The organism is Actinomadura graeca (assembly GCF_019175365.1).
Classification (GTDB): Bacteria; Actinomycetota; Actinomycetes; order Streptosporangiales; family Streptosporangiaceae; genus Spirillospora; species Spirillospora graeca.
The window spans coordinates 8,771,242-8,828,912 of sequence record NZ_CP059572.1 but is presented as its reverse complement, the minus strand read 5'-3'; the positions used below and the strand labels follow the sequence as shown (position 1 = coordinate 8,828,912).

Genomic DNA, 57,671 nt, shown 5'->3' with positions numbered 1-57,671 from the left:
TTTCCGACCGGGTTCTTCACATAGAACGCGGCGCACTTCTCGTCGATCAGGTCGAGGTACTCCCGGACGGTCTCCGGGGTCATCTCGGTGAACGAGTGGATATTGACGCACAGATCGAAACGCGGCGCGCGCACCACCTCGTCGATGTCCTCGACGTCGACGAACCGCACCCGGGCGTACCGCTCGGGGTCCAGGACCTCCCGGAGGTAGGCCGTGCTGAGCCGCAGCGTGTTGGTGAGGTCGACGATCCAGTACTCGGCGACGTCGTGGTTCGCCAGGACGGTGTGGCAGGTCCGCCCGTACCCGGCGCCGATCTCCATGACCCGGGCGCCGCCGAGGTCGACCTGCCGTTCGATGAAGCCGAGCTCGAGCACGGCCTGCAGGTAGTCTAGGCAGACGCTCTCGCCGTCGAGGCGCACGCTGAGCGGCTCCCCCACGTCCCTGTTCTCCACCTTGCGGAGCCTCGCCCAGTCGGCGGGCTCCAGCCGGGTCGCCAGCTCGTGCACCAGCGTCTTGAAGTAGCGGGGCCCGTTCGCGTGCGGGTTCCACAGCGAGATGTTGAAGTTGCGGTCGTCGGACTTGAAGCTCGTCAGGTCGGCGGCCGCGTCCTCGGTGACCCAGCTCTCCTGAATATGCTCCCACTGCGGACTGGCCTGCAGATTACGTACCATCTCGATACCTTTCACGGTGGGAGGATCCAACCCTTGGACCGTCTTTTTCACTCTCGCCCCGGCCACTAAAATCCGGCTAAATCCGGTGGCCGTTCCCGGACGTTAGGGGCCCCTATTCCGGAACGGGACCGCAGGCGGGCCGCGCTCCCGGAACTAGGGGTGTGGAAGGCGCCTTGACCGGACCTAGGCTCGCCGGAGAACACGCCCGCCGGCAGGTGCCGGGACAACGCCGCGGTCTTGCCCAGTCAGGAACGGATCCTTTATGCGTGTCCTGTTCACGTCGTTCCCCGGGAACACCCACTACTTCAACAGCGTGCCGCTGGCCTGGGCGCTGCGCGCCGCGGGCCACGAGGTGCGCGTCGCCAGCGCACCGGAGCTGACCCCCGCCATCACCGGCTCCGGCCTGACCGCGGTGCCGGTCGGCTCGGCCGAGACCCTTCAGGAGAAGACCCTGCGCTCGATGCGGGAGCGCGACTTCCGGTCGGTCGAGCAGTGGATGACCCGGGCCATCCCGTCGAAGCTCCACCTCGGGCAGGAACGCGCCGACGACCTCGACTGGGACGAGCTGGCATGGGGCTACGACGGCTTCGTCGTGCCCACCGCCAAGATCATGAACGACTCGATGGTCGACGAGCTGGTGGACTTCGCCCGCTGGTGGAGACCCGACCTCGTCCTCTGGGACGCCGTCAGCTACGCGGGCTCGCTCGCCGCCGCGGCGTGCGGCGCCGCCCACGGCCGCGTCCTGTTCAGCCACGACATCGACGCGCGCACCCGGAACCGCTACCTCGCGCTCAAGGCCGAGCAGCCGGAGGGCGAGCGCACGGACTCCATGGAGGAGTGGCTCGGCGGCTGGGCCGCCAAGCACCGCTTCCCCTACTCCGAGACGCTCACCACCGGGGACTTCACCATCGACCAGCTCCCCGAGTCGTTCCGCCTGGAGACCGGGCTGCGCTACCTGTCGATGCGCCACATCCCCTACAACGGGCCGTCGGAGACCCCCCGCTGGGTCTGGACGGACCCGGCGGCGCCCCGGGTCCTGATGACCTTCGGGCTGTCGTCCCGGACGCAGGCGCACCTGCGGGTGCTGTCCGTCGCGCAGGTCCAGGACGCGCTGGACGAGCTCGCCGGCCTCGACATCGAGCTGATCGTCACCCTCCCGGACGAGGTCGGCGCCCAGCTCGACCGGATCCCGGAGAACACCCGCGTCGTGGAGTTCGTCCCGCTGCACGCCCTCCTGCCCACCTGTTCCGCCGTGCTCCACCAGGCCGGGCCGGGCGGGTTCAACGGGTCGCTCCGCTACGCGGTGCCGCAGCTGATCGTCAGCCTGTTCCCGGACGCCCCGATCAAGGCCAGGGCGCTCCAGCGGGCGGGGGCGGGCCTGTCGATCCCCCCGGCGCAGGCCACCGGAGCGCGGATCCGGGAGGCGTTCGAGCGCCTGCTGGGCGACCCCTCCTTCCGGGAGGGCGCCGAGAACCTCCGGCAGGAGGTCCTGCGTCAGCCCGCCCCGTCCGAGGTGGTCGGGGACCTGGAGGCGCTGGCCGCCGAGTACGGGCGCCGCGACGCGGTGGTCCATTGACGACGGGCGGACGTCCCCGGCACCGGCCCTGAGGGCTTCGTCCCCCTATACGCGCGCTGACCGGACCGCGCACGCCTGCGCGCCGGTCCCGACAGAAGGGCTCGACAGCACCATGACACAGCCGTCCACCGTCTCGGCGGCCTGGATCCGCCGTTACCACCAGGCGCCCAGCGGCGCGGTCCGCCTCGTCTGCTTCCCGCACGCCGGGGGCTCGGCGAGCTTCTACTTCCCGGTCTCGGCGCGGCTGTCGGCGACGGCGGAGGTCTGCGCGGTGCAGTACCCGGGCCGGCAGGACCGCCGGTCCGAGCCCAGCATCGACAACATCCCCGACCTGGCGGACGCGATCACCGGTGCGCTGGGCCCGGCGGACGGCCGCCCGCTGGCGTTCTTCGGCCACAGCATGGGCGCGGTCCTGGCCTACGAGGTCGCCCTGCGGCTGGAGGAGTCCGGCGCGGAACCGCTGACCCGGCTGGTCGTCTCCGGACGGCGCGCGCCGTCCCGGCACAGGGAGGGCTCGGTGCACCGGCTGGACGACCGGGGCGTCGTCGCGGAGCTGCGGCGGCTCAGCGGCACGCAGTCGGACCTGCTCGGCGATCCCGAGACGCTGGAGATGATCCTGCCCGCGGTGCGCAACGACTACCGGGCCGTGGAGACCTACCGTCCCGGGCCCGGGCGGTCGCTGCGCTGCCCGGTCGTCGCCTACGTCGGCGACAGCGACCCCCAGGTGACGGTGGACGAGGCCAAGTCCTGGGCCGACCACACCACCGGCCCGTTCGACATGCGGGTCTTTCCCGGTGGCCACTTCTACCTCACCGACCGCGCGCCCGAGGTCATCCAGGCGCTCGCCGACGACCTCGCCGGGTGACGCGGACGGGCCCCTAGCCGCCCGGCTCGGCGCCCATCCGGTCGAACGCGTCCCGGATGTGGGTGGTCAGGTCGGGGCCGATCAGGCGGCTGGCGAACATGTCCACCAGGCCCTGGCGGATCCGCGCGTCCGCGCCGGCCGCGTCCGCCCCGGAGCCGGCGCCGTCCCGGGCGCCCGCCCCGGCGTCGGCGCCGCCGTTCTCCAGCGCCCGCACGACCAGGTCCCGCATCACCAGCACGCCGACGTTCGCCCCCACGAGCACGGCCGCCAGGGCGCGCACGTCCCCGTACTGCCCCGGCTCCTGCTCCCGCAGCCACGCCTCGGCGAGGTCGACCGCGCGCAGGAACGCCGCCCCGGCGGTCGGTGAGCCGTCGATCATCGAGCGCCCCAGGTAGCGGTGCAGCACGTCCATCGACTCCAGCGCCGGGCGGAGCCCCGGATCGGTCATCGTGCCCCGGGCCGCCGCGCTGCTGATGCGCGTGAGCCGGTCGACGGCGTGCGCGTCGCACGCGTCGCGGAGGCCGTCCTTCGAGCCGAAATGGTGCCTGATCAGGCCGGACGACACCCCGGCGGCCTTGGCGATGTCACGGACCGACACCCGGTCGACGCCGCGGTCGGCGAACAGGCGCAGCGCCGCGTCCCTGATGCGGGCGCGTGCCGTCAGGTCCTCGGCGGCCAGGCCGTCCATCGAATATGACGTCATGTCTCCATCTGTACACGTGTGCAGGAAGCTTCTCGTCCGGACAGGAGACCACTCTAGGCGCCGCGGCGGGAACCGCGGCCCAGGTTAGGGGCCCCGCTAGGGGTCGGCCGGGGCTTGCCGGGCCGCCCGGGACCGGGTGATCCTCCTGGAATGACGACGACGCGGCATCCGGCCGGCCTCTCCGTCCCGGTGGCGGACGGGGTGAGGCTGCACGTCAGGCACCTGCCGGCCGCGGGCGGGCGGCCCTTCCTGCTGCTGCACGGGCTGATGTCCAACGCCCGGCTGTGGGACGAGGTCGCGGAGCGGCTCGCGGACGCGGGGCACCCGGTGTACGCGGTCGACCTGCGCGGCCACGGCGAGTCCGACGTCCCCGAGGGCGGCTACGACACCGCCACGGCCGTCGCGGACGTGGCCGCGGCGGTGACGGCCCTCGGGCTGGACGGGATGCTGGTGGCGGGCCACTCCTGGGGAGGGCACATCGGGGTGCGGCTGGCCGACGAGCACCCGTCCCTGGTCGAGGGTCTGGCCCTCGTCGACGGCGGCTGGTTCGAGTTCGCGTTCGCGTTCGCCAGGGAGTTCGAGTTCGACCCCGACGCACCGTACGACTCCCTGGAGAAGGAGTTCCGGGAGGCCATGCGGAAGTCGGTGAGCGCACCCGTGTCCGTCGACCAGATGCGCGGCTACCTGCGCGGACTCCACCCGGAGTGGTCCGAGACGGCGATCGAGGCCCGCCTGCGGGACATGCGGGCCGGGCCGGACGGCGTCCTGACGCCGCGCCTGTCGGAGCCGCAGTGCCTGTCGATCGTCCGCAGCATCGTCAACGACTCGCCGGCGCGCCACCTGCCCGGCGTCGCCGTCCCGGTCCTGCTGGTCCCGGCGCTCCCCGGCACCCGGCCCTGGTGGGAGCGGCACTACCGGGACGCGGTGGACCGGGCGGAGCGGCTGCTGTGCCGCCCGACCGTCAAGTGGTATCTGGGCGCCGATCACCACCTGCACGCCGACCGCCCGGGCGAGCTCGCGCGCGACCTGCTCGGGCTGGCGCGCGGGACCGCGCCGGCGGCGGGGTGAACCGCCCGCGGACGAACCCGTTCCCGGCCGGCGCTCCGCCGTCCCGGCCGGGCCCGAGACGAAGCAGGAGCAGGCCGTGACGGACGAACAGAAGCTCGTCGACTACCTCAAGTGGACCACCGCCGAACTCCACGAGACCCGGAGGCGGCTGCGGGAGTCCGAGGAGAGGGCGCGCGAGCCCATCGCGATCGTGTCGATGGCCTGCCGCTTCCCGGGCGGGGTGCGGTCACCGGCCCAGCTGTGGGACCTGGTCGCCGAGCAGCGGGACGGTGTCACCGGCTTCCCGTCCGGCCGCGGCTGGGACCGGGCCTGGGACCTGATGTCCGCGCGGCGGGACGGCGGCGGCCCCGGCGCGCAGGCCCCCGCCCCGTTCGCCCGGGTCGGCGGGTTCATCGACGCCGCCGGGTTCGACGCGGAGTTCTTCGGCGTCGACCCGGCCGAGGCGGCGGCGATCGAACCCCTCCAGCGGATCCTCCTGCACCTCGCCTGGGAGGCCCTGGAGAGCGGCACCCTGGACCCGCGGGCGCTCCACGGCACGCCCACCGGCGTGTACGTGGGCACCACGGCCCGCGACTACGCCACCCGGCCCGAGCGGCTGCCGGCGGAGCTGCTCGCCCATCTGGGCGACGGCACCTCCGGCGGCCTCGTCGCCGGGCGCCTCTCCGCCACCCTCGGCCTGGAGGGCCCGGCGATGACCCTCGACACCGCGTGCTCGTCGGCGCTGGTGGCCGTCCACCTCGCCTGCCAGGCCCTCCGCCAGGGCGAGTGCACGCTGGCCCTGGCGGGCGGCGGGACGGTGATGGCCACCCCGGGCGTGTTCGCGTCGTTCGCGCAGCAGGGCGGGCTGGCGCCGGACGGGCGCTGCAAGGCGTTCGCGGCGGCCGCCGACGGCATGGGCCTCGCGGAGGGCGTCGGGCTCGTCCTGCTGGAACGGCTGTCCGACGCGCTGCGCGAGGGGCATCCCGTGCTGGCGGTGATCCGGGGGTCGGCGGTCAACCAGGACGGCGCCACCTACGGGCTGGCCGCGCCGAACGGCCCCTCCCAGCAGGAGGTGATCCGGCGGGCGCTGGCCTCCGCGGGCCTGTCGCCGGACGAGGTGGACGCCGTCGAGGCGCACGGCACCGGCACGCCCCTCGGCGACGCCATCGAGGTCCAGGCCCTGCTGTCGGCGTACGGGCGGGGCCGCCCCGCGGACCGGCCGCTGTGGCTCGGGTCGGTCAAGTCCAACACGGGGCACACCCAGGGCGCCTCGGGCGCGGCGGGCCTGATCAAGATGGTGATGGCGATGCGCCACGGGCTGCTCCCGGCGACCCTGCACGTCGACCGGCCGACACCGCTGGCGGACTGGCGGTCGGGCGCGCTGCGGCTCCTCACCGAGCCCGTCCGGTGGACGGGCGGCGACGGCCCGCGCAGGGCGGGCGTCTCGTCGTTCGGCGCGTCGGGGACGAACGCGCACCTGATCCTGGAGGAGCCCCCGGCGCCGGAGGACCCGGTCGCGGCGGACGTCCCGCAGACGCGGGGACCCGCCCGGGCGGTGCCGTGGACGGTGTCGGCGCGGAGCCCGGAGGCGCTGCCGGCCCAGGCCGCCGCTTTGGCGGCCCACGTGGCGGCGGCCGGTCCGGACGTCCCGGACGCCGACGTGGCGTGGTCCCTCGCGGCGACACGGCCGGTGTTCGAGCACCGGGCGGTGGTGGTGGGCGAGGACCGCGACTCGCTCCTGGCGGGGCTGCGGGCCGTCGCGGCCGGGCAGGATCGTCCCGGGGTGTTCCGCACCGCCCCGGCGAAGGCCGCGGCCGGCAGGGACGTGTGGCTCTTCGGCGATGGGACCGCCCGGCGCCCAGGCGCGGGAGGGGCCCTCTACGGCGCCTTCCCCGTGTTCGCGGCGGCGTTCGACGAGGTGTGCGCGCTGCTGGACCCGGCTCTGGAGGCCGCGGCGCTCCTCGGTCCGGACGGGCCGCCGGACGGGCCGCGCCTCCGGCAGGAGGTGACGTTCGCCGTGCAGGTGGCGCTCGCGCGGCTGCTGGAGTCGCTGGGGGCGCGGCCGGACGCCGTGGCGGGACGCGGGGTCGGAGAGTTCGCCGCCGCGCACGTCGCGCAGGGCCTGGATCTCGCCGACGCCTGCCGGCTGGTGTCCGGCGAACCGCGTCCCGGCGATGACACGGGTGACGAGGTGAACGAGGAGGCGGGCGGCGCGACCGGCCCGCGGTCGGCGCGCGTGCCCGTCGTCACATTTCCGGTGGATGAGCCGTCCGACCGCTACCTGGACCTCGGCCCCGGCTCCTTCGGGGACGGACCGGACCCCTCCCGCACGGTGGCCGTCCTCGGGGACGGGCGGGACGAGGTGGCGGCGCTGGTCGAGGCCCTGGCCGGGCTGCACGTCACCGGCACGGCCATCGCGTGGGCCGAGCTGTTCGGCGGCCGCCCGCTCCCCCGCAGGGTCGCGCTGCCCACCTACGCGTTCCAGGAGCGGCCCTACTGGCTGCACGAGGAATGGCAGGAAGAGGCAGGCCCCCAGGGGCCGGCCGAGGAGGACCCGGGCGACGCCGGGTTCTGGGACGCGGTCGAGCGTGAGGACCCGGCCGCCCTGACGGCGGTCCTCGGCGTGCCGGACGACCTGCGGGAGCACCTGGCGGCGGTGCTCCCGGCACTGGCCGGCTGGCGGACGCGGCGGAAGGACGTGGCCCGCCGGCCGTAGGCGGGGCCCGTTACCCGTAGGCGTGGAAGCCGCGCCCGGTCTTCTTCCCGAGGAGCCCGCCGTCGACCATGCGCAGCAGCAGCGGCGGCGGCGTGTACTGCGGCTCCTTGAACTCCTCGTAGAGGGCCCGCGCGACGGCGGCGATCGTGTCCAGGCCGATGAGGTCGGCGAGCTTCAGCGGCCCCAGCGGGTGGGAGCAGCCGAGGACCATGCCGGCGTCGACGACCTCCGCCGAGGCGAAGCCGGACTCCACCATCCTGATCGCCGAGAGCAGGTAGGGGATCAGCAGCGCGTTCACCACGAACCCCGCCCGGTCGGGCGAGCTGATGACCTGCTTGCCGAGCGTGCCGGTGACGAACTCCTCGGTGCGGGCCCGGGTGCGCTCGGCGGTCAGCAGCGACGCGATCAGCTCGGCCAGCGGCAGGACGGGCACCGGGCTGAAGAAGTGCACGCCGACCACCTGCCCGGGGCGGGTGGTCGCCCGCGCGAGCCTGATGATCGGGATCGAGGAGGTGTTGGAGGCGAAGACGGCCTCGGGATCGATGACGATCTTGTCCAGCAGGCCGAACAGGTCGGCCTTGGTGGGCTCGTGCTCGGGGACGGCCTCGAAGACCAGCTGGCGGCCGGCCAGCTCGTCCAGGTCGGCGGTCACGGTGACGCGTCCCGCCGCGGCGTCCCGCTCGTCCTCGGTCAGGCGCCCCTTGCGCACGCCGCGGTCGAGCGAGGTGAGCAGCCGGCGCCTGCCGGGTTCCACCGAGCCCGGGCCGGAGGCGACGACCACGGTGTCGAGGCCGGCCCTGGCGCACACCTCGGCGATCCCCGAGCCCATCACCCCGCACCCGACGACCCCGACCCGCTCGATCCCGGCCATCACGCCTCCCCTCCCGCGGTCCCGGCCCAGCGCAGCAGGCACGCGCCGATCGACATGCCGCCGCCGAACCCGGCGAGCAGGACCAGGTCACCGTCGTGGAGCCGGCCCGCGGCGGCGGCGTCGTCCAGCGCGACGGGCACCGAGGCGCTGCCGATGTTGCCGTACCTCTCCAGCGTGCGGTGCGTCCGCGCGCCGCCGAGGCCGCACTGGTCGACCAGCTGCGACAGCAGCACCCCGTTCGCCTGATGCGGCACCAGGTGGTCGATCTGGTCGAGGGTGAACCCCGCGCGGTCCACCAGGACCTTCAGCGCGGGCGGGACCTTCTCCATGACGAAGTCCCGGACGCCCCTGCCGTCCATCCGGAAGAAGTGGCCGCCCGCGTCCACCGTCTCGTGCGAGACGGGCACCCGGCTGCCGCCCGCCTCGACCCTGATCAGCTGGTTCGCGTAGCCGTGGGAGGTGAGGTCGAAGCCGAGGAAGCCGGACGGCGCGGGGACCGGGCCCACCACGGCCGCCCCGGCGCCGTCACCGAGCAGCACCGCCGTGCGGCGGTCGTCGAAGTCGAGGATGCGCGAGTACACGTCCGCCGCCACCACCAGCGCGTACGCGCCCGGATCGAGCGCGATCAGGCTCCGGGCGAGCGCCAGGCCGTACACGAACCCGCTGCACACCACGTTGATGTCGAAGCATGCAGCGCCGTCCGCGCCGAGGCCCTCCTGCACCAGGTACGAGGTGGGCGGCTGCGGGGAGTCGCCGGTGGAGGTGGAGACGATGAGGTAGCCGATCCGGTCGGCGGTGACGCCGCTCCTCGCCAGGGCGTCCCGGGCCGCCCCGGCGGCGAGGTCGGAGGTCGCCTCGTCCGGCGCCGCGTAGCGCCGCGAGGCGATCTGGGTCTTGCGTTCGATCCATTCCGGGTCGACGCCCACCCGGCGCGCCACCTCCGCACTTGAGACCGCTCGTTCGGGAAGACAGGATCCGGTCGCCAGAATCCCGATGGATGAGTCGACCATCAGTCACAACCTCTCAAAGAACCCTTCCCGTCAATACTCGGCATAGGAAAGAGCACAACAACCCCTACTTCCCGCATTTCATCCGGCCAGGGGGCAGGGGCGGGCGGCTAGGGGTGGCCGACACAGTTCGCCATTATTAGAATTCGTCTCGACATATGCATTTCCGCCACGCCGGCAACGGCGGGAGGGTGACCATGGACTTGTTGTCGGAAGCGGTCGTGGCGGGAGCCGCCCCGGCGGAACTGGAACGCACGCGGCTCCCGGACGACTATGTCGCCGCGCACATCAGGGCCGAGGACGCCGGCATGTTCACCGGGGTGTCGGACAAGGACGTCCGCAAATCCTTGCGGGTGGGCCGGGTGCCGATGCCCGAGCCGGCGCCGGACGAGGTGCTCGTCGCGGTGATGGCCAGCGCGATCAACTACAACACGGTGTGGTCGGCGATGTTCGAGCCGGTCCCGACGTTCCGCTTCCTGGAGCAGTACGCCCGGCAGGGCGGCTGGGCCGGCCGGCACGACCTGCCCCACCAGGTCGTCGGCTCGGACGGCGCCGGCGTCGTCGTGCGCGCCGGGTCCGGGGTGCGGCACTGGCGGGTCGGGGACCACGTGGTGATCAGCCCCGCGCAGGTCGACGACCAGGAGCCGGCGTCCCACGCGGACGCCATGCTCGGCTCGGAGCAGCGCGCCTGGGGATTCGAGACCAACTTCGGCGGGCTGGCCCACTACACGCTGGTGCGCGCGAGCCAGCTGATCCCCAAGCCCGCCCACCTGACCTGGGAGGAGGCCGCCTGCAACACGCTGTGCGCGGGCACCGCCTACCGGATGCTCGTCAGCGACCGCGGCGCCCGGATCAAGCAGGGCGACGTGGTGCTGATCTGGGGCGCCGCGGGCGGCCTCGGCTCCTACGCGGTCCAGTTCGTGCGCAACGGCGGCGGCATCGCGGTGGGCGTCGTCGGGTCGCCGGAGAAGGCGCGGGCCGTCGAGGCGCTCGGCTGCGACCTCGTCATCGACCGCCGGGAGATCGGCCTGGACGGGGACGGCGACACCACGCCCGAGCGGGCCATCGAGATCGGCAAGCGGCTGGGCCGCATCGTGCGCGCCGAGGTCGGTGAGGACCCCCACGTGGTCTTCGAGCACGTCGGCCAGGCGACGTTCGGCGTGTCGGTCTTCGTCGTCCGGCGCGGCGGCGCGGTCGTGACCTGCGGGTCCAGCACCGGCCACCTGCACCGGTTCGACAACCGCTACCTGTGGATGAAGCTGAAGCGCGTGATCGGCAGCCATGTCGCGAACCTCCAGGAGCAGTGGGAGTGCAACCGCCTGATCGCGATGGGCCGGATCATGCCGGCGCTGTCGGCGCTGTACCCCCTGTCGGAGGTCCCCGAGGCGGCCCGGCTGGTGCAGCGGAACCGGCACATCGGCAAGGTCGGCGTGCTGTGCCTCGCGCCCGGGCCGGGACTCGGGGTCACCGATCCCGCGCTCCGCGACCGCATCGGCGAGGACCGGCTGAACCCCCTGCTCCCCTTCGGCCAGGCGCAGGCGTCGATCGACTAAGCCCGGTCGAAGCCGAAAGCCCGGTCCGGATGACGGACCGGGCTTTCTGCTTGGGCTTCTCGGCTTGGGCGGGCAGGCGAAGCCCCCGGCAACCGGGGGGTCGCTCAGAAGGTGCACTTGAGGGACTTGATGCCCTCCAGAAAGCTCGACTCCAGCCGCCGGGGCTCCCCCTCCGCCCGGATCTCCGGCAGGGTCCGGAGCAGCTCCCGGTAGAGGACGGTCATCTCCATCCGGGCGAGGTGGGCGCCCAGGCAGAAGTGCGGCCCGAGCGACCCGAACGCCAGGTGCGGGTTGGGGCTCCGCGTGAGGTCGAAGCGGTACGGGTCGTCGAAGACCTCCTCGTCCCGGTTCGCGGACCAGTAGAAGAGGAACATCCTGTCGCCCCGACGGAACCGGTGCCCGTTCATCTCGCAGTCGCGGGTGGCGATCCGGCGCATCCAGTTGATGGGGGTGGCGAGTCGGAGGACCTCGTCGGCGGCTCCGGCCGCGTGCGCGGAGTAGTCCGACAGCAGCAGCGCACGCTGCCCGGGGTGGCGGGTCAGCAGGACGAGCGCGTGGGAGATCGCGTTGCGGGTGGTCTCCATGCCGGCGATGACGAGGAGGATGAAGAAGGAGACCAGTTCCTGCCGGGTGAGGCTCTCCCCGTCCACCCGGGCCCGCACCAGCTTGGTGATCAGGTCGTCCCGCGGGTGGGCGGCACGCTCCCGGCCGAGGCGGGTGATGTAGTCCCCGAGCTCCCGCGACGCGTCCATCACCACGGCGGCGGGGTCCTCCCCCTCAGCGACGTAGTCGGGGTCGAAGGGGCCGACGACCCGGTTGGACCGCGTGTAGAGGAACTCGTAGTCCTCGGGCGGGACGCCCATCATCTCGCTGAGCACGGCGATCGGCATCTCCGCCGCGACGTCCCGCACGAAGTCGCCGGGCCCCCGCTCGGCCAGCTCGGCGACGATGCGGCGGGCGATCCGGTCCGCCGCCGACTCGAACCCGGCGACCGTCCCGTGCCCGAACGCGCGCGCGACGATGCGCCGCAGCCGGGCGTGCTCGGGGTTGTCCATATTGATCATCGAGCCGTAGAACTCGTGCAGCTCCGGGGGGAGCCCGACGATGCTGGTCGCCCCCTCCGAGGAGAAGTCCCTCGGACGGCGGCTCACCTCGACGATGTCGGCGTGCTTGACGAGCGCGTAGTACCCGAAGGTCGGCCCCAGCCCGGGGATCTGCTGGCGGACGAACTCGGGCCGCGGCAGCCCGCGCAGCCTCTCGAAGATGCCCGCGCGCTCGTCGTGCGGCCGCGACCAGAAGGCGGGGTCGAGGAGGTCGGGGGTCTGGTCGACGGCGGCCGCGCTGGGAGGAATTGCCACGAAAGCCTCGATTCAGCCAGGGGATGTTCGAGCCTTTCGAGCCGCGCTTAAGCGGCCCTAGTCCCGCGCTAATCGCGCGCGCCGCCAGAAGGCGGGCGCGGTCACCGCACATTGTCGGCCGCCGAGGGATTAGCAGTGCTTTAGCGGCGCCGTCGATGCTCCAGAACGGGCGTGGTCAAGCGCGCCCGTTCTCGCGGAGAGGAGCGGCCGCGGCCACCGATGGCGAACAACGAAGAGAAACTCCTTGCCTACCTCAAGCGCGTCACCGGGGACCTGCGCGAGGCCCGGCGGCGGCTGGCCGACGGCGAGGCCGCGGCGCACGAGCCGATCGCGGTCATCGGGATGGCGTGCCGGCTGCCGGGCGGCGTGGCCTCCCCGCGGGACCTGTGGGACGTGGTGGCCGGCGGCCGCGACGCGGTCGTGGAGCTGCCCGGCGACCGGGGGTGGGACCTGGAGGCGCTCTACCACCCCGATCCCGAGCACCTCGGCACCACCTACGTCCGCCGGGGAGGCTTCGTCCACGACGCGGGCGACTTCGACGCGGCCTTCTTCGGCATCGGCCCGGGCGAGGCCGTCGGGATGGCGCCCCAGCAGCGGCTGGCCCTGGAGACGGCGTGGGAGGCCATCGAGCACGCCCGCATCCCGCCGGGGTCGCTGCGGGGCACGCCGACCGGGGCCTTCGTCGGCTGCGACGGCCTCGACTACACCCTCGGGGACGCCAAGATCCCCGCGGGCGCGGCGGGCTTCTTCACGACCGGGAACTCCGCCAGCATCACCTCCGGCCGCATCTCCTACGCCCTCGGCCTGGAAGGGCCGGCGGTCACGCTCGACACCGCGTGCTCGTCCTCGCTGGTGGCGATCCACCTGGCGGCCCAGGCGCTGCGCAGGGGCGAGTGCGCCCTGGCGCTGGCGGGCGGCGCGTACGTGATGGCGTCCCCCGCCCCGCTGATCGGGTTCAGCGAGCTGGGCGGCCTGGCCCCGGACGGCCGGTCCAAGCCCTTCTCGGCGCGGGCGGACGGGATGACCCTGTCCGAGGGCACGGGCATGGTCCTCCTGGAGCGGCTCTCGGACGCGCGCCGCAACGGCCGCAGGATCCTCGCGGTCGTCCGGGGGTCGGCCGTCAACCAGGACGGCGCGAGCAACGGGCTCACCGCGCCCAACGGCCCCGCGCAGGAGCGGGTGATCCGCCAGGCCCTCGCGGACGCGCGGCTCGCGCCCTCGGGCGTGGACGCGGTCGAGGCGCATGGCACCGGCACCACCCTCGGCGATCCGATCGAGGCGGGCGCCCTGCTGGCGACGTACGGCGCGGACCGCCCGGACGGGCGTCCGCTGTGGCTCGGGTCGGTCAAGTCCAACATCGGGCACACCCAGATCACCGCGGGCGTCGCCGGCGTGATCAAGATGGTGCTGGCGCTCGGGCACGGGCTGCTGCCCGCCACGCTGCACGCGGCCGAGCCGTCCCCCCATGTGGACTGGGACGCCGGCGGCCTGCGGCTGCTCACCGAGGCGGTGCCCTGGCCCGCGGGCGGGCGTCCGCGCCGCGCCGGGGTGTCGTCGTTCGGCTTCTCCGGCACGAACGCGCATCTGATCCTGGAGGAGGCCCCCGCCGACGCGATCGGCGCGGCCTCCCCGCAAGGCGCGTCCCCGGAGCCCGCATCCCCGGAGGGGGCGGGGGCGGTGCCGTGGGTGGTGTCCGCGCACGGCGAGGCCGCGTTGCGGGCCCAGGCCCGGCGGCTGTGCGAGAGCCCTGCGGCCGATCCGGTCGCCGTGGCCTGGTCGCTGGTGACGACCCGCTCGGCGTTCGGGCACCGTGCCGTCGCCGTGGGCCCCGACCCCGGCGCCGCGCTCGGCGCGCTGGCCCGGGGCGAGGCCCATCCGGACCTGGTGTCGGGCACGGCCGGCGAGGTCGGCCCGGGTCCGGTGCTGGTGTTCCCGGGCCAGGGGTCGCAGTGGGCGGGGATGGGCGCGGACCTGCTGGGTTCCTCGCCGGTGTTCGCCGCTCGGATCGCCGAGTGCGAGGGGGCGCTGCGACCCCACGTCGACTGGTCCCTGACCGAGGTCCTCCGCGGTGACGGGTCGCCGCTGAGCCGGGTGGACGTCGTCCAGCCCGTGCTGTGGGCGGTGATGGTCTCACTGGCCGCCCTCTGGGAGCACCACGGCGTACGGCCCGCCGCAGTCGTCGGACACTCCCAAGGAGAAATCGCCGCCGCCTGCGTCGCCGGTGCCCTCACCCTCGAAGACGCCGCCAAAATCGTCGCCGTGCGGGCCCGGGCCCTACGCGCGCTGTCCGGCAAGGGGACGATGGCCTCCCTGGGCATGGGAGCCGACCAGGCCGCAGAGCTGATCGGCGACCGCGACGGCGTCGTGATCGCCGCCGTCAACGGCCCGTCCTCCACCGTCATCTCCGGCCCGACAGAACCGCTCGCCGCCCTCGTCGAAGCCGCCCAAGCCCAGGGACTGCGCGCCCGGCTCATCGACGTCGACTACGCCTCCCACGGCCCCCAGATCGACCAGCTCACCGACACCCTCACCACCGGACTGGCAGGCGTCGCCCCGTCCCGCGCGCCGGTCGCCTACTACTCCGCCGTCACCGGGACCCGCGTCGACACCACCACCCTCGACACCCAGTACTGGATCACCAACCTGCGCCGGCCCGTCCGGTTCGCGGACGCCGTCGGCGCGCTCCTCGACGACGGCCACCGCGTCTTCATCGAGGCCAGCAGCCATCCCGTCCTGTCGGCGGGGATGCAGGAGTGCTTCGAGCTCGCGGACGTCCAGGCGGTCACGGTGCCGACGCTGCGCCGTTCGCACGGCGGTCCCGTCCAGGTCGCGCGCGCCGCGGGCCAGGCGTTCGCCGCGGGCGTGGAGGTGGACTGGACGACCTGGTTCCCCTCCGATCCGCCTCCCCCCACGGTGGACCTGCCGACGTACGCGTTCCAGCGGCGGCGGTACTGGGTGGAGCACGCTCCCCCGGGCGCGGCGGGTGGCGGCGGCCACGACGCGGCCGAGGCGCGGCTGTGGAAGGCGGTCGAGGACGGCGATCCGGAGGCGGTGGCCGCGGCGCTGCGGCTGAACGGCGACGGCGCGGCGGCGGGCGCGATCGGACCGGCGCTGCCGGTGCTGTCGGCGTGGCGGCGCGAGCACCGCGAGCAGCGCACGGTGGACGCCTGCCGCTACCGGGTCACCTGGACGAGGCTGGAGGAGGCGAAGACGCGGACACCGTCCGGCACCTGGCTGCTGCTGGTACCGGCGGCGCACGCCGAGGGATCCGCCGCCCGGACGGTCGCCGAGGCCCTTGGAGACCGCGCGGTGGTCGCCGTCTGCGACGAGACCGAGCGGGGCCCGCTGGCGCGGCGGCTCGCGGATCTGGCCGCCGGTCCGCCGCCCGCCGGCGTCGTCAGCCTGCTGGGCCTGGACGAGACGCCGCACGCGGGGCATCCCGCCGTCCCGAACGGCCTGGCCGCCACCACCGCGCTGGTCCAGGCGCTGGGCGACGCCGCGATCACCGCGCCGCTGTGGTGCGTCACCCAGGGCGCGGTGGCCGTGAACGCCGCCGACGCGCCGGTGAGCCCCGCGCAGGCGCAGGTGTGGGGGCTCGGCCGGGTCGCCGCCCTGGAGCATCCGAGGACGTGGGGCGGGCTGATCGACCTGCCGGCCGCGCCGGACGCGGGCACCCCGGCCCGGTTCGCCGCCGTGCTCGCCGCGGGGCCGCCCGAGGACCAGGTCGCGATCCGCTCGGCGGCCGCCTGGGCGCGGCGCCTCGTCCACGCGCCCCCGCAGGAGCCGGACCCGGCGGCCGCCTGGCGGCCGGCCGGGACCACCCTGGTCACCGGCGGGACGGGCGGCATCGGCGCGCGGCTCGCCCTCTGGCTGGCCCGCGAGGGGGCCCCGCACCTCGTCCTGACCAGCCGCCGTGGCGCCGACGCGCCCGGGGCGCCGGAGCTGGCCGCCGAGCTGAAGGCGCTCGGCACCGCCGTGACCATCGCGGCCTGCGACGCCGGGGACCGCGAGGCGGTGCGGGGGGTCCTGGACGGGATTCCCGCGGACCTGCCGCTGACCGCCGTCGTCCACGCCGCCGGGGTGTCCACCTACGCGCCCGTCGCCGACCTCACGCCCCGCGCCCTCGACGAGGTGCTGCGGCCGAAGTCGCATGCGGCGCAGCACCTGCACGAGCTGACCCGGCACATGGACCTGTCGGCGTTCGTGCTGTTCTCCTCGGGCGCCGCGACCTGGGGCAGCGGCCAGCAGGCCGCCTACGCCGCCGCCAACAGCCACCTCGACGCCCTCGCCGAGCACCGCCGCGCCCAGGGCCTGCCCGCCACCTCCGTCGCCTGGGGGGCGTGGGGTGAGGTCGGCATGGCGTCCGACGACGCGTCCCTGGCGTTCTTCAGCCGTTTCGGCCTGCACCCCGTTCCGCCCGACCTGGCGATCAGGGCGCTCCACCAGGCGGTGAGCCAGGGCGCCACGACCCTGACCGTCGCCGACATCGACTGGGAGCGGTTCACGCCCACCTTCACGGCCCAGCGTCCCGCGCCGCTGCTGGACGACCTTCCCGAGAACGACCCGTCCGCCGGTGCGGACGGCGCGGCGTCCGCGACCCCGCTCGTCGAGGAGCTCACCGGCCTGCCGCCCGGCCAGCGGATGCGGGCGCTGCTCGGGCACGTCCAGGCCCAGGCGGCCGCGGCCGTCGGGCTGCCCTCACCGGACGCCGTCCCTCCCGGCAGACCATTCCAGGAGCTGGGCTTCGACTCGCTGTCGGCCGTCCAGCTCCGCAACCAGCTCAACGCCGCGACCGGCCTCCGGCTCCCCACCACGCTGGTCTTCGACCACCCGACGCCGCAGGAGCTGGCGAGCCACCTGCACGGGCGGCTCGTCGCCGACGACACGCCCACCGAGGACACGGTCATGGCCGAGCTCGACCGGTGGGAGGCGGCCTGGGCCGCGGACGAGGCCGACGAGGCGGCCCGGCGCCGGATCGGGCTGCGGATGCGTGCCCTGCTCGCCCGCTGGACCGAGGGCGGGACCGGCCGGCCGGACCGCCACCAAGATCTTGAAACGGCGACGGCGGAGGACATCTTCGACGTCATCTCCACCGAGTTCGGGAAGTCGTGACGCCGGTGGCCACCACCCGTTCCACGTCAAGGAGCCTGCGATAGATGTCGAACGAGGAGAAGCTTCTCGAGAACCTCAAGTGGGTCACCGCGGAGTTGCGGGAGACGCGCGAACGGCTGCTCAAGGCCGAGTCCGCCGTCGCCGAGCCGATCGCGATCGTGGGCATGGCCTGCCGCTATCCCGGCGGTGTGCGCTCCCCGGAGGACCTCTGGCGGGTCGTGTCCGAGGGCACCGACGCGATCTCGGGGTTCCCCACCGACCGCGGCTGGGACCTCCAGGCGCTTTATCACCCCGATCCCGAGAACCCGGGGACATCCTATGTCCGCGAGGGCGGCTTCGTCTATGACGTGGGCGAGTTCGATGCGGGGTTCTTCGGGATCAGCCCGCGTGAGGCCGTGGCGATGGACCCGCAGCAGCGGCTGCTGCTGGAGGTGGCGTGGGAGGCGTTCGAGCGGGCCGGGCTCACCCGCGAGGCCCTGGACGGCAGCGACACCGGCGTCTTCGCGGGGATCAGCGGATACGACTACACGACCCTGATCCCCCAGACCGCCAGCGAGGTCGAGGGCTACATCGGAACCGGCAGCCTCGGCAGTGTCGCGTCCGGCCGCGTGGCCTACACCTTCGGGCTGCAAGGGCCCGCGGTGACGGTGGACACCGCCTGTTCGTCATCGCTGGTCTCGGTCCATCTGGCGGTGCAGGCGTTGCGGGATGGTGACTGCTCACTGGCGCTGGCCGGAGGAGCCACCGTCATGGCCACCCCCGGCGCCTTCACCGAATTCTCCCGCCAGCGCGGACTGGCCCCCGACGGACGCTGCAAACCCTTCGCCGACGCCGCCGACGGCACCGGATGGGGCGAAGGAGCCGGCCTCATCCTCCTGGAACGCCTCACCGACGCCCAGCGCAACCACCACCACATCCACGCCATCATCCGCTCCACCGCCGTCAACCAAGACGGCACCAGCAACGGACTCACCGCACCCAACGGACCCGCCCAAGAACGCGTCATCCGCCAAGCCCTCACCACCGCCCACCTCACCCCCCACGACATCGACGCCATCGAAGCCCACGGCACCGGCACCACCCTCGGCGACCCCATCGAAGCCCACGCACTCCAAACCACCTACACCCACAACCGCCCCACCACCCACCCCCTCTACCTCGGCTCGGTCAAATCCAACATCGGCCACACCCAAGCCGCCGCCGGCATCGCCGGCATCATCAAAATGACCCAAGCCCTCCACCACCGCCTCCTGCCCAAAACCCTCCACATCGACCAGCCCAGCCACCACATCAACTGGAACACCACCACCCTGCACCTCCTCACCCAGCCCACCCCCTGGCCCGCACACCCCCGCCCCCGCCGCGCCGCCATCTCCGCCTTCGGCATCTCCGGCACCAACGCCCACCTCATCCTCGAACAAGCACCGGACCAGGACGTCGCGGAGCCGTCCGCGGAGGTCCGGGGGCCGACGCCGTGGGTCGTCTCCGGTCACAGCGCCGAGGCGCTCCGGGGGCAGGCCAGGGCGCTGGCCGCGCGCGCGACCACCGCCCCGGAGCCGTCCGGCGTCGACATCGGGTGGTCGCTGGTCAAGACGCGGTCGGTGTTCGAGCACCGCGCCGTGGTGACCGGTGAGGATCAGGACACGCTTCTGGCGGGCGTGCAGGCCCTCGCGCGCGGCGAGGCGCACCCGGCGGTGACGACGGGAGAGGCGCGTCCGACCGGGCCGGGGCCGGTGCTGGTGTTCCCCGGGCAGGGTTCCCAATGGGCCGGGATGGGCGCCGAACTCCTGGAAACCTCACCGGTGTTCGCCGCCCGCATCGCCGAATGCGAGGAGGCCCTGCGACCCCACGTCGACTGGTCCCTGACCGAAGTCCTCCGTGGTGACGTAGACTCACTGGACCGGGTGGACGTGCTCCAGCCCGTGCTGTGGGCGGTAATGGTCTCACTGGCCGCTCTCTGGGAGCACCACGGCGTACGGCCCGCCGCAGTCGTCGGGCACTCGCAGGGCGAGATCGCCGCCGCCTGCGTCGCCGGCGCCCTCACTGTCGAAGACGCCGCGAAGATCGTCGCCGTCCGTGCCCGGGCACTACGCGCGCTGTCCGGCAAGGGGACGATGGCCTCCCTGGGCGCGGGCGAGGAGGCGACCACCAGGCTCATCGCCGAGCTCGGCGCCGACACCGAAGGCGTCGTGGTCGCCGCTATCAACGGCCCGTCCTCCACCGTCATCTCCGGCCCGACAGAACCGCTCGCCGCCCTCGTCGAAGCCGCCCAAGCCCAGGGACTGCGCGCCCGGCTCATCGACGTCGACTACGCCTCCCACGGCCCCCAGATCGACCAGCTCACCACCACCCTCACCACCCAGCTGGCAGACATCACCCCCACCCGCGCACCAATCGCCTACTACTCCGCCGTCACCGCAACCCGCACCGACACCACCACCCTCGACACGGGGTACTGGATCACCAACCTGCGCCAGCCGGTCCGGTTCGCCGACACGATCGGCGCGCTCCTCCACGACGGCCACCGCATCTTCATCGAAGCAAGCCCCCACCCCGTCCTCACCATCGGAATGCAAGAGACCTTCGACCACACCTGCACCCACGCCGTCACCATCCCCACCCTCCGCCGCGACGACGGCGGTCTCGTCCAGGTGCTCCGGTCGCTGGGCGAGGTCTTCGTCAGCGGTGTCGCCGTGGACTGGGACGGCTGGTTCCGCACCGACCCGCCTCCCAAGGTCGTGGACCTGGCCACCTATGCCTTCCAGCGCCGGCACTACTGGCTGGAGCCTCCCGCCGCGTCGAACGGGAACGGCAACGGCAACGGGCACGCCCCGGCCGAGGCGCGGCTCTGGCAGGCGATCGAGGACCTCGACGTCGACGCGGTGTCCGGTGTGCTGCAGGTGGAGGACGACCCCGAGACCACCGGCGTGCTCCGTCCCGCGCTGCCCGTCCTGTCGGCGTGGCGGCGCGAGCAGCGCGAGCGGGCCACCATGGACTCGTGGCGTTACCACGTCACCTGGAAACATCTTCCCGACGCCGCGGCCGCGGGCCTGGCCGGGACGTGGCTGCTGCTCGCCCCCGCCGCGCACCCGGACCATTCGGCGGTGCGCACCACCGTCCGGGCCCTGCGCGCCCAGGGTGCCACCGCCGAACTCCAGCTCGTCGACACCCGCGAGGCCGACCGCGACTCCCTCGCCGCCCTGCTCGGGCGGTTCTCCGGCGACACGGCGCTGGAGGGTGTCGTCAACCTCCTCGGCCTGGACGAGGAGGCGCGCCCCGGGCATGCCGCGGTGCCCGCCGGGCTCGCGGCCACCACCGCCCTCGTGCAGGCGCTCGGCGACGCCGATCTCACCGCCCCCCTGTACACCCTCACCCAGGGCGCGGTCTCGACCGGCCCGGGCGATCCGCTGCTGAGCCCGGCACAGGCGCAGGTGTGGGGCTTCGGCCGGGTCGCCGCCCTGGAGCATCCGAGGACGTGGGGCGGGCTGATCGACCTGCCCGCGACGATCGACCACCACACCGTCGCGCGCCTGGCGGGGCTGCTCTCCCCCGGGCAGCCCGAGGACCAGGCCGCCGTCCGGGCCACGGCCGTCTGGGCCCGCCGGCTGGGCCACGCGCCCCCGGCCCCGCTGCCCGGCGAGTGGAGCCCCGATGGCACCACTCTGATCACCGGCGGGACGGGTGGCATCGGCGCGCTGCTGGCCCGGCGGCTCGCCGCGGCGGGCGCGCCTCGCCTGCTCCTGGCCGGCCGCCGAGGCGCCGACGCTCCCGGGGCGTCGGAACTGGCCGCCGAGCTGACCGCGCTCGGCACCGCCGTGACCATCGCGGCCTGCGACGTCTCCGACCGTGAGGCGGTGCGGCGGCTCCTCGCGGAGATCCCGTCCGAGCATCCGCTCGGCGCGGTGGTGCACGCCGCGGGCGTGCCGAACTACATCGCCATCAACGATCTCGACCCGCAGGCGCTCGACGAGGTGCTGCGGCCGAAGTCGCATGCGGCGCAGCACCTGCACGAACTGACCCGGCATATGGACCTGTCGGCGTTCGTACTCTTCTCCTCGGGTGCCGCGACCTGGGGCAGCGGCCAGCAAGCCGCCTACGCCGCCGCCAACAGCCACCTCGACGCCCTCGCCGAGCACCGCCGCGCCCAGGGCCTGCCCGCCACCTCCGTCGCCTGGGGGCCCTGGAGCCAGGCGGGCATGGCCGCCGACCAGGACTCGCTGGCGTTCTTCAGCCGCTTCGGCCTGCACCCGCTCTCCGCCGACCTCGCCCTCACGTCCCTGTTCCAGGCGGTCGCCGCCGGGACGGCCACGACCACGGTCGCCAACATCGACTGGGACCGGTTCTGGCCCACGTTCACCGCGCAGCGGCCGAGCCCGCTGCTCGGCGACCTCCCGGAGAACGCCGAGCCGGTCGCCGGCCCGTCCTCGGGCCCGGCCGGGGAGACCACCCCGCTGACGCAGGAGCTCGACGGCGCGACGCCGGAGCAGCGGCGGCAGATCCTGCTGAACCACGTCCGGCAGCAGGCCGCCGCGGCCATCGGCCACACCGGCGCGGACGCGATCCCGGCGTCCAAGCCGTTCCAGGAGCTGGGCTTCGACTCGCTCACCGCCGTGCAGGTCCGCAACCAGCTCAACGCCACGACCGGGCTCCGGCTCCCCACCACGATCCTCTTCGACCACCCCACGCCCCTGGAGCTCGCCGACCACCTCCTGTCGGAGCTGTCCGGCGGGCGGCAGGCCGCCGCCGAGCGCCCCCGGGTGGTGGTCGCCGGGGGCGACGAGCCGATCGCGATCATCGGGATGGCGTGCCGGTTCCCCGGGGACGTCCGTACCCCCGAGCAGCTCTGGGACCTGCTGGTCGCGGAGCGGGACGCGATGGGCCCGTTCCCCGAGGACCGCGGCTGGGACCTGGACGGGCTCTTCGACCCGGACCCCGACCGTCCCGGGACGTCGTACGTCCGCGAGGGCGGCTTCCTGTACGACGTGGGCGACTTCGATGCGGGGTTCTTCGGGATCAGCCCGCGTGAGGCCGTGGCGATGGACCCGCAGCAGCGGCTGCTGCTGGAGGTGGCGTGGGAGGCGTTCGAGCGGGCCGGGCTCACCCGCGAGGCCCTGGACGGCAGCGACACCGGCGTCTTCGCCGGGCTGACGATCTACGACTACGCCTCGCTGCTCGCCCAGGCGGCGAGCGAGGTGGAGGGATACGTCGGGACCGGCAGCCTCGGCTGCGTGGCCACCGGCCGGATCTCCTACGCGTTCGGGCTGGAGGGTCCGGCGCTGACCGTCGACACCGGATGCTCGTCGTCCCTCGTCGCCACCCATCTGGCGGTGCAGGCGTTGCGGGATGGTGACTGCTCACTGGCGCTGGCCGGAGGAGCCACCGTCATGGCCACCCCCGGCGCCTTCACCGAATTCTCCCGCCAGCGCGGACTGGCCCCCGACGGACGCTGCAAACCCTTCGCCGACGCCGCCGACGGCACCGGATGGGGCGAAGGAGCCGGCCTCATCCTCCTGGAACGCCTCACCGACGCCCAGCGCAACCACCACCACATCCACGCCATCATCCGCTCCACCGCCGTCAACCAAGACGGCACCAGCAACGGACTCACCGCACCCAACGGACCCGCCCAAGAACGCGTCATCCGCCAAGCCCTCACCACCGCCCACCTCACCCCCCACGACATCGACGCCATCGAAGCCCACGGCACCGGCACCACCCTCGGCGACCCCATCGAAGCCCACGCACTCCAAACCACCTACACCCACAACCGCCCCACCACCCACCCCCTCTACCTCGGCTCGGTCAAATCCAACATCGGCCACACCCAAGCCGCCGCCGGCATCGCCGGCATCATCAAAATGACCCAAGCCCTCCACCACCGCCTCCTGCCCAAAACCCTCCACATCGACCAGCCCAGCCACCACATCAACTGGAACACCACCACCCTGCACCTCCTCACCCAGCCCACCCCCTGGCCCGCACACCCCCGCCCCCGCCGCGCCGCCATCTCCGCCTTCGGCATCTCCGGCACCAACGCCCACCTCATCCTCGAACAAGCACCCGAACCCGAACCCGAGACCGAACCTTCGACGAGCACCCCGCCATCGGCGGACACGACGCCGCGCACGGACGCGGTCACGCCCTGGGTCGTCTCCGCACGGAGCGCGGAGGCGCTGCGCGCCCAAGCGCGGGTCCTGGCCGAGCGGATCGCCGCCGACACGGAGCCTTCGGCAGCGGATGTCGGCTGGTCGCTGATCAGGACACGGTCGGTGTTCGAGCATCGGGCCGTGATGGTCGGCCATGACCGCGACGAGCTGCTGGAACGCCTCGACGCCCTCGCGCAGGGCGGTGCGCACACGGACCTCGTCACCGGGACGGCCGACCCGTCCGGGTCGGGACCGGTACTGGTGTTCCCGGGCCAGGGTTCGCAGTGGGCCGGGATGGGCGCCGAACTCCTGGAAACCTCACCGGTGTTCGCCGCCCGCATCGCCGAATGCGAAGAGGCACTGCGACCCCACGTCGACTGGTCCCTGACCGAGGTACTGCGCAGCGACGGGTCACCGCTGGATCAGGTGGACGTGCTCCAGCCCGTGCTGTGGGCGGTGATGGTCTCACTGGCCGCCCTCTGGGAGCACCACGGCGTACGGCCCGCCGCAGTCATCGGGCACTCCCAAGGCGAGATCGCCGCCGCCTGCGTCGCCGGTGCCCTCACCCTCGAAGACGCCGCCAAAATCGTCGCCGTCCGGGCGCGGGCCCTACGCGCGCTGTCCGGCAAGGGGACGATGGCCTCCCTGGGCATGGGAGCCGACCAGGCCGCAGAGCTGATCGGCGACCGCGACGGCGTCGTGATCGCCGCCGTCAACGGCCCGTCCTCCACCGTCATCTCCGGACCACCCGAACCCCTGGCCGCCCTCGTCCAAACCGCCCAGGAACAAGGACTACGCGCCCGGCTCATCGACGTCGACTACGCCTCCCACGGCCCCCAAATCGACCAGCTCACCACCACCCTCACCACCCAGCTGGCAGACATCACCCCCACCCGCGCACCAGTCGCCTACTACTCCGCCGTCACCGCAACCCGCACCGACACCACCACCCTCGACACGGGGTACTGGATCACCAACCTGCGCCAGCCGGTCCGGTTCGCCGACACGATCGGCGCGCTCCTCCACGACGGCCACCGCATCTTCATCGAAGCAAGCCCCCACCCCGTCCTCACCATCGGAATGCAAGAGACCTTCGACCACACCGGCACCCACGCCGTCACCATCCCCACCCTCCGCCGCGACGACGGCGGTCCGCGGCAGATGGCGCGGGCGGCGGGCCACGCCTTCACGGCGGGCGCCGGGGTCGACTGGACCGGGTGGTTCCCCGCGGACCCGGAGCCGCGGACCGTGCCGCTGCCGACCTACGCCTTCCAGCGCGAGCGCTACTGGCTGGAGGTCAGGGACCGCGGCAGCGGCGAGCCGTCGGCGCTCGGGCTGGACTCGGCGGGGCACCCGCTGCTGGGCGCGGCCGTGGAGCCCGCGGACGGGGGGACGCTGCTGCTCACGGGACGGCTCACCCGGCGGTCCCACGCCTGGGTGGCCGAGCACAGGGTCGCGGACAGCGTGCTCCTGCCGGGTACCGCGTTCGTCGAGCTCGCCCTGCACGCGGCCGCGCGCGCCGGATGCGACCACGTCGCCGAGCTCACCGTCCACACGCCGCTGGCGGTCCCGGACGCCGACGCCCTGGACCTCCAGGTGACGGTCGGCGCCGCCGACGAGACGGGCCGGCGCCCCCTGGCCGTCCACTCGCGGCCGGCGCCGGCCGCCGGTGAGTCCGCCTGGACGCGGCACGCGACCGGCGCGCTGGCGTCACTGCCACCGGAGGCGCCCGCCTCCGGCCTCGGCGGCGCGTGGCCGCCTCCGGGCGCCGTGCCGATCACCGCCGGCGACCCCTACCCGGATCTCGCCGGGCGCGGCTACGGCTACGGCCCGGCCTCCCGGTCCCTGACCGCCGCGTGGAAGGTGGGCGAGGACATCTACGCCGAGGTGGCGCTTCCCGACCAGGAACGCCCGCGCGCCGCCGACTACGGCCTCCACCCCGTCCTCCTGGACGGTGCCCTGCACGCCCTCATCCTCGACGTCACCGCGTCCTCGGAGGAGCCGGACGAGATCCTCCTGCCCTTCTCCTGGAGCGGGCTGCGCCTGCACGCCACCGGCGCCGGCCGGCTGCGCGTGCGGATCTCCCGGACCTCGGCCGACGAGCTGTCGGTGACCGCCGCCGACCCGTTCGGCCGTCCCGTCGCCGACCTGGAGAGCGTGACCGTCCGGCCGGTGCCGGCGGGGCGGCTGGACCCTGGGCGGTCGGCGGAGCGGGACGCCCTCTTCCAGCTCGGCTGGACGCCCCTGCCGATCCCGGCGGACGCGCCCGCGGCCCCGGCGGCGGCCGTCGTCCCCGACGGCGACCCGACGGCCGCCGGGCTGGCCGCCGCGATGACCGGCGCCTCGTCCGCACCCGGCCTGGAGGCGCTCCGCGCGGCCGCCGCCGACGGGACGCGGCACCCGGAAGTCGTCGTCGCCGTCCTCACCGCCCCGGCGGACGCGGACGGCGTCGCCGAGCAGAGCCGCCGGGCCGCCACCACGGCGCTGGCACTGCTCCAGGAGTGGTTCGGCGCGCCCGAGTTCGAGGCCGCCCGGCTGGTCCTCGTCACCCGGGGGCGGCCGCGGTCCGCCCCGGCGACGCCGTCGACGACCTGCCCGCGGCGGCGCTCTGGGGGCTGGGGCGCAGCGCGCAGTCGGAGTATCCCGACCGGCTCACCCTGCTCGACGTGGACGGGTCGGACGCCTCGTTCCAGGCGGTGCCCGCGGTGCTGGCGTCCGGCGAACCCCAGGTGGCGCTCCGCGACGGCCGGGCGTATCTGCCCCGGCTCGTCCGCGACGACCCCGGCGGGCGCCTCGTCCCGCCAGAGGACGCCGGTCACTGGCGGCTGGAGCGGACCGGCCGCGACGGCGGCGTCGTCCTCGCGGAGCCCGCGGCGGAGGCGGCCGAGGCGGAACGCGTGCTTGGCCCAGGCGAGGTGCGTGTGGCGCTGCGCGCCGTCGGCGTCCGCGACCTCGACGGCGGCCCCGGGCCCGTCGGCGGTGACGGCGCGGGCGTCGTCACCGAAGTGGGACCGGACGCCGGCGGATTCGCCCCGGGCGACCGGGTCGCGGGTCCCGTCCGGGAGGTCGGGCCGGTGGTCGCCGCCGACGGACGGACCCTTGTGACGCTGCCTTCCGGCAGGTCGTTCTCGGAAGCGGCCGGTTCGGACGGCCACGCGGCGCAGGCCGGTCCGGTGCCCGTCCTGGACGTCCGCCGCCTGCCGCAGGCCCGGCATGTCGGCGCGGGACCGGCGGTGCTCACGCTGCCCGTCCCGCTCGACCCGGGCGGCACCGTCCTGATCACCGGCGGGACCGGCGCCCTCGGCGCGGAGACCGCGCGGCATTTGGCCGCCCGGCACGGTGTGCGCCGGCTCCTGCTGCTCAACAGGACCGGGCACGCCGCACCCGGCGCGGACGCGCTGGTCGAGGAGCTGAGCGGGCTCGGCGCCCACGTGACCCTGGCCGCCTGCGACATCGGCGACCGCGCCGCCCTGGCCGCGGCGCTGGCCGCCGTGCCCGCGGAGCATCCCCTCACCGCGGTCGTCCACGCCGCCGGGATCGTCGGCGACGGCACGGTGCCGTCGCTGGAGCCCGCGCAGATCGAGGCGGTGCTGCGCGTCAAGGCCGACTCGGCGTGGCACCTGCACGAGCTGACCCGGGACGCGGACCTGTCGGCGTTCGTGCTGTACTCCTCGGTCGCCGGGCTGATCGGCGGCGCCGGGCAGGGCGGCTACGCCGCCGCCAACAACTTCCTCGACGCGCTGGCCCAGTACCGGCAGGCCCTGGGGCTGCCCGGCACGTCCCTGGCATGGGGCCACTGGGACATGGAGACGGGCATGGCCGGACGGCTCACCGACGCCGACCGCGCCCGCAACGCCCGCACGGGCGTCGTCGGGCTGAGCGTCGAGCAGGGCCTCGCCCTGTTCGACGCCGCGCTCGCCGGCGGCGGCTCCGTGCTGGCGCCGGTACGGCTCGACCTCGCGCGGATGCGCCGCCAGGCCCAGGGGTACTACACGCCCGCGGTCCTGCGGCGGCTCGTAGGCGGCACGGCCTCCCAGGCAGGCGGCGCGCCCGCGCCGGACCTGGCGCGGTCGCTGAGCGGCCTGGCGCAGGAGGACCGGGAGCGCGCGGTCCTGGACCTGGTCGGATCCCACGCCATGGCGGTGCTGGGCCACGGCACCGCCAAGGGGCTGGACCCCGCGCTCAAGTTCCGCGAGCTCGGGTTCGACTCGCTCACCGCCGTCGAGCTGCGCAACCGGCTGTCGGCGGCGACCGGGCTGCGGCTGCCCGCCACCCTCGTCTTCGACCATCCCGGCCCGGCCGAGCTCGCCCGCTACCTGCTCGCCGAGCTGGACCCGCCGGAGGCCGACCCGCTGGCCTCGGCGCTGACGGAGATCGACCGGCTGGAGCAGGCGCTCCGGCTCGCCTCCGCGGACGAGGCGGCGCGGGAGACGCTCGCGCGGCGGCTGCGGGGCACCCTGCAACGCCTCGGCGGGACCGACGGGCGGAACGGGCAGGACGGCGCCGCGCCCACAGGCGTGGCCGACCGTATCGGGGCGTCCAGCGCCGAAGAGATCTTCGAGTTCATCGACCGCGATCTGGGGAGGGAGACGGGCCTTGGCGAGCCTGCTCACGACGAAACTGACCAGCGAGCGCAGCCGTAAGGACCTGGTGCTCGACCACTGCCGGCTGCTGAGCGCCGGCGACGTGGAGGGGGTGATGGCGCTGTACGCCGGCGACGTCGCCTTCGAGGACCCGGTCGGCTCGGGCCGGCGGACGGGACGGGACGCGCTGCGCGCCCACGTCGAGGAGGCCGTGGCCGCGCACGCCCGGGAGGTGCCCGGCGCGCCGGTCGCCGGCCAGGACGGCGTGCACGTGCTGACGTCGGTCACGTCCGTCATGGACTACCTGCCCCGGGGCCCGGTCTACGCCGGACGCGGCTGGCTGGAGCCCCCCGCCGACCCGGAGGGCACGCGCCTGGAGCGCTACTACGTGCTGATGCTCCGGGTCGGCCCCGACGGCCTCGTCCAGGAGCTCAAGGCGTTCTGGGGAAGGTCGGATCTGAAAGTCGTCGGCTGACCTCACCCAGGTCGGCCGACCGTCCCGGAGGTGTGCATGCCCAGTGAGGCGGCCCGCAAGGCGATGGCCTTGGAGTACGTCCGGCGGATCAACGCCGGCGACATCGACGGAGTCCTCGACCTGTTCGGGGACGACATCGTGTTCGAGGATCCGGTGGGGCGACCGCCGCTGATCGGCAAGGACGCGCTGCGCGAGCACATCGCGCTGGCGGTCGGCGCGCGGGCGCACGAGACGCCGGGCCCGCCGGTGACCTCGATGGACGACCGGCTGGTGGTCACGCAGACGCGGGTCGTCGTCCGGGTCCCCGCGGTGATGACCTTCAACATCATCGGCATCGTCGAGCTGGACGAGGACGGGCTGGGACGCCGCGTCCAGGCGTTCTGGGGGATGACGGACATGGCGGTCGGCGGGTCGGCCGGGCACAAGGACGGGCACACGGACGGGCAGGCGGACGCCGGCACCGGCGCCCCCGGCGGCGTCCCCGCCCTCGACGGGACGGGGACGTGACCGTGGGCGGACCGGCGCACGCGGTCGTGCTGGGCGCCGGGATGGCGGGGGTGCTGGCCGCCCACGCGCTGTCCCGGCACTTCGCGGCCGTCACCGTGATCGAGCGCGACGTCCTGCCCGTCTCCCCCGCGCACCGCAAGGGGGTGCCGCAGGGCCGCCACGCCCACCTGCTGTGGTCGAACGGCGCGCACCTCATCGAGGAGATGCTGCCCGGGACGGTCGAGCGGCTGCTCGGCCTGGGCGCCCGCCGCCTCGGCTTCCAGGAGGACCTGGTCACCCTGACGACCCGGGGCTGGCAGCACCGCTTCCCCGCGACCCAGTTCGCGCTGCTGTGCACCCGCCCGCTGCTGGACTGGGTCGTCCGGGACCAGATCCTGTCCGCCGGGCGCGTCACCGTGCGGGAGCGCGCGGAGGTCGCCGGGCTCGCGGCGGACGGCGGCCGGGTCACCGGCGCGGTCGTCCGCGACCTCGACGGCGGCGCGGAGTCCGTCCTGGAGGCCGACCTGGTGGTCGACGCGACGGGCCGCGGCTCGCGCCTGCGGCACTGGCTCGGTGACCTGGGCGTCCCCCCGGTCGAGGAGGACGTGGTCGACGCGGGCATCGCGTACGCCACCCGGATCTTCCAGGCACCGCCCGGGGCGTCGGCGGGGTTCCCCGCCGTCAACATCGTCTCCGACGCGGGCGTGAAGCTCCCCGGCCGGTTCGGGGTGGTGTACCCCGTCGAGGGGGGCCGCTGGATCGCGACGCTGTCGTGCACCCGCGGCGCGGACCTGCCCACACGCGAGGAGGAGTTCCTGCCCTTCGCGGAGACGCTGGCGCATCCCCTCATCGCCGACCTGCTGGGGTCGGTGGAGCCGCTGACCCCCGTCTACGGGTCGCGGTCGGGCGCCAACCGGCGCCTGTACCCCGAGCGGCTCGGCGAGTGGCCGGACGGGCTGCTCGTCGTCGGCGACTCGCTGACGGCGTTCAACCCGGTCTACGGGCACGGCATGAGCTCCGCCGCGCGGTCCGCCGCCATCCTGGACGAGCGGCTGGGCGCGGACGGGTACACCCCGGACGCGGCGCGGCGGATCCAGCGGGCCGTCGGGTCGGTGGTGGACGATCCGTGGATCCTGGCCGCGTTCAAGGACATCGACTACGTGCACTCGCGCAGCAGGACCACCGACCCGCGGCTCGTCGGCTCCGACACCGAGCACCGGCTGCGGTTCAGCGACTTCATCACCTCCAGGACGATCCGCGACCCGGAGGTGTGCGCGGTGGTGACGGACGTCATGAGCCTGTCCGCGCCGCAGTCGGAGATGGGGTCGGCGCGGTTCCTGTCCCTGCTGCACAAGGGCGAGCTGCGCCCGGAGCTGGCCGGCCCTCCGCTGCGTTCCGAGGAGATGGCCCTGGTGGACCTGGACTCCAGCCGGATCGTGGGGGCCACCTGACCCCTGCTCCGGAGGGCACCGTCACCGCGTCCGCCCGTGCGCCTGGAGCGCGCGGGCGGACGCCGGCCTTTCCGGGGCCGCGTCCCGGGTCGCCTCCCGGAACGCGGCCCCGCGCCGGTGTCAGGCTCCGGCGCCCCATTCCTGGTCGATGAGGGCGAACATCTCCTCGGCGGTGGCGACGTCGAGGTCGTCCGCTCCGTCCGGCTCCGGGGCCTCCGCGCCTGCGGCGTCCGCGTGCTTCCACAGCAGGGTCCGCAGGCGGTTCGCCAGGTCGGCGCGCCGGGCGTCCCCCGCAGGGAGCGCCTCCAGGGCGGACTCCAGGCGGTCCAGGTGCCCGAACGCGGGGTGCGCGGACGCCGCGGTGTCGGGGAGGACCCCCGCCAGCAGGTGCGCGGCCAGGTCCTTCGGCGTCGGGTGGTCGAAGACCAGCGTGGCGGGCAGCCGCAGCCCGGTGGCGGCACGCAGCCGGTTCCTCAGCTCGACCGCCACGATCGAGTCGAACCCGAGGTCCTTGAAGGCGCGGTGGGCCTCCACCTGCTCCGGTTCCGCGTGCCGCAGCGCGGCGGCCACGTGGGAGCGCACCAGCGTCAGCATCGCGGCCGCCCGGTCCGTCCCGGCGAGGGGGGCCAGCTCGTCGCGCAGGGCGGCGAGGGCCTCGGCGGAGCCGCCGCCGCCGTCGTCGCGTCCGGCGTCGGCGAACCGCGCCGCCGCGGGTAGGTCGTCGAGGAGCCTGCTGCGGCGCGCGAGGGTGAACAGCGCCGCGAACCGCTCCCAGGCGACGTCGGCGATCACGAGGTCCGGGCCGTCCCCGCCGCCGAGCGCGCGGCCCAGCGCCGCGAAGGCCAGGCGCGGTTCCAGGGGGTCGATGCCGAGCCGCCGGGAGCGGTCGGCGTGCGGGCGCGCGAGGTCGCCCGGCGCGCCGCCGCCGTCCCGGACGTCCCACGGTCCCCACGCCACCGAGAGCGCGCGGCGTCCGGCCGCCCGGGTCCGGCGGGCCAGCGCGTCCAGGGACGCTCCGGCGACCGCGTGGAGCCCGTGGTCGTTCGCCCCCCAGGCGGCCGCCACGGAGGAGAACAGCACGATCTCCTCGGCCTCCTGAGCGACGGGGCCGGGGCCGGCGTCCGCCGCCGCCGCCAGCTGCGCGGGGGTGAGGTCCGCCAGCGGCAGCGGGTCGCCGGGGGCCGGGGCATGGACCAGGGTGCCGGCGCGCGTGCCCGGCGCGTCGCCCGCGTCCCCGGCCGGGTCCGCTCGGCGGCCGTCCCGGACGACGGTCACGTCCGTGCCGTTCCCGGCCAGCTCCTCCACCAGGGCCGCGGCCCCGGGGGCGTCCGGGCCCCTCGGGTTGAGGAGGATGACGTGCCGTGAGCCGCGCTCCGCGAGCCACCGCGCGACATGCGGGGCCGGGCCGTCCATGCCGCCGGTCACGACGACGGGATCCCGCGGCGCCCACTCCTGCTCGGTGGTGTCCCCGGGCGGGGCGGGCAGCAGGCGCCGTCCCAGCAGGACGCCGCGCCGCAGCGCCACCTGGTCCTCGCCGTCCGGCCCGGTGAGGACCGCGCGCAGGTGGCCCGGGTCGGCCTCCTCAGGGTCGCCCGGCAGGTCCAGCAGGCCGCCCCAGAGGGAGGGGTGTTCCAGCGCCGCCACCCGGCCGAGTGCCCAGACCTGCGCTTGGACGGCGGACTCCGGCGGTTCGGAGTCGTTCACCGCGACCCCTCCGCGGGTCGCACACCACAGCCTCGCCTCCGAGCCGGTGTCCGCCAGCGCCTGCACGAGCGTGAGCGTGCCGCACAACCCGGCGCCCAGCCCGGGAAGGCTCTCGTGCGGGCGCTCGTCGAGGGCCAGCAGCGACAGGACGCCCGCGACCGGCTCGTCTCCGTCGATCCAGGGGCGCAGGAGCGCGGCGAGCCCGCCCCGGTCGAGTTGCGGGTCGATCTCGACCTCGCGGACCCGGCCGCCTCCCCCCTCCAGGGCACGGGTGAGGTGCCCGGCCCAGTCGTCCCCGGCCCAGTGGTCCTGGTCCTGTGCGGAGCGGACCAGGAGCCAGAAGCCGGGCGGGCCCGCGGCGGGCGCGTCGACGCGGCGCCATCCGATCCGGTGGCGCCAGGCGTCCGCGGCCGACCGCTCCGCCTGCTCGCGCCTCCACCCGGACAGGACGGGGAGCACCGCGGCCAGCGATGACCGGTGGCCGTCGTCGTCCAGGCGCAGCGTCTCGGACAGCGCGTCCAGGTCACCGCTCTCGACCGCCGCCCAGAACCGGCCGCCGTCCTCGTCCCGCACTCCGGCCGCGGGTTCGAGTCCCGCGACGTCCGGGAGCCAGTAGCGCCGGCGTTGGAAGGCGTAGGTGGGCAGGTCCACCGCGCGGGCGGCGGGGAACCAGCCCGTCCAGTCGACGTCGACGCCGTGGGCGTGCAGGCGGCCCAGGGCCCGCGCGAGGGCCTCGGCGTCGTCCTGGCGGCGGTCAAGCGCTGCGACCGCCACGGGCTCGTGTCCGTCGAGGATCCGCTCGACAGCCGAGGTCAGCACCGGGTCGGGGCCCAGCTCGACGAACAGCGCCGCCTCGCCGGCGAGGCGGGCGATGGACGGGCCGAACAGCACCGGCCGCCGGACGTGCCGCACCCAGTAGTCCGCGGTGGCGATGTCGTCCCCCGCGGGCAGCCCGGTGATGTTGCTGATCAGCGGGATGCGCGGCGGGCGGAACGCCACCTTCTCCAGCGCGGCGGCGAAGCCGGGGAGCATCGGCTCCATCAGCGCCGAATGGAACGCGTGGCTGACCGGCAGCTCCTTCACCTTGCGGCCGCGCCGCGCCCACGACGCCCCCACCTCGGCCACGAGCGCGGACGGTCCCGACACGACCGTGCTGTCGGGGGTGTTCACCGCGGCGACGCCGACGCCTTCGGGCAGGCCGTCCTCCACCTCGGCGGGGTCGGCCTCGACGGCCCACATCCCCCCGCCGCCGGACAGCCGTCCCATGAGGCGGGCGCGGGCCGCGACCAGGTGGCACGCGCCCTCCAGGTCGAGCACCCCGGCGACGTGCGCGGCGGCCACCTCGCCGATGGAGTGCCCCACGACGGCGTCCGGGCGCAGCCCCGCCGATTCCAGCAGCCGCGCCAGCGCGACCTGCACGGCGAACAACCCCATTTGGGCGAAGGTGGTGTGCTCCAGCTCCTCGGCCGGGCCGGAGAAGACCACCTCCTTCAGACGCGGGTCCAGGCGGCCGCACACGTCGTCGAAGGCGGCCGCGAACACCGGGAACCGCTCGTACAGGCCGGCTCCCATCCCGGCCCGCTGGCTGCCCTGGCCGCTGAACAGCCAGACGCTCTTGCCCGGCGTGAGGTGCCCGGTCGCCGACACCGTCTCCAGCTCCGCCAGGAGCCGTTCACGGTCCGCGCCGACGACCACGGCCCGGTGCTCGAACGAGGAGCGCGTCGCGACCAGCGACCATCCGACGTCCGCGGGCGCCAGGCCGGGGTCGCCGGCCACGTGCCGCGCCAGCGTCCGCGCCTGCTCCCGCAGCGCCTCCGGGCCGCGGGCCGACACCACCCACGGCACCACGCCGGGGTCACCCGCGGCGGTCGTGTCCTCCCCGTCCTCGGGCGCCTGCTCAAGGACGAGATGCGCGTTCGTCCCGGAGATGCCGAACGACGACACCCCGGCCCGGCGGGCACGGCCGGTCTCCGGCCATGGCACGGGCGCGGTCAGCGGGCGCACTCCGCCCGCGTCCCAGTCCACGTGCGGGGTCGGCTCGTCGACGTGCAGGGTGGCGGGCAGGACGCCGTGCCGGATCGCCATCACCATCTTGATCAGGCCCGCGACGCCGGCGGCGGCCTGGGTGTGCCCGATGTTGGACTTCACCGATCCGAGCCACAGCGGCCGGTCCGCGGCGCGGCCGGGCCCGTAGGCCGCCTGGAGCGCGCCCGCCTCGATCGGGTCGCCGAGCGTCGTCCCCGTGCCGTGCGCCTCCACCGCGTCCACGTCGGACGGCGACAGCCGCGCGTTGGCCAGCGCCTGCCCGATGACCCGTTCCTGCGCGACGTCGCTGGGGGCCGTGAGGCCGTTGCTGGCGCCGTCCTGGTTGACGGCCGAGCCGCGGATCACCGCCAGCACCCGGTGCCCGTTGCGGCGCGCGTCCGACAGCCGCTCCAGGAGGACCATGCCGACGCCCTCGGAGAAGCCGGTGCCGTCCGCCGACGCCGCGAACGATTTGCAGCGTCCGTCGGGGGCCAGCCCGCGCTGCCGTGAGAACTCCACGAACGCCGTCGGGGAGGCCAGGACGGTCACGCCGCCCGCCAGCGCGAGTGAGCATTCACCCTGCCGCAGCGCCTGGGACGCCAGGTGCACGGCGACCAGCGACGCCGAGCACGCGGTGTCCACGGTGACCGCCGGCCCCTCCAGGCCGAGGGTGTAGGCGATGCGGCCCGACAGGACGCTGTTGAGGCCGCCCGTCGTCACATAGCCCTCGATGTCCGGCGGGACGCGCACCCCGGAGAAGTAGTCCTGGGTGGCGATCCCGGCGTACACGCCGGTGGGTGTGCCCCTCAGCGACGCCGGGTCGATCCGCGCGCGTTCGAGCGCCTCCCAGGCCGTCTCCAGCAGCAGCCTCTGCTGCGGGTCGATGGCCGGCGCCTCGCGTGGGCTGATCGAGAAGAAGCCGGCGTCGAACCGGTCGGCGTCGTCCAGGAACCCGCCGTGGCGGACGTAGCTGGTGCCGGGGTGGTCGGGGTCGGGGTGGTAGAGGCCGTCGAGGTCCCATCCCCGGTCCGCCGGGAACTCCCCGATGGCGTCCGTGCCCGACGACACCAGGTCCCACAGCTGCTCGGGCGAGCGCACGCCCCCTGGGAACCGGCAGGCCATCCCGACGACGGCGACCGGCTCCCGGAGCCCCTCCTCCATGTCGCGCAGCCGCTGCCGGGTCTGCCCCAGGTCGAGCGTGACGCGCTTGAGGTACTGGCGGAGCTTGTCCTCGGTGGCCGACATCGGTCCCACACCCCCATCACGAAGTTCCCAGTTCCCGGTCGATGAGCTCGAACATCTCGTCGTCGGAGGCGGCGTCGAGGGCCGCTCCGTCGACGGCGGCCGTACCGCCCCCGCCGTTCCCGGCGTCCTCGCCGTTCAGCCGCCACAGCAGGGCCTCCAGCCGCTTGGTCAGCCGGACGCGGGTCTCGCCGTCCGGGCCGTACCGGGCGATCACCGTCTCCAGCCGGTCCAGCTCGCCGAGGACGGGCGCCGAGGGGTCCTGCCCGGCGGGCGCGAGACGCTCGCGCAGATGGCCGGCGATGGCGGCCGGTGACGGGTGCCGGAACACCAGCGCGGCGGGGAGCCGCAGCCCGGTGGCGGCCGCGAGCCGGTTGCGCAGTTCCACGCCGGTGAGCGAGTCGAAGCCGAGGTCCTTGAACGGGGTGTCCACCTGGACCGCGGCGGGGTCGGCGTGGCCCAGCACGGAGGCCGCGTGGTCGCGCACCAGCCCCAGCAGGACGTCGAGCTGGTCTCCGGGCGCCAGGCCCGCCAGCCGCCCGGCCCAGTCGACGGGCCGGTGCCCGCCGGCGGCGGCCGGGCGTCCCCTCGTCCCGGACGCGGCGAGCCCGCGCAGCACGGGAGGCAGGGCCTCCGCGGGCCGTCCGGCCATGCCAACGGCGTCGAGCTCCACGGCCACCAGGTACGGCGCGCCGTGGCCGCAGGCGGCGTCGAGCAGTTCCAGGCCGCGTCGGCTGCTGAGCGGCTCGAACCCTCCACGGCTCATCCGGGCCCGGTCGGTGTCCGACAGTCCCGCCATCATGCCGCTCGCGGACTCCCAGGGACCCCAGCCGACCGACAGACCCGCGAGCCCGGCGGCGCGGCGCCGCGCCGCCAGCGCGTCGCAGTAGGCGTTGGCGGCGGCGTAGTTGGCCTGGCCCGGGCTGCCGAGCACCGCCGCGGCCGAGGAATAGACGACGAACATGCCGAGGCGCAGGCGGGCCGTCGCCGCGTGCAGGTTCGCCATCGCCGCGGCCTTCGCCGCCCAGACCCGTTCGAGCCGCTCGGGGGTCTGGGCGCCGATGGTCGCGTCGTCGACCACACCCGCGGCGTGGACGACGCCGGTGAGCGGGTGCGCCGGGTCGATGCCGGCGATCAGCGCGTCCACCGCGGCGGGGTCGGCGACGTCCGCGGCGGCGATGGAGACCGCGGCGCCCAGCGCCTCCAGCCGTCCGGCGAGCTCGGCGGCGCCGGGGGCGTCGGCCCCCCGCCTGCTGACCAGGACCAGGTGCCGGACGCCCCATTCGCGGGCCAGGTGCTCGGCCGTGAGCGCGCCGAGACCCCCGGTGCCGCCGGTGATCAGGACGGTCCCGTCGGGATCGAGCCGCGCGGGGACGTCCAGGACGAGCTTGCCGGTGTGGCGGGCCTGGCTCATGTACCGCAGGGCGTCCCGCGCCCTCTCCAGCGGCCACGTCCGGACGGGCGGGGGCCGCAGCACTCCGCCCGCGAACAGCTCTCCCAGGATGCCGAGCATCTCGCCGATGCGGTCGGGCCCGGCGTCGGAGATCAGGTCGAAGACCCGGTACTCCACCCCCGGATGCGCGGCGGCGACCTCCTCGGGGTCGTGGATGTCGGTTTTGCCCATCTCCAGGAACCGTCCGCCGTCGCGGAGGAGCCGCAGGGAGGCGTCGGTGAACGGCCCGGCGAGCGCGTTGAGGACGACGTCCACGCCTTCACCGCCGGTCGCCGACCGGATCACCTCCTCGAAGTCCAGATCCCGGGAGGAGGCCCGGTGGCCCGCGTCCACGCCCATCTCCTCCAGCACCCCGTGCTTGCCGGGACTGGCGGTGCCGTAGACGTGCGCCCCCACATGCCGGGCGATCTGCACCGCCGCCATGCCGACACCGCCGGTCGCCGCGTGCACCAGCACCGACTCCCCCGCCCGCAGCCGGGCGAGGTCCACCAGCCCGTACCAGGCCGTCAGGAACGCGACCGGCACCGCCGCGGCCTCCTGGAACCCCCATCCGTCCGGGATCGCCGCGACCATGCGGGCGTCGGCCACCGCCACGGCCCCGAACGCACCCGGGAACAGGCCCATCACCCGGTCGCCGACCGACAGTCCGGAGACCTCCGGTCCCACTTCCGTGACGACCCCGGCGCCCTCGCCGCCGAGCCCGCCCGGCGCGGTCACCATGCCGAGGGCGACGAGCGCGTCGCGGAAGTTGATCCCGGCGGCGCGCACCTCGACGCGCACCTGACCCGGGCCGAGCGGCTCCAGCGCCTCGGGGAACGCCTCGGCGGTCACGCCCTCCAGCGTCCCCGATCGGCCCGCCACCAGCCGCCACGCATGCCGTCCCGCCGGGCCCACCAGTTCGGCGGCGGCGCCCGCGGGCACCAGACGCGGCACGAGCAGCCGGTCATCGCGCACGGCCACCTGCGGCTCGTCGAGGCGCAGCGCCCGCCACACGGCGGCGGCCACGTCCGACCCGCCGTCGGCGTCGGCGAGCACGAACCTGCCGGGGTGCTCGGACTGGACGCTCCGGACCAGCCCCCACACCGCCGCCGCGTTCTCGTCGGTCCCGCCCGCGACCGCGCCCTTCGTGACGACCGCCAGGACGATGCCGGACGTCCGCGGCTCGTCCAGCCACTCCCGCACGAGCGCCAGCGCCTCGTCCGCGGCGGCGACGTCCGCGAGGACGACCGGAGGCACGTCGGCGCCGGACTCCAGCGCCGACACGAACGCCGCGAGGCCGGGATACGGATCACGGCCGAGCCTCGGCCAGCCGCCGGTCCGCGGTTCCCCGGCCGCCTCCGCGTCGGAGACCGCGGTCCAGTCGAGGGTGTAGAGGCCACGCGTGCCTTGCGCGGCGGCGGCGCGCAGCTCTGCGCCGTCGGCCGCACGCATCCCGACGTGCTCCACGGTGAGGACGGGGGCACCGGCGGTGTCGGCCACGTGCAGACGCAGGCTCTGCTCGTCCACCGAGGACGCGGGCGTCAGCCGGACCCGCACGGTGCGGGCGCCGGCCGCCCATAGCGACACCCCGCTCCAGACGAACGGCAGCCACGTCCGCCCGTCGGCCTCCCCCGCCAGCAGCGCGGGGTGCATGGCCGCGTCCAGCAGGGCCGGATGGACGCCGAACCCGTCCTGGTCACCCACGGTCCCGGGCAGCTCCACCTCGGCGAGGAGGTCCCCGCCGAGCCGCCACGCCGCGCGGAGCCCGCGGAAGGAGGGACCGTACTCGTAACCGGCCTCCGCCGCCCGCTCGTAGAAGCCGTCCAGCTCCATGGGCTCGGCCCCGGCCGGAGGCCACTGGCCCGCAAGGGTGTCCACCGGCTCGGCGGGTTCGGCCTGCGGTGGTAGGAGCACGCCCTCCGCATGCCGGACCCAGCCGTCCGAAACCTCACCATCGGGACGGGAGTACACCTGGACATCGCGTCTCCCGTCCTCCCCGGCGGCGCCCGCGACCACTTGGATCCGCAACGCGCCGGTGCTCGGCAGGACCAGCGGGCTTTGGAGGGCCAGCTCCTCCACTCCGGCGGCGCCGGTGTCGTCCGCGACCCGCAACGCCCATCCCAGCAACGCCGTCCCAGGTACGAGGACGGTCCCCTGGACCTGGTGGTCCGCCAGCCAGCCGCCGTCGGCCGACAACCGGCCGGTCAGCACATGGACGTCGCCGTCTGCCAGCTCCATTGAGGTCAGGCCCGCGTCGCGCGCGGTCTGCCGGGAGGTGAGCCAGTAGCGTTCGCGTTGGAAGGCGTAGGTGGGCAGGTCGATGGTGCGCGGGCGTGGCTTGTCGGGGAACCAGCCCGTCCAGTCCACATCGATCCCGTGGACATGCAGCGCGCCCAGCGCCGCCCCCAACGCCCTGGTATCGGGACGGTCGCAGTGCAGGGCCGCCACCGAGGGGACCCGGCGCTCGTCCAGGATCTGCTGCGCCGCAGTAGCCAGCACCGGATCAGGACCCAGTTCGATGAACACCCCCGCCCGCTCACCCAGCGACACGATCGCGGGCAGGAACCGCACCGGCTCACGCACCTGCCGCACCCAGTACTGCGCCGCCGCGATCTCCTCACCCACCAGCTCACCGGTCAGCGTGCTCACCAGCGGCACCACCGGCACACCAAAACCCAAACCCCCGATCGCCTCACCAAAACCGGCCAGCATCGGCTCCATCAACACCGAATGAAACCCATGACTCACCGGCAAACCCTTGGTCTTACGCCCCCGCTCCGCCCAGACCGCCTGCACCCGCGCCACCAGGTCCGCCGGGCCCGACACCACCGCGCTCCCCGGCGTGTTCACCGCCGCAACGCCAACGCCCTCCGGCAGCTCACCGGCCAGCTCCCCGGGGTCGGCCTGGATCGCCGCCATCGCCCCACCCGCAGGCAAACCCCCCATCAACCGCGCACGAGCCGACACCAGACGACACGCATCCCCCAGATCCAGCACCCCCGCCACATGCGCAGCAGCCACCTCACCCACCGAATGACCCACCACCACATCCGGCCGCACACCCATCGACCCCAGCAGCCGCGCCAACGCCACCTGCACCGCGAACAACCCCATCTGCGCGAAGGTGGTGTGCTCCAACTCCTCTGCCGGACCGGAGAACACCACCTCCTTCAACTCCGGATCCAGCAGGCCGCACACCTCATCGAAGGTTTCGGCGAACACCGGGAAACGCTCGTACAGGCCCGCGCCCATCCCGACCCGTTGAGCGCCCTGGCCACTGAACAACCACACGCACTCACCTTGCGGCCGGGTCGCCACCACACCGGTCTGCAGACCGGCCAGCAGCTCTTCACGTGATTCGCCGACCGCCACCGACCGCCATTCGAACGACGACCGCGACGACACCAGCGACCAGCCCACCTCCACCGGATCACCGGCCACACCACCCAGCCGCGCCACCTGCTCACGCAACGCGGCCTCACTACGCGCCGACACCACCCACGGCACCACACCACCGCCAGGACGCTCCGTCTCCCCGGCGGTGTGCTCGTCTTCGGGCCCTTGCTCGATGATGAGGTGGGCGTTGGTGCCCGAGGCTCCGAACGACGACACCCCCGCACGGCGGGACCGGCCGGTCTCCGGCCACGGCACCGGCTCGGTGAGCAGCCGCACGGCACCCGCATCCCAGTCCACGTGCGGAGTCGGCTCATCGATATGCAACGACGCGGGCAGCGTGCCGTGCCGCATCGCCATCACCATCTTGATCACACCCGCCACACCCGCAGCAGCCTGCGTATGCCCGATGTTGGACTTCACCGACCCCAGCCACAGCGGACGATCCTCAGCACGCCCCCGCCCATAGGCCGCCAGCAACGCCTGCGCCTCGATCGGATCACCCAGCCTCGTCCCGGTCCCGTGCGCCTCCACCGCGTCGACGTCGGACGCCGACAAACCCGCACCCGCCAGGGCCTGGCCGATCACCCGCTGCTGCGACGGGCCATTGGGAGCCGTCAGCCCGTTCGACGCACCATCCTGATTCACCGCCGAACCCCGCACCACCGCCAGCACCCGATGACCACGACGACGCGCATCCGACAGCCGTTCGAGTGCCAGCAGGCCGACGCCCTCACCCCATCCGGTGCCGTCGGCCGATGCCGCGAACGACTTGCAGCGGCCGTCCGGGGCGAGGCCCTGCTGGCGTGAGAAGCCGGTGAACAGCCCGGGGGTGGCCATGACCGTCACGCCTCCGGCCAGGGCGAGGTCGCACTCACCCTGGCGCAGCGCCTGCGACGCCAGATGCACCGCCACCAGCGACGACGAACACGCCGTGTCCACCGTCACCGCCGGACCCTCCAACCCCAGGGTGTAGGCGACGCGGCCCGGGACGACGCTGCCCGCGCCCGGCATGACGTAGCCCTCCATCCGAGCGTCGTCCTCGGCGGCACCGGCGGCGTAGTCGTGGTACATGACGCCCGTGTAGACGCCGGTGCGGGTTCCCTTGAGCGAGAGCGGGTCGATGCCCGCGCGCTCCAGGACCTCCCATGCCGTCTCCAGTACGAGCCGTTGCTGGGGGTCGGCGGCGAGCGCCTCGCGGGGGCTCACGCCGAAGAACGCCGAGTCGAACTCCCCCGCGTCGTAGAGGAAGGCGCCCGCGCGCGTGTGGCTCGTCCCTGGGCGGCTGCGGTCAGGGTGGAACAGGCCCTCGAAGTCCCAGCCGCGGTCGGACGGGAAGTCGCCGACCGCGTCCCGTCCCGAGGCCACCAGGTCCCACAGGTCCTCGGGACCGCGGACACCGCCCGGATACCGGCAGGCCATGCCGACGATCGCGACCGGCTCGTCCGCCCGCACGGCGGAGGCCGCGGCGGGGGCGAGGTCCACCGCCGTGCTCTCCCCGGTCACCCGGGCGGCCACGTACTCCGCCAGGGCCCGGGGTGTCGGGTAGTCGAAGACGAGTGTCGTCGGCAGGCGCAGGCCGGTCGCGGACGTCAGCCGGTTGCGCACCTCGACGGCCGTCAGGGAGTCGACGCCGAGGTCCTTGAAGCTGGCGTCCATGCCGACGTCGCCCGGTGACCGGAACCCCAGCACGGCCGCGACGCGCTCCCGCACGGTCTCCGCCACCAGCGCGGAGCGCGCGGGTGCGTCGAGGCCGGCCAGCCGGGCGGCGAGCGCCGTCGCGTCCGCGCCGGTGGCGGCGCGGCGGCGGGTGCGGCCGGCCGGGCCCCGCAGGATCGCGGGGACGTCGGCGCTGGGCAGCCCGGCGAGGTCGAGGTCGGCGGCCACCACGCAGGGCGCGCCGAGCCGCCAGGCGGCGTCGAGCAGGGACAGGCCCCGGTCGGCCGACAGCGGGCGCATGCCGCGGACGCGGGCGAGGTCGGCACCGGACACGTGGCCCGTCATGGCGCTGGCGTCGGCCCAGAGCCCCCACGCCACGGACGTCCCGGGGAGCCCGAGGCCGCGCCGGTGGGCCACCAGCGCGTCGCAGAACGCGTTGGCGGCGGCGTATCCGGCCTGACCGGCGTTGCCGACGACCCCGGCGGCCGAGGAGAACACGAGGAAGAACTTCAGCGGCAGGTCGCGGGTCAGGACGTGCAGGTTCCACGCGCCGAGGGCCTTCGGCGCCCACACGTGCCGCAGCCGTTCCGCGGTCTGGGACGTGAGGACCGCGTCGTCGATCACGCCGCCCGCGTGGACGACGCCCGCGAGGGGCCGGTCGGCCGGGATCCGCGCCAGCGCCTCCGCCAGCGCGGCCTCGTCGGCGACGTCGACGGCGGCCACGTCGGCGTGGGCGCCGAGGCCGGCCAGCCGCCCGCGAAGGTCGCCGGCCCCCGGGGCCTGCTCGCCCCGGCGGGACAGCAGCAGCAGGCGCCGCGCCCCATATGCCCGGACCAGGTGCTCGGCGACGAGGCCGCCGAGCATGCCGGTGCCGCCGACGACGGCGACGGTGTCGTCCTCGTCCAGCGGCGGCGGCGCGGCGTCCCCGGCGTCGGAGGGGCGCGTGAGCCGCGGGACGAGTGTCCGGCCGCCGCGCACCGCCACGTGGGGTTCGTCGGCGGCGACCGCGATCCGCGCAGCGCCGACCGCCTCCTCCGCCTCCGACCTGTCCGGTCTCTCCGGCCCGTCCGGGGTCGCCGCCGGGTCGCCGTCGGTGGTCGCGGCGCCGAGGTCCACCAGGACGAATCGGCCGGGGTGCTCGGCCTGCGCGCTGCGGACCAGGCCGCCCACCGCCGCCCCGGCGGCCCCGCCCCGGGTGACGACGGCGAGCAGCGAGTCGGCGAGGCGAGTGTCGGCCAGGAAGCCGCGTACCAGGTCGAGTGCCTGTTCCGTGGCGGCGAGCGCCTCCTCGGCGGTGCCGGTGTCGTCCGCCCGGACGGGGTCGGCCAGGACGATCGCGGGGGCCGGGGCGTCGGCGGGCAGGGCGTCCAGGCCGTCCGGCCCGAGGACCGCCCAGTCCTCGCCGTCGGGGACGGGCCCCTGCGGGAGGGGCGTCCAGTCCAGGGTGAGCAGCCCGCTCGCATCCCGGGTGGCGAGGGCGCCGAGCCGCGCGGCGTCGGCCGGGCGCATCCGCAGCGTGTCCACGCCGAGGACGGGCTCGCCCGCCGGGTCGGTGATCAGGATCCGCAGGCCCTCGCCGTCGCGGGTCAGCCGGACCCGGACGGCCGTCGCCCCGACCGCGTGGAGCGCGACACCGTTCCACGCGAACGGCAGCCACACCTCGTCGTCACCGGGCCCGCCTCCAAGCCCGCCGTCCAGGATCGCGGGATGGAGCGCCGCATCGAGGAGCGCCGGGTGGAGGCCGTACCCGTCGGCTTCACCGGCGGCCTTGGGAAGCCCGACTTCGGCGAACAGGTCCGTCCCGCGTCTCCACGCCGCGCGCAGGCCCTGGAACGCGGGGCCGTACTCGTAGCCTTCCGACGCGGCGCGTTCGTAGAATCCCGCGACGTCGACCGGTTCGGCGCCCGCCGGAGGCCACTGCCCTCTCAAGTCCTCTTCGGGGGTCTCGGGCTCGGGTGCGAGCACGCCGGTGGCGTGGCACTCCCAGGTGCGCACGGAATCGTCGTCGGGGCGCGAGTAGATCTGGACGTCGCGCCGCCCGTCGTCGGCGGCCGCGCCGACCGCGACCTGGACGCGCACAGCCCCGTTCTCCGGCAGGACGAGCGGCGCGCGGAGCGTGAGCTCCTCGACCGTGGCGCATCCGGATCCGTCGGCGGCCCGCAGCGCCCAGTCGACCAGGACCGAACCCGCGACGACGGGCGTCCCCGCGATGGCGTGGTCGCCGAGCCAGGAGCCGGACGGGCCGGGGAGGCGGCCGGTGAGCAGGCGGCCGTCGCCGTCGGCGGTCTCCAGCGCGGCCCCCAGCAGGGGGTGGTCCGCCGGGCTGAGGCCGAGTCCCGCGACGTCGCCGGTCCCGGGTCCGGCGGACAGCCAGTACCTCTCCCGCTGGAAGGGGTAGGTCGGCAGGTCGAGCGGACGCGGCGCTAGGTCCGCGGGGAACCAGGCCGTCCAGTCCACCGCGGCGCCCGCCGCGAACGCCTCGCCTAGAGAGCGGGCGAGCCGCTCGGGGCCGCCCTGGTCGCGGCGCAGCGTCGGCAGCACGGCCGCCGCGCTCCCGGCCTCGTCCGCGCATTCCTGGACGCCGACGGTCAGGACGGGGTGCGGGCTCGCCTCGATGAACAGCCGGTAGCCGTCGTCCAGGAGGGCTTTCACCGCCGCGGCGAACCGCACCGGCCGCCGCAGGTTCGTCACCCAGTACTCCCCGTCCAGGGCCGCGGTGTCGGCGCGGGCGCCGGTGAGCGAGGAGTAGAACGCGACCTCGGCGGAGGCGGGGCCGACGCCGGTCGCCCCGCCGAGAGCGGCGGTGAGCCCGTCGGCGATCTCGTCGATCTGCGGGCCGTGCGAGGCGTAGTCCACGTCGATCGTGCGGGTGCGCGCCCCCCGCTCTCCCGCGGCGGCCAGCACCGCCGCGACGCGGTCGGGCGGGCCGGAGACCACGGTCGAGGACGGGCCGTTGACCGCGGCGACCACCACGCCGTCCGCGGCGCCGCCGAGCCCGGAGATGATCTCGGACGTGTCGTCCTCGCCCAGCGCGAGGGAGGCCATGGCGCCCCGTCCGGACAGGCCGCGCAGCGCGCGTGCGCGCACCGCCACGATCCTGGCGCCGTCGGCGAGGGACAGGGCCCCGGCGACGCACGCGGCGGCGATCTCGCCCTGGCTGTGGCCGACGACCGCGGCGGGCCGCACGCCGTGGGCGTCCCACACCGCCGCGAGCGACACCATCATCGCCCACAGCGCCGGCTGCACCACGTCCACGCGGCGCAGGCCGGCCGCGTCGTCGTCGCCGCGCAGCACCCCGGTCAGCGACCAGTCCACGTGCGGCGCGAGCGCCTCCTCGCATTCGGCGATGCGCGCCGCGAACGCCGGGGACGCCTCCAGCAGCGCGGCGCCCATCCCGGCCCACTGCGAGCCCTGCCCGGGGAAGACCAGGACGGGGCCGGGGCCCGTCCCGGTGGCCTCTCCGGTGACGACATCGGGGTGGGCGGCGCCGTCGGCGACGGCGTCCAGCCCGGCGAGGAGGGCGGCGCGGTCGTGGCCGAGGACGACGGCCCTGTGCTCGAACACGGACCGGGTCGCGGCGAGGGCCCGGCCCACGGCCGCGGGCGGCCGCCCGTCCTCCGCGGCGGCGAACGCACCCAGCCGGCGTGCCTGCTCCCGCAGGGCCGCCGGATTCCGCGCCGACACCACCCACGGCACCGGCGCCCCGGCCGGGACCGGGCCGGGCACCGGGGCCTCCGACGTGGTCTCCGCCGGCTGCTCCGGGGCCTCTTCCAGGATCAGGTGCGCGTTGGTGCCGGAGATCCCGAACGAGGACACCCCGGCCCGGCGCGGGCGGCCCGCGCGCGGCCACCCGGTGGTCTCGGCGGGCAGCCGTATCGCGCCGGACGACCAGTCCACGTGGGGGGTGGGCTCGCCGAGGTGCAGCGTCGCGGGGAACCGCCCGTGCCGCATCGCCATGATCGTCTTGATGACGCCGGCGACGCCCGCGGCGCCCTGGGTGTGCCCGATGTTCGACTTGACCGACCCCAGCAGCAGCGGACGGTCCGCCGGGCGGTCCCGCCCGTAGGTCGCCAGCAGCGCCCCGGCCTCGATGGGGTCGCCGAGCGTGGTCCCGGTGCCGTGGGCCTCGACCGCGTCCACGGCGGACGCCGGAAGCCGCGCGGCGGCCAGCGCCTGCCGGATCACCCGCTCCTGCGACGGGCCGTTCGGGGCCGTCATCCCGTTGCTGGCCCCGTCCTGGTTGACCGCGGAGCTCCGGATGACGCCCAGGACGCGGTGGCCGAGCCTCTGGGCGTCCGAGAGGCGCTCCAGCAGGACCAGGCCGGCGCCCTCTCCCCAGCTGGTGCCGTCGGCGGCGGCGGAGAAGGGCTTGCAGCGCCCGTCGAGCGCGAGCCCGCGCTGGCGCGAGAACGCGGTGAACGCCTCGGGCGTGACCATCACAGTCACGCCGCCGGCCAGCGCGAGGGTGCAGTCGCCGTCCCGCAGCGCCTGGCAGGCGAGGTGCATCGCCACCAGGGAGGACGAGCAGGCCGTCTCCACCGTCACCGCCGGGCCCTCCAGGCCCAGCGTGTAGGACACCCGGCCGGACAGGACGCTGGGGGCGTTGCCCGCGTACCCGTCGGTCGCCCGCCCGGACGGGTCGCTGTGCGTCGAGCTGCCGGTGGTGGCCGTGCCGATGTACACGCCGGTGGGCGTGCCGCGCAGCGCGTCGGGGACGATCCCGGCGCGTTCGAGCAGCTCCCACGCGACCTCCAGGAGCATCCGCTGCTGGGGGTTGGACGCGAGCGCCTCGCGCGGGCTGATCCCGAAGAAGCCGGCGTCGAACCGGTCGGCGCCGTCCACGAACCCGCCCTCGCGGACGTAGCTGGTGCCGGGGTGGTCCGGGTCGGGGTGGAAGAGCCGCTCCAGCTCCCAGCCGCGGTCGGCGGGGAAGCCGCCGATGGCGTCGCGGCCCGAGGCGACGAGGTCCCACAGCTCCTCGGGGGAGCCGACCCCGCCGGGAAGGCGGCAGGCCATGCCGACGACGGCCACGGGCTCGGCCCGCCGGTCCTCCAGCTCGCGCAGCCGCAGCCGGGTGTCGTGCAAGTCCGACGCGACCCGCTTCAGGTAATCGACCAGCTTCTCTTCGCTCGCCATCGTGGTCATCCATCCTTCGGCGGACGCGCCGCGGCCGGTTCGGTCATGACATTCCAAGCTCGTTGTCGATGAAGTCGAGGACCTGGTCGGCGGTGGCCACGCCGAGGCGCTCGGCGGCGCTGGCCCCGTTCGCGCCACCGGCGCCGTCCGCCCCGTCCGGCGGCCGGGACGCCCCCCGCCACCGGGTCAGCAGCTCCTCGAGCCGGGCCGTGACCACGCCGCGGTCCAGGTCGGCGGCGACGAGCCCGTCGAGGGTCCCTTCGAGCCGGGCCACCTCGTCCAGGACGGGGTCCAGGAGCCCGGCGGGCTCCGCGCCCGCGTCCGGGGCGAGCCGGGTCAGCAGGTGGCCCGCCACGGCGGCGGCGTCCGGGAAGTCGAAGACCAGCGCCGCGGGCAGCCGCAGCCCCGTGGCCGCCGACAGCCGGTTGCGCAGCTCGACGGCGATGAGGGAGTCGAACCCGAGGTCCTTGAACGTGACGTCCGGGGGGATCGAACCGGGGTCGGAGTGGCCGAGCGCGGTGGCGGCCTCCTCGCGGACGAGGGAGAGCAGGATCCGGAGCCGCTCGGCCTTCGGCTCCCCGGCGAGCCGCTCGGCGACGCCACCGGCCGGCGCCGCCGCGGACGCGGCCCGCCGCCGCTGCGGGCCCGCCGCGGCGAGGCCGCGCAGGACCGGCGGGAGGGACCGCGCGGGAAGGCCGCCGGGCGGGCCGGTGCCGAGGTCGACGGCGACGAGGTGCGGGCCGCCGTGCCGGGACGCGGCGTCCAGGAGGGCGAGCGCGCGCTCGGTGCTCATGGCGCGCATGCCCAGCCGGTCCATGCGGGCGAGGTCGGCGTCCGCGAGATGCTCGGTCATGCCGCTGGTGGCCGCCCACGACCCCCAGCCGATCGACAGGCCGGGCAGTCCCTCGGCGCGGCGCCGCGCGGCGAGCGCGTCGCAGTAGGCGTTGGCGGCGGCGTAGTTGCCCTGGCCCGGGCTGCCGATCGCGGCCGCCGCCGACGAGAAGATCGTGAACAGCGCGAGCCGCCGGTCCGCGGTGACGGCGTGCAGGGTCTGCGCGGCGGTGGCCTTCACGCCCCACACCGCCGCCAGGCGGCCCGGATCGAGGGACGTCACGACGCCGTCGTCCACCACGCCCGCCGCGTGGACGACGCCGGTGAGCGGATGCGCCGGGTCGATGCCCGCGACCACGGCGCGCAGCGCGGCCGGATCGGCCACGTCGGCCGCCGCGACGGTGGCCCGCGCGCCCAGCCCGCCCAGCAGCCCGACCAGGTCGGCGGCGCCGGGGGCGTCGATCCCCCGCCTGCTGACCAGGACCAGGTGCCGGACGCCCCATTCGCGGGCCAGGTGCTCGGCCGTGAGCGCGCCCAGCGTCCCGGTGCCGCCGGTGATCAGGACGGTCCCGTCGGGGTCCAGCCGCGCGGGGACGTCCAGGACGAGCTTGCCGGTGTGGCGGGCCTGGCTCATGTACCGCAGGGCGTCCCGCGCCTTTTCCAGTGGCCACGACTCCAGGGGTGGGGCGTGCAGATCCCCCGCGGTGAGCAGCTCCGTCACCGTCTCCAGCATCTGGCCGATGCGGTCGGGCCCGGCGTCGGCGATGAGGTCGAACACCTGGTACGACACTCCCGGGTGCGCGGCGGTGACCTCGTCGGCTCGGCGGATGTCGGTCTTGCCCATCTCGACGAACCGTCCGCCGTCGCGGAGGAGGCGCAGGGAGGCGTCGGTGAACGGCCCGGCGAGCGCGTTGAGGACGACGTCCACGCCTTCACCGCCGGTGGCCGACCGGATCACCTCCTCGAAGTCCAGATCCCGGGAGGAGGCCCGGTGACCGGCGTCCACGCCCATCTCCTCCAGCACCGCGTGCTTGCCGGGACTGGCCGTGGCGAACACCTCCGCGCCGAGGCGCCGGGCGATCTGCACGGCCGCCCGGCCGACGCCCCCTGTGGCCGCGTGCACCAGCACCGACTCCCCCGCCCGCAGCCCGGCGAGGTCCACCAGCCCGTACCAGGCCGTCAGGAACGCCACGGGCGTCGCGGCGGCCTCACGGAAACCCCATCCCTCCGGGATCCGCGTCACCATGCGGGCGTCCGCCACCGCCGTGGTGCCGAACGCCCCGGCGAACAGGCCCATCACGGGGTCGCCCGCCTTCAGGCCCGCGACCTGCGGTCCCGTCTCGACGACGACCCCCGCGCCCTCGCCGCCGATGCCGCCCGGGGACGGCACCATCCCGAGGGCGACCAGCACGTCGCGGAAGTTGATCCCGGCGGCGCGCACCTCGACGCGCACCTGACCCGGGCCGAGCGGCTCCAGCGCCTCGGGGAACGCCTCGGCGGTCACGCTCTCCAGCGTCGCCGCGCCGCCCGGGAACAGCCGCCAGGCACGCTCCCGCACGGGGAGGACAAGACGCGGCGAGGCACCCGCGCGGGTGAGCCTGGGAACGCGGACCCGGCCGTCGCGGAGCGTCACCTGGGACTCGTCGGCCTCCATGGCCCGCCGCACCGCGTCCACCAAGGCGACGTCGTCGTCGGTGTCCGAGCCCGCGTCGAGAAGGACGAACCGCCCCGGGTGCTCCAGCTGCGCGCTGCGCAGGAGCCCCCAGACGCCCGCGGCCGGCGCGTCCACCCGGTGGTCGTCGGTGTCGACCGCGTGCCGGGTGACGAGCGCGAGCCGCGCGTCGGCGAACCGCGGTTCGGCGAGCCAGTCCTGGACGAGGCGCAGCGCGCGTCCGGTCGCGGCCTGCGGGTCCCGGGCACCGGCCGGCAGCTTCGCCAGGACCGTCGAGGGCACCGGGTCCGCCGCCGCCAGCCGTTCCAGCCCGGAGAGGTCCTCGCCGAGCACCGCCCATCCGGCCCGGGCGGGAGGCGGCCCTTCTCCGGCCGCTTCGGGGAGCGCGCCCCATTCCAGGGTCATGAGCTCGCGCGGCCCGCGTCCGCCGGTGTCGCGGAGCCGCCGCGGGTCCACGTCGCGGATGCGCAGCGACTCGACGCTCAGCACGGGCGAGCCCGCCGTGTCGGCGATCAGCACCTTCAGCCCCTGATCGAGACGGTCCCCGAGCAGCGACGCCCTGACCCGGACCGTCCGTGCCCCGACCGCGTGCAGCGCCACCCCGCTCCAGGCGAACGGCACCCAGGCCCGCCCATCGGACTCGCCGTCGAGCACAGCCGTGTGCAGGGCGGCGTCCAGCAGGGCCGGATGGATGCCGAACCCGTCCAGGTCTCCGGCGGCCTCGGGCAGCACGACCTCTCCGAGGAGATCCCGCCCGTGCCGCCACGCGGCGCGCAGCCCGCGGAACGCGGGCCCGTAGGCGTGACCGGCGGCCTCCGCCCGCTCGTAGAATCCGCTCACGTCGATCGGCTCGGCACCGGGAGGCGGCCACTGGCCGGCCGGCGCCCCGGGCGGGGCGGCGGCTTCGTCGAAGAGCACGCCGTCGGCGTGGCACGTCCATTCCGGATCCGGGTCGTGCTCGGGACGCGAGTACACGTGCACATCGCGCCGGCCGTCCTCCGCGGCCGCGCCGACCGCCACCTGCACGCGGACCGGTCCCGACTCCCCGAGCACGAGCGGAGCCTGGAGGACCAGTTCCTCCACCCCGCCGCATCCGGCCTCGTCGGCGGCACGCAGGACCCATTCCAGGATCGCCGCCCCCGGCAGCAGCACCGCGCCCGCCACCACGTGCTCGGCCGTCCAGTCCCCTTCGGCCGGCGACAACCGGCCGGTGAGCAGGCACGCGCCGCCCTCCGCCAGCTCGACGGAGGCGCCGAGCAGCGGATGCGCGGTGGACGTCAGTCCGAGGTGGGCGGCGTCCTCGCGACCGCTCTTCCCCGAAGGCAGCCAGTAGCGTTCGCGTTGGAAGGCGTAGGTGGGCAGGTCGATGGTGCGCGGGCGTGGCCTGTCGGGGAACCAGCCCGTCCAGTCGATGTCGATCCCGTGGACGTGCAGCGTGCCCAGCGCCGCCCCGAACGCCCTGGTATCGGGACGGTCACGGTGCAGGGCCGCCACCGAGGGGACCTGGCGCTCGTCCAGGATCTGCTGCGCCGCAGTCGCCAGCACCGGATCAGGGCCCAGTTCGATGAACACCCCCGCCCGCTCACCCAGCGACACGATCGCGGGCAGGAACCGCACCGGCTCACGCACCTGCCGCACCCAGTACTGCGCCGCCGCGATCTCCTCACCCACCAGCTCACCGGTCAGCGTGCTCACCATCGGCACCACCGGCACACCAAAACCCAAACCCCCGATCGCCTCACCAAAACCGGCCAGCATCGGCTCCATCAACACCGAATGAAACCCATGACTCACCGGCAAGCTTTTGGTCTTACGGCCCTTGACCGCCCACGCATCACGCACCTGCGCGACCAGGTCCGCCGGGCCCGACACCACCGTGCTCCCCGGCGTGTTCACCGCCGCGACACCCACACCCTCCGGCAACCCGCCCGCCAGCTCCCCGGGGTCGGCCTGGATCGCCGCCATCGCCCCACCCGCAGGCAAACCCCCCATCAACCGCGCACGAGCCGACACCAGACGACACGCATCCGCCAGATCCAGCACCCCCGCCACATGCGCAGCAGCCACCTCACCCACCGAGTGGCCCACCACCACATCCGGCCGCACACCCGCCGATTCCAGCAGCCGCGCCAGTGCCACCTGCACCGCGAACAACCCCGTCTGCGCGAAGGTGGTGTCCTCCAGCGTTTCGCTCGGACCGGAGAACACCACCTGCTTCAAACCCGGGTCCAGCAGGCCGCACACCTCATCGAACGCTTCCGCGAACACCGGGAACCGCTCATACAGACCCGCGCCCATCCCGACCCGCTGACCGCCCTGGCCACTGAACAACCACACGCACTCACCCCGGGCCACGGGTTTCCCGACCCCCGCCTCCAGACCGGCCAGCAGTTCTTCACGTGATTCGCCGACCGCCACCGACCGCCATTCGAACGACGACCGCGACGACACCAGCGACCAGCCCACCTCCACCGGATCACCGGCCACACCACCCAGCCGCGCCACCTGCTCACGCAACGCGGCCTCACTGCGCGCCGACACCACCCACGGCACCACACCGTCCACGGGTGGGACGTATTCGGGACGAGGAGGCTCGGGCGCCTGCTCCACGATCACGTGGGCGTTGGTCCCGGAGGCTCCGAACGACGAGATGCCCGCGCGGCGCGGCCGGTCGCCCAGAGGCCATTCCGTGGGCTCGGTGAGCAGCCGCACGGCACCCGCGTCCCAGTCCACGTGCGGAGTCGGCTCATCGATATGCAACGACGCGGGCAGCGTGCCGTGCCGCATCGCCATCACCATCTTGATCACACCCGCCACACCCGCAGCAGCCTGCGCATGCCCGATGTTGGACTTCACCGACCCCAGCCACAACGGACGATCCTCAGCACGCCCCCGCCCATAGGCCGCCAGCAACGCCTGCGCCTCGATCGGATCACCCAGCCTCGTCCCGGTCCCGTGCGCCTCCACCGCATCGACGTCGGACGCCGACAAACCCGCACCCGCCAGGGCCTGGCCGATCACCCGCTGCTGCGACGGGCCATTGGGAGCCGTCAGCCCGTTCGACGCACCATCCTGATTCACCGCCGAACCCCGCACCACCGCCAGCACCCGATGCCCACGACGACGCGCATCCGACAGCCGTTCCAGGAGCAGGAGCCCGGCGCCTTCGGAGATCCCGGTGCCGTCGGCCGCCGCCGCGAACGACTTGCAGCGGCCGTCCGGCGACAACCCGCCCTGGCGGGAGAATCCGCTGAAGGGGTCGGGTGTCGCCATGACTGTCACGCCTCCGGCCAGGGCGAGGTCGCACTCACCCTGGCGCAGCGCCTGCGACGCCAGATGCACCGCCACCAGCGACGACGAACACGCCGTGTCCACCGTCACCGCCGGACCCTCCAACCCCAGGGTGTAGGCCAGCCGTCCTGAGATCACGCTGCCGGAGCCTGCGAGCCAGGCGTGGCCCTCCATCGCCGCGTCGCCTCCGGCGGGGCCCGCGGCGTAGTCGTGGTACATCGCCCCGGCGTACACGCCGGTCGAGGTGCCCTTGAGCGTCGCCGGGTCGATACCGGCGCGCTCCAGCAGTTCCCAGGCCGTCTCCAGGAGCACCCGCTGCTGCGGGTCGGCCGCCGACGCCTCGCGCGGGCTGATTCCGAAGAACCCCGCGTCGAACCGGTCGGCGTCATGGAGGAAACCGCCGGTCCGGACGTAGCTGGTCCCGGGGTGGTCGGCGTCCGGGTGGAACAGTCCCGCGAGGTCCCAGCCCCGGTTGGACGGGAAGTCCCCGATCGCGTCGCCTCCCGAGGCCACCAGGTCCCACAGGTCCTCGGGGCCGCGGACACCACCCGGATACCGGCACGCCATACCGACGATCGCGACCGGCTCGTCCGCCCGCACGACGGCGGCGGGGCCGGGAGCCGCGCGGCCCGTGCCCGCCAGCTGCGCGCACAGGTGCCTGGTCAGCGCCACCGGGGTCGGGTGGTCGAAGACCAAGGTCGCGGGCAGCCGCAGCCCGGTGGAGGCGGCGAGCCGGTTCCGCAGTTCCACGGCGGTGAGCGAGTCGAAGCCGAGGTCGCGGAAGTTGGTCTCCGCGTCGACGCCGTCGGGCGACCGGTGCGCCAGTACCCCCGCCACGGACTCCCGGACGATCCGCGACACGAGGCCGAGCCGGGCGTCCTCGTCGAGGCCGTCCAGCCGCGCCGCGAGCCCGGTGGCGTCCGCGCCGGAGGCCGCGCGGCGCCGCACCGGCCCGGCGAGGCCCCGCAGGACCACGGGGATCTGGTCGGCCGCGAGCCCCGCGACGCTGACGTCGGCCGCCACGACGGCGGGCGCGGCGGACGCCCAGGCGGCGTCGAGCAGGGACAGCGCCCGATCGCTGCTCATCGGGACGATGCCCGAGCGGCCCATCCGGGATTCGAGGCCGGCCTGGGACAGGTGCGCCGTCATCCCGCTGGCGTCGGCCCACAGGCCCCACGCGATCGACAGGCCGGGCAGCCCCCGGTCGCGGCGGCGCGCCGCCAGGGCGTCGCAGAAGGCGTTGGCGGCCGCGTAGTTGGCCTGTCCCGGGCTGCCCATCACGGCCGCGGCGGACGAGAAGACGACGAACATCGTCAGGGGAAGGCCGGCCGTGGCGGCGTCCAGGTTCGCCGCCGCGGCGGCCTTGGCCGCCCAGGCCCGCTCCAGCCCCTCGGGGGTCTGCGACGGAATTGTCGCGTCGTCGAGAGCCCCCGCGGCGTGCACCACGCCCGTCAGCGGGTGCGCGGGGTCGATGCCGTCGAGCAGCCCGGCGACGGCGGCCGGGTCGGTGACGTCCGCGGCGGCGATCCGCACGTCGGCGCCCAGTTCCGCGAGGCGGGCCGCCAGTGCGGGCGCGCCGGGGGCGTCCATGCCGCTGCGGCTCACCAGCAGCAGGTGCCCGGCCCGCCACGCGCCGGCGAGGTGCTCGGCGACGAGGGCGCCGAGCGTCCCGGTGCCGCCGGTGATCAGGATCGTGCCGTCCGGGTCGGGGGTCCCGCCGCCGGCGGGCGGTGCGGCGGCGGCCCGCGCCAGCCGGGGGACGAGCACCCGCCCGCCGCGTACCGCCGTCTGCGGCTCGTCGGACGCCAGCGCCTCGGCCACCGTCCGGCGGTCCTCGTCGCCGCCCGGGCCGTCCAGGTCGACCAGGACGAAACGGCCCGGCTCCTCCGCCTGGGCGCTGCGGATGAGCCCCCAGACGGCCGCGCCTGCGAGATCGGGGGCCGCCGCGTCGTCGACCGCGTCGTCGGTGGTGGCGGCGACGGCGCCGCGGGTGACCAGGACCAGCCTGGCGTCGGCGAGGCGCGGCTCGGCGAGCCACCGCTGCAGCAGGCCGAGGACGTGTTCCACGGTGTCGCGCGCGGCGGCGGACGGATCCTCGCCGTCCTCCGCGACGGTGACCTCGGTGACGACGACGGAGGGCGGGGGCGTGCCGGAGTCGAGCGCTGCCGTGAGGGCGCCGAGGTCGGTCCAGACGGCATCGGGCGGGGTCTGCGGCGTGCTTGCGGCCGCGACCCAGCCGAGGGAGTAGAGGCCACGCGTCCGGTGTCCGGGCGCGGGTTCGAGCGGCCCGGCAGCAGGGCGCATCCGCACCGACTCCGCGTCCAGCACCGGAAGTCCCGCGGGGTCGGCGGCCTGCACCAGGAATCCCTGCTCCAGGCCGTCCCCGAGAGGGGTGAGGCGGACGCGGAGGACGGTGGCCCCCGACGCGTGGAGCGACACGCCGTTCCAGGCGAAGGGCAGCCACGCCGAGCCGGCGTCGACCCGGCCGGTGAGGAAGATCGGGTGCAGTGCCGCGTCCAGCAGGGCGGGATGGACGCCGAACCCGTCCTGCGCGTCGGCCTGCTCGGGCAGCCCGATCTCGGCCAGAAGGTCGTCGCCGTCGCGCCACGCCGCCCGCAGGCCCTGGAAGGCGGGGCCGTAGGCGTATCCGATGTCGCGCAGGCGCTCGTAGAAGCCGCCTATGTCCAGGGGTTCGGCGGCGGCCGGGGGCCATGGCCCGTCCCATGCCCCGGTGGTGGCCGGTGCGGTCGTGAGGACACCGGCCGCGTGGCAGACCCACGCCGAGTCCGCGGTATCGGCGTCATCGTCGGGACGGGTGTAGATGTGCACATCACGCCGCCCGTCGTCATCGGCGGCCCCGACGACGACCTGGACCCGCAGAGCGTCCGGACCGGGCAGCAGGAGGGGGGTGTGCAGGGTCAGTTCCTCCACCCGTGTGCAGCCGACCCCGTCGGCCGCGCGCAGCGCCCACTCCAGTAGCGCCGTCCCAGGCAGCAGGAGCGTGCCGTTGAACTCGTGCTCCGTCAGCCACGCCGCGCTCTGGCGCGTCAGGCGGCCGGTGAGCAGGTGGCCGTCCCCGTCGGCGAGCTCCAGCGCGGCGCCGAGCAGCGGATGCCCGGCGGCGCTCAGCCCGAGGCCCCTGGCGTCCTGGCCGCCGTCGCGTCCGGACGGCCAGAACCGCTCGCGCTGGAACGCGTACGTCGGCAGATCCACGACGTCCGGGGACGGGTCGGACGGGAACGCGGCGGCCCAGTCCACCTCGGCGCCCGCCGCGAACGCCTGCGCGACCGACAGCAGGAGCCGCGTCCGGTCGCCGTCGCCGCGGCGCAGCGTCGGGACGGTGACCCCGTCGGCGCCTGCCTCGTCGATGCACTCCTGTGTGCTCATCATCAGCACCGGGTGCGGGCTGACCTCGATGAAGACCCGATGGCCGTCGGCGAGGACCGCGCCGACGGCGTCGGCGAACCGCACCGGCCGGCGCATGTTGTCCAGCCAGTAGCCGGTGCCCAGCTCCGCGGTGTCCAGGCGCGCCCCGGTCACCGTGGAGTAGAACGCGACCTCCTGGGCCGGGACCGGCCCGATCCCGGAGAGCCGCTCCCCCAGCTCGGGGGTGATCCGGTCGATCTGCGGGCTGTGCCCGGCGGCGCTGGCCTCGATCATCCGGGCTTGCAGGCCCTCGCCCTTCGCCTTGTCCACGACGGCCCGGATCTGATCGGGCGGCCCGGACAGCACGACCGACCGCGGGCCGTTGACCCCGGCCACGACGACCTCGCCCGCGGTCCCGCCGAGTTCGGCGAGGAGCCGCCCGGCGTCCTGCTCGCCGGTGCCGACGGGGGCCATGGCCCCCTGCCCGGCGAGGCGCATGAGGACCCGGCTGCGGACCGCGACGAGCCTGGCGGCGTCGTCGAGGGTCAGCGCCCCGGCGACGCACGCGGCGGCGATCTCGCCCTGGCTGTGGCCGACCACCGCCGCGGGGACGACGCCGTGCGCGGCCCACACCGCGGCCAGCGACACCATCATCGCCCACAGCGCCGGCTGCACCACGTCCAGCCGCCCGAGGTCCGCCGCGTCCTCGTCGCCGCGCAGCACCGCGGTCAGCGACCAGTCGACGTGCGGTTCCAGCGCCCGCTCGCAGTCGGCGATCCGGGCGGCGAACACCGGCGAGGACGCCAGCAGCCCCGCGCCCATCCCGGCCCACTGCGAGCCCTGCCCCGGGAACACCAGCACCGGCGCGGCGACGGTCCGGCCCGCGTGGCCCGTCCGCAGCGCCGGATGCTCCTCGCCGCGGGCGAGGGCGTCCAGGCCGTCCGCCAGCGCGGCGGCGTCCTCGCCGACGACCACGGCGCGGTGCTCGAACACCGCCCGCGTCTCCACCAGCGACCAGCCCACGTCGGCCGGGGACGCAGCGGTGCCGTCCGCGACCCGCCCGGCCAGCGCCGCCGCGGCGTCCCGCAGCGCCAGCGGGTTCCGCGCCGACAGCACCCAGGGCAGCGGGCCCCCGGCGGCGGCCGCCGGTTCCGCCTCGTCCGGGCGTGCCGCTTCGGGGGCCTCCTCCAGGATCAGGTGCGCGTTCGTGCCGGACATGCCGAACGCCGACACGCCCGCGCGGCGCGGCCGGCCCGTCGCCGGCCACTCCGCCGGCCCGGTGAGCAGGCGGACGGCGCCG

18 protein-coding genes and 2 pseudogenes (2 of these 20 only partly in view) are annotated in these 57,671 nt (G+C 75.0%); 12 read left to right on the top strand and 8 right to left on the bottom strand.

The window, feature by feature from the left end; genetic code table 11:
* Positions 1-671, bottom strand: partial view of a putative sugar O-methyltransferase gene (locus tag AGRA3207_RS39005; RefSeq protein WP_231332373.1) — the 5' portion only. It extends 238 nt beyond the left edge of the window; the window shows 671 of its 909 coding nt (coding positions 1-671); its start codon is at positions 669-671; its stop codon lies beyond the left edge, outside the window.
* A 262-nt stretch (positions 672-933) separates the two neighbouring features.
* On the opposite strand from AGRA3207_RS39005, the gene AGRA3207_RS39000 reads away from it, so the two are divergent.
* Both AGRA3207_RS39000 and AGRA3207_RS38995 read left to right on the top strand, forming a co-directional pair.
* The gene (locus AGRA3207_RS39000; RefSeq protein ID WP_231332372.1) at positions 934-2,247 is read left to right on the top strand and encodes an activator-dependent family glycosyltransferase; all 1,314 of its coding nucleotides are present in this window, start codon (positions 934-936) and stop codon (positions 2,245-2,247) included.
* A gap of 112 nt (positions 2,248-2,359) precedes the next feature.
* On the top strand, positions 2,360-3,112 hold the full coding sequence (locus AGRA3207_RS38995) for a thioesterase II family protein (protein WP_231332371.1): 753 nt from the start codon (positions 2,360-2,362) through the stop codon (positions 3,110-3,112).
* A gap of 13 nt (positions 3,113-3,125) precedes the next feature.
* Here the strand turns inward: AGRA3207_RS38995 and AGRA3207_RS38990 are convergent, their stop codons facing one another.
* Positions 3,126-3,815, bottom strand: a complete 690-nt coding sequence (locus tag AGRA3207_RS38990; protein ID WP_231332370.1) for a TetR/AcrR family transcriptional regulator — start codon at positions 3,813-3,815, stop codon at positions 3,126-3,128.
* 150 nt (positions 3,816-3,965) lie between these two features.
* Between AGRA3207_RS38990 and AGRA3207_RS38985 the strand changes: the two genes are divergently transcribed.
* Together AGRA3207_RS38985 and AGRA3207_RS38980 are read left to right on the top strand one after the other, a co-directional pair.
* A complete protein-coding gene (locus tag AGRA3207_RS38985) occupies positions 3,966-4,883 on the top strand; it encodes an alpha/beta fold hydrolase (protein ID WP_231332369.1) in 918 nt (305 codons plus the stop codon).
* Between the two features lie 76 nt (positions 4,884-4,959).
* Positions 4,960-7,578 carry a type I polyketide synthase gene (locus AGRA3207_RS38980; protein WP_231332368.1) on the top strand — a complete coding sequence of 873 codons (2,619 nt, stop codon included), beginning with the start codon at positions 4,960-4,962 and terminating at the stop codon, positions 7,576-7,578.
* Between the two features lie 10 nt (positions 7,579-7,588).
* On the opposite strand, the gene AGRA3207_RS38975 is transcribed toward AGRA3207_RS38980, so the two are convergent.
* Positions 7,589-8,449, bottom strand: coding sequence for a 3-hydroxybutyryl-CoA dehydrogenase (locus tag AGRA3207_RS38975; RefSeq protein WP_273699981.1), 861 nt, complete (start codon positions 8,447-8,449; stop codon positions 7,589-7,591).
* Positions 8,449-9,459 carry a 3-oxoacyl-ACP synthase III family protein gene (locus AGRA3207_RS38970; protein ID WP_231332366.1) on the bottom strand — a complete coding sequence of 337 codons (1,011 nt, stop codon included), beginning with the start codon at positions 9,457-9,459 and terminating at the stop codon, positions 8,449-8,451. Before AGRA3207_RS38970 ends, AGRA3207_RS38975 begins: the two co-directional genes overlap by 1 nt.
* 194 nt (positions 9,460-9,653) lie before the next feature.
* Here AGRA3207_RS38970 and ccrA point away from each other — a divergent pair, with 194 nt between their 5' ends.
* Positions 9,654-11,009, top strand: coding sequence for a crotonyl-CoA carboxylase/reductase (gene ccrA, locus AGRA3207_RS38965; protein ID WP_231332365.1), 1,356 nt, complete (start codon positions 9,654-9,656; stop codon positions 11,007-11,009).
* Positions 11,010-11,113: 104 nt separating this feature from the next.
* Here ccrA and AGRA3207_RS38960 read toward each other — a convergent pair whose 3' ends face one another.
* Complete coding sequence (locus AGRA3207_RS38960) at positions 11,114-12,367, bottom strand: cytochrome P450 (protein ID WP_231332364.1); 1,254 nt, start codon at positions 12,365-12,367, stop codon at positions 11,114-11,116.
* A 219-nt stretch (positions 12,368-12,586) separates the two neighbouring features.
* Here AGRA3207_RS38960 and AGRA3207_RS38955 point away from each other — a divergent pair, with 219 nt between their 5' ends.
* The 7 genes and pseudogenes from AGRA3207_RS38955 (at position 12,587) to AGRA3207_RS38930 (ending at position 30,620) form a co-directional block, all read left to right on the top strand.
* Positions 12,587-17,479, top strand: a complete 4,893-nt coding sequence (locus AGRA3207_RS38955; protein WP_231332363.1) for a type I polyketide synthase — start codon at positions 12,587-12,589, stop codon at positions 17,477-17,479.
* 44 nt (positions 17,480-17,523) lie between these two features.
* Positions 17,524-25,755, top strand: a pseudogene (locus tag AGRA3207_RS38950) (type I polyketide synthase); the annotation flags it as partial.
* Positions 25,756-26,126: 371 nt separating this feature from the next.
* Positions 26,127-26,330 (top strand): annotated as a pseudogene (locus AGRA3207_RS40450) (SpnB-like Rossmann fold domain-containing protein); the annotation flags it as partial.
* 216 nt (positions 26,331-26,546) lie between these two features.
* Positions 26,547-28,268, top strand: a complete 1,722-nt coding sequence (locus AGRA3207_RS38945; RefSeq protein ID WP_420830933.1) for an SDR family NAD(P)-dependent oxidoreductase — start codon at positions 26,547-26,549, stop codon at positions 28,266-28,268.
* Positions 28,222-28,683 carry a nuclear transport factor 2 family protein gene (locus tag AGRA3207_RS38940; RefSeq protein WP_231332361.1) on the top strand — a complete coding sequence of 154 codons (462 nt, stop codon included), beginning with the start codon at positions 28,222-28,224 and terminating at the stop codon, positions 28,681-28,683. The genes AGRA3207_RS38945 and AGRA3207_RS38940 overlap by 47 nt, the downstream gene beginning before the upstream one ends.
* A 36-nt stretch (positions 28,684-28,719) precedes the next feature.
* On the top strand, positions 28,720-29,190 hold the full coding sequence (locus tag AGRA3207_RS38935) for a nuclear transport factor 2 family protein (protein WP_231332360.1): 471 nt from the start codon (positions 28,720-28,722) through the stop codon (positions 29,188-29,190).
* Positions 29,191-29,192: 2 nt separating this feature from the next.
* Positions 29,193-30,620, top strand: coding sequence for an NAD(P)/FAD-dependent oxidoreductase (locus AGRA3207_RS38930; protein WP_231332359.1), 1,428 nt, complete (start codon positions 29,193-29,195; stop codon positions 30,618-30,620).
* A gap of 120 nt (positions 30,621-30,740) precedes the next feature.
* Here the strand turns inward: AGRA3207_RS38930 and AGRA3207_RS40040 are convergent, their stop codons facing one another.
* The 3 genes in view from AGRA3207_RS40040 to AGRA3207_RS38900 are tightly spaced (at most 34 nt apart) and all read right to left on the bottom strand, a layout consistent with a single transcriptional unit that may run on beyond the window.
* The gene (locus tag AGRA3207_RS40040; protein WP_273699980.1) at positions 30,741-35,594 is read right to left on the bottom strand and encodes a type I polyketide synthase; all 4,854 of its coding nucleotides are present in this window, start codon (positions 35,592-35,594) and stop codon (positions 30,741-30,743) included.
* Positions 35,595-35,610: 16 nt separating this feature from the next.
* Entirely contained in the window at positions 35,611-47,220 is an 11,610-nt protein-coding gene (locus AGRA3207_RS38910) for a type I polyketide synthase (protein ID WP_231332358.1), read from the bottom strand.
* A 34-nt stretch (positions 47,221-47,254) separates the two neighbouring features.
* On the bottom strand, positions 47,255-57,671 hold the 3' portion of the coding sequence (locus AGRA3207_RS38900) for a type I polyketide synthase (protein WP_273699979.1). The gene runs 1,214 nt beyond the window's last position; 10,417 of the gene's 11,631 nt are visible here — the last part of the coding sequence; its start codon lies beyond the right edge, outside the window; the stop codon is at positions 47,255-47,257.

What these genes read in the sequence shown, in the direction of transcription:
- AGRA3207_RS39000 (WP_231332372.1), top strand. Translation starts at nt 934, where the DNA reads ATGCGTGTCCTGTTCACGTCGTTCCCCGGGAACACCCACTACTTCAAC.
- AGRA3207_RS38995 (WP_231332371.1), top strand. Translation starts at nt 2,360, where the DNA reads ATGACACAGCCGTCCACCGTCTCGGCGGCCTGGATCCGCCGTTACCAC.
- AGRA3207_RS38990 (WP_231332370.1), bottom strand. Translation starts at nt 3,815, where the DNA reads ATGACGTCATATTCGATGGACGGCCTGGCCGCCGAGGACCTGACGGCA.
- AGRA3207_RS38985 (WP_231332369.1), top strand. Translation starts at nt 3,966, where the DNA reads ATGACGACGACGCGGCATCCGGCCGGCCTCTCCGTCCCGGTGGCGGAC.
- AGRA3207_RS38975 (WP_273699981.1), bottom strand. Translation starts at nt 8,449, where the DNA reads ATGGCCGGGATCGAGCGGGTCGGGGTCGTCGGGTGCGGGGTGATGGGC.
- AGRA3207_RS38970 (WP_231332366.1), bottom strand. Translation starts at nt 9,459, where the DNA reads ATGGTCGACTCATCCATCGGGATTCTGGCGACCGGATCCTGTCTTCCC.
- ccrA (WP_231332365.1), top strand. Translation starts at nt 9,654, where the DNA reads ATGGACTTGTTGTCGGAAGCGGTCGTGGCGGGAGCCGCCCCGGCGGAA.
- AGRA3207_RS38955 (WP_231332363.1), top strand. Translation starts at nt 12,587, where the DNA reads ATGGCGAACAACGAAGAGAAACTCCTTGCCTACCTCAAGCGCGTCACC.
- AGRA3207_RS38935 (WP_231332360.1), top strand. Translation starts at nt 28,720, where the DNA reads ATGCCCAGTGAGGCGGCCCGCAAGGCGATGGCCTTGGAGTACGTCCGG.
- AGRA3207_RS40040 (WP_273699980.1), bottom strand. Translation starts at nt 35,594, where the DNA reads ATGTCGGCCACCGAGGACAAGCTCCGCCAGTACCTCAAGCGCGTCACG.
- AGRA3207_RS38910 (WP_231332358.1), bottom strand. Translation starts at nt 47,220, where the DNA reads ATGACCACGATGGCGAGCGAAGAGAAGCTGGTCGATTACCTGAAGCGG.